The 56735-nt window shown below is 64.6% G+C and carries 57 protein-coding genes and 1 pseudogene (2 of these 58 only partly in view); 31 read left to right on the top strand and 27 right to left on the bottom strand.

Going from position 1 to position 56735, the window contains the following annotated elements; translation table 11 throughout:
- From cyoB to ACWPWT_RS19505, 8 genes are all read right to left on the bottom strand, one after another.
- Positions 1-591, bottom strand: the start of a protein-coding gene (gene cyoB, locus ACWPWT_RS19540) for a cytochrome o ubiquinol oxidase subunit I (protein ID WP_454281047.1). The gene continues 1416 nt to the left of window position 1, outside the view; the window shows 591 of its 2007 coding nt (coding positions 1-591); it begins with the start codon at positions 589-591; the stop codon falls past the left edge of the window.
- A gap of 2 nt (positions 592-593) precedes the next feature.
- Positions 594-1436, bottom strand: a complete 843-nt coding sequence (cyoA, locus tag ACWPWT_RS19535) for a ubiquinol oxidase subunit II (protein ID WP_454281046.1) — start codon at positions 1434-1436, stop codon at positions 594-596.
- A gap of 374 nt (positions 1437-1810) precedes the next feature.
- Entirely contained in the window at positions 1811-4201 is a 2391-nt protein-coding gene (locus tag ACWPWT_RS19530) for a membrane-bound PQQ-dependent dehydrogenase, glucose/quinate/shikimate family (protein ID WP_454281045.1), read from the bottom strand.
- 156 nt (positions 4202-4357) lie between these two features.
- Positions 4358-5461 carry an ABC transporter permease gene (locus tag ACWPWT_RS19525; protein WP_454281044.1) on the bottom strand — a complete coding sequence of 368 codons (1104 nt, stop codon included), beginning with the start codon at positions 5459-5461 and terminating at the stop codon, positions 4358-4360.
- Positions 5458-6519 carry an ABC transporter permease gene (locus ACWPWT_RS19520; protein WP_454281043.1) on the bottom strand — a complete coding sequence of 354 codons (1062 nt, stop codon included), beginning with the start codon at positions 6517-6519 and terminating at the stop codon, positions 5458-5460. The genes ACWPWT_RS19525 and ACWPWT_RS19520 overlap by 4 nt, the downstream gene beginning before the upstream one ends.
- 68 nt (positions 6520-6587) lie before the next feature.
- Complete coding sequence (locus ACWPWT_RS19515; RefSeq protein WP_454281042.1) at positions 6588-7598, bottom strand: HlyD family secretion protein; 1011 nt, start codon at positions 7596-7598, stop codon at positions 6588-6590.
- Positions 7595-9085 (bottom strand): TolC family protein, encoded by a 1491-nt coding sequence (locus ACWPWT_RS19510; protein WP_454281041.1) that lies wholly within the window; start codon positions 9083-9085, stop codon positions 7595-7597. The genes ACWPWT_RS19515 and ACWPWT_RS19510 overlap by 4 nt, the downstream gene beginning before the upstream one ends.
- The gene (locus ACWPWT_RS19505; RefSeq protein WP_454281040.1) at positions 9082-9498 is read right to left on the bottom strand and encodes an acyl-CoA thioesterase; all 417 of its coding nucleotides are present in this window, start codon (positions 9496-9498) and stop codon (positions 9082-9084) included. The genes ACWPWT_RS19510 and ACWPWT_RS19505 overlap by 4 nt, the downstream gene beginning before the upstream one ends.
- Before the next feature lie 174 nt (positions 9499-9672).
- Here ACWPWT_RS19505 and ACWPWT_RS19500 point away from each other — a divergent pair, with 174 nt between their 5' ends.
- Positions 9673-10254: a hypothetical protein gene (locus ACWPWT_RS19500; RefSeq protein WP_454281039.1), complete on the top strand. Its 582-nt coding sequence runs from the start codon at positions 9673-9675 to the stop codon at positions 10252-10254.
- 146 nt (positions 10255-10400) lie between these two features.
- Positions 10401-12770, top strand: a complete 2370-nt coding sequence (locus ACWPWT_RS19495) for a membrane-bound PQQ-dependent dehydrogenase, glucose/quinate/shikimate family (protein ID WP_454281038.1) — start codon at positions 10401-10403, stop codon at positions 12768-12770.
- A gap of 236 nt (positions 12771-13006) precedes the next feature.
- Here the strand turns inward: ACWPWT_RS19495 and ACWPWT_RS19490 are convergent, their stop codons facing one another.
- The 3 genes from ACWPWT_RS19490 to ACWPWT_RS19480 form a co-directional block, all read right to left on the bottom strand.
- Positions 13007-13738, bottom strand: coding sequence for a TetR/AcrR family transcriptional regulator (locus ACWPWT_RS19490; protein ID WP_454281037.1), 732 nt, complete (start codon positions 13736-13738; stop codon positions 13007-13009).
- Positions 13739-13765: 27 nt separating this feature from the next.
- Positions 13766-14734, bottom strand: coding sequence for an MlaD family protein (locus ACWPWT_RS19485; protein WP_454281036.1), 969 nt, complete (start codon positions 14732-14734; stop codon positions 13766-13768).
- A 371-nt stretch (positions 14735-15105) separates the two neighbouring features.
- Positions 15106-15945: a MipA/OmpV family protein gene (locus ACWPWT_RS19480; protein WP_454281035.1), complete on the bottom strand. Its 840-nt coding sequence runs from the start codon at positions 15943-15945 to the stop codon at positions 15106-15108.
- A 322-nt stretch (positions 15946-16267) separates the two neighbouring features.
- On the opposite strand from ACWPWT_RS19480, the gene ACWPWT_RS19475 reads away from it, so the two are divergent.
- The gene (locus tag ACWPWT_RS19475) at positions 16268-17614 is read left to right on the top strand and encodes a patatin-like phospholipase family protein (RefSeq protein ID WP_454281034.1); all 1347 of its coding nucleotides are present in this window, start codon (positions 16268-16270) and stop codon (positions 17612-17614) included.
- A gap of 116 nt (positions 17615-17730) precedes the next feature.
- Positions 17731-19173, top strand: a complete 1443-nt coding sequence (locus ACWPWT_RS19470; protein WP_454281033.1) for a DUF4403 family protein — start codon at positions 17731-17733, stop codon at positions 19171-19173.
- A 166-nt stretch (positions 19174-19339) separates the two neighbouring features.
- On the opposite strand, the pseudogene ACWPWT_RS19465 reads toward ACWPWT_RS19470, so the two are convergent.
- A pseudogene (locus ACWPWT_RS19465) lies at positions 19340-19684 on the bottom strand (integrase core domain-containing protein); the annotation flags it as partial.
- A gap of 19 nt (positions 19685-19703) precedes the next feature.
- Here ACWPWT_RS19465 and ACWPWT_RS19460 point away from each other — a divergent pair.
- From ACWPWT_RS19460 to ACWPWT_RS19440, 5 genes are all read left to right on the top strand, one after another.
- The gene (locus ACWPWT_RS19460; protein ID WP_454281032.1) at positions 19704-20009 is read left to right on the top strand and encodes a hypothetical protein; all 306 of its coding nucleotides are present in this window, start codon (positions 19704-19706) and stop codon (positions 20007-20009) included.
- Between the two features lie 13 nt (positions 20010-20022).
- Positions 20023-20226: a hypothetical protein gene (locus ACWPWT_RS19455; RefSeq protein WP_454281031.1), complete on the top strand. Its 204-nt coding sequence runs from the start codon at positions 20023-20025 to the stop codon at positions 20224-20226.
- A 114-nt stretch (positions 20227-20340) separates the two neighbouring features.
- Positions 20341-22059 carry an ATP-binding protein gene (locus tag ACWPWT_RS19450; RefSeq protein WP_454281030.1) on the top strand — a complete coding sequence of 573 codons (1719 nt, stop codon included), beginning with the start codon at positions 20341-20343 and terminating at the stop codon, positions 22057-22059.
- Complete coding sequence (locus tag ACWPWT_RS19445; protein ID WP_454281029.1) at positions 22046-22297, top strand: hypothetical protein; 252 nt, start codon at positions 22046-22048, stop codon at positions 22295-22297. Before ACWPWT_RS19450 ends, ACWPWT_RS19445 begins: the two co-directional genes overlap by 14 nt.
- A 162-nt stretch (positions 22298-22459) precedes the next feature.
- Positions 22460-23890 carry an ISNCY family transposase gene (locus tag ACWPWT_RS19440; RefSeq protein WP_066760133.1) on the top strand — a complete coding sequence of 477 codons (1431 nt, stop codon included), beginning with the start codon at positions 22460-22462 and terminating at the stop codon, positions 23888-23890.
- A 129-nt stretch (positions 23891-24019) separates the two neighbouring features.
- Here ACWPWT_RS19440 and ACWPWT_RS19435 read toward each other — a convergent pair whose 3' ends face one another.
- Positions 24020-24421: a hypothetical protein gene (locus ACWPWT_RS19435; RefSeq protein ID WP_454281028.1), complete on the bottom strand. Its 402-nt coding sequence runs from the start codon at positions 24419-24421 to the stop codon at positions 24020-24022.
- 151 nt (positions 24422-24572) lie between these two features.
- Positions 24573-25004: an META domain-containing protein gene (locus ACWPWT_RS19430; protein WP_241762959.1), complete on the bottom strand. Its 432-nt coding sequence runs from the start codon at positions 25002-25004 to the stop codon at positions 24573-24575.
- A gap of 247 nt (positions 25005-25251) precedes the next feature.
- On the opposite strand from ACWPWT_RS19430, the gene ACWPWT_RS19425 reads away from it, so the two are divergent.
- The 6 genes from ACWPWT_RS19425 to ACWPWT_RS19400 all read left to right on the top strand — a co-directional run bounded on the left by ACWPWT_RS19425 (position 25252) and on the right by ACWPWT_RS19400 (position 30337).
- Complete coding sequence (locus tag ACWPWT_RS19425; RefSeq protein WP_454281027.1) at positions 25252-26160, top strand: LysR family transcriptional regulator; 909 nt, start codon at positions 25252-25254, stop codon at positions 26158-26160.
- Between the two features lie 127 nt (positions 26161-26287).
- Positions 26288-27511 carry an MFS transporter gene (locus tag ACWPWT_RS19420; RefSeq protein ID WP_454281026.1) on the top strand — a complete coding sequence of 408 codons (1224 nt, stop codon included), beginning with the start codon at positions 26288-26290 and terminating at the stop codon, positions 27509-27511.
- Positions 27511-28005, top strand: a complete 495-nt coding sequence (locus ACWPWT_RS19415) for a (R)-mandelonitrile lyase (RefSeq protein ID WP_454281025.1) — start codon at positions 27511-27513, stop codon at positions 28003-28005. Before ACWPWT_RS19420 ends, ACWPWT_RS19415 begins: the two co-directional genes overlap by 1 nt.
- A gap of 4 nt (positions 28006-28009) precedes the next feature.
- Positions 28010-28258, top strand: a complete 249-nt coding sequence (locus ACWPWT_RS19410) for a tautomerase family protein (RefSeq protein WP_454281024.1) — start codon at positions 28010-28012, stop codon at positions 28256-28258.
- Positions 28259-28260: 2 nt separating this feature from the next.
- The gene (locus ACWPWT_RS19405; RefSeq protein ID WP_454281023.1) at positions 28261-29313 is read left to right on the top strand and encodes a zinc-dependent alcohol dehydrogenase family protein; all 1053 of its coding nucleotides are present in this window, start codon (positions 28261-28263) and stop codon (positions 29311-29313) included.
- Positions 29314-29347: 34 nt separating this feature from the next.
- Positions 29348-30337, top strand: coding sequence for an aldo/keto reductase (locus tag ACWPWT_RS19400; protein ID WP_454281022.1), 990 nt, complete (start codon positions 29348-29350; stop codon positions 30335-30337).
- A gap of 155 nt (positions 30338-30492) precedes the next feature.
- Here the strand turns inward: ACWPWT_RS19400 and ACWPWT_RS19395 are convergent, their stop codons facing one another.
- Positions 30493-30648: a hypothetical protein gene (locus ACWPWT_RS19395; protein ID WP_454281021.1), complete on the bottom strand. Its 156-nt coding sequence runs from the start codon at positions 30646-30648 to the stop codon at positions 30493-30495.
- A 76-nt stretch (positions 30649-30724) separates the two neighbouring features.
- Positions 30725-30892, bottom strand: coding sequence for a hypothetical protein (locus tag ACWPWT_RS19390; RefSeq protein ID WP_454281020.1), 168 nt, complete (start codon positions 30890-30892; stop codon positions 30725-30727).
- Between the two features lie 395 nt (positions 30893-31287).
- Between ACWPWT_RS19390 and ACWPWT_RS19385 the strand changes: the two genes are divergently transcribed.
- Both ACWPWT_RS19385 and ACWPWT_RS19380 read left to right on the top strand, forming a co-directional pair.
- Positions 31288-33060, top strand: coding sequence for a PAS domain-containing protein (locus ACWPWT_RS19385; protein ID WP_454281019.1), 1773 nt, complete (start codon positions 31288-31290; stop codon positions 33058-33060).
- A 2-nt stretch (positions 33061-33062) separates the two neighbouring features.
- Positions 33063-33443, top strand: coding sequence for a response regulator (locus ACWPWT_RS19380; protein WP_454281018.1), 381 nt, complete (start codon positions 33063-33065; stop codon positions 33441-33443).
- A gap of 168 nt (positions 33444-33611) precedes the next feature.
- On the opposite strand, the gene ACWPWT_RS19375 is transcribed toward ACWPWT_RS19380, so the two are convergent.
- Positions 33612-35018 (bottom strand): methyl-accepting chemotaxis protein, encoded by a 1407-nt coding sequence (locus ACWPWT_RS19375; protein WP_454281017.1) that lies wholly within the window; start codon positions 35016-35018, stop codon positions 33612-33614.
- A 395-nt stretch (positions 35019-35413) separates the two neighbouring features.
- Between ACWPWT_RS19375 and tnpA the strand changes: the two genes are divergently transcribed.
- The 6 genes from tnpA (at position 35414) to ACWPWT_RS19345 (ending at position 39706) form a co-directional block, all read left to right on the top strand.
- Positions 35414-35791 carry an IS66-like element accessory protein TnpA gene (tnpA, locus tag ACWPWT_RS19370; protein ID WP_171007704.1) on the top strand — a complete coding sequence of 126 codons (378 nt, stop codon included), beginning with the start codon at positions 35414-35416 and terminating at the stop codon, positions 35789-35791.
- Complete coding sequence (tnpB, locus tag ACWPWT_RS19365; protein ID WP_137788475.1) at positions 35788-36135, top strand: IS66 family insertion sequence element accessory protein TnpB; 348 nt, start codon at positions 35788-35790, stop codon at positions 36133-36135. Before tnpA ends, tnpB begins: the two co-directional genes overlap by 4 nt.
- Before the next feature lie 111 nt (positions 36136-36246).
- Complete coding sequence (tnpC, locus tag ACWPWT_RS19360) at positions 36247-37680, top strand: IS66 family transposase (protein ID WP_137788476.1); 1434 nt, start codon at positions 36247-36249, stop codon at positions 37678-37680.
- 257 nt (positions 37681-37937) lie between these two features.
- Positions 37938-38102 (top strand): hypothetical protein, encoded by a 165-nt coding sequence (locus ACWPWT_RS19355; RefSeq protein ID WP_156477767.1) that lies wholly within the window; start codon positions 37938-37940, stop codon positions 38100-38102.
- Positions 38103-38303: 201 nt separating this feature from the next.
- Complete coding sequence (locus ACWPWT_RS19350) at positions 38304-39062, top strand: hypothetical protein (protein ID WP_052814282.1); 759 nt, start codon at positions 38304-38306, stop codon at positions 39060-39062.
- On the top strand, positions 39059-39706 hold the full coding sequence (locus tag ACWPWT_RS19345) for an RES family NAD+ phosphorylase (RefSeq protein WP_043061441.1): 648 nt from the start codon (positions 39059-39061) through the stop codon (positions 39704-39706). The genes ACWPWT_RS19350 and ACWPWT_RS19345 overlap by 4 nt, the downstream gene beginning before the upstream one ends.
- Before the next feature lie 592 nt (positions 39707-40298).
- Here ACWPWT_RS19345 and ACWPWT_RS19340 read toward each other — a convergent pair.
- The gene (locus ACWPWT_RS19340; protein ID WP_241769373.1) at positions 40299-40877 is read right to left on the bottom strand and encodes a TetR/AcrR family transcriptional regulator; all 579 of its coding nucleotides are present in this window, start codon (positions 40875-40877) and stop codon (positions 40299-40301) included.
- A 138-nt stretch (positions 40878-41015) separates the two neighbouring features.
- On the opposite strand from ACWPWT_RS19340, the gene ACWPWT_RS19335 reads away from it, so the two are divergent.
- The 3 genes from ACWPWT_RS19335 (at position 41016) to ACWPWT_RS19325 (ending at position 43874) form a co-directional block, all read left to right on the top strand.
- Positions 41016-42005 carry a zinc-dependent alcohol dehydrogenase family protein gene (locus ACWPWT_RS19335; RefSeq protein WP_043061439.1) on the top strand — a complete coding sequence of 330 codons (990 nt, stop codon included), beginning with the start codon at positions 41016-41018 and terminating at the stop codon, positions 42003-42005.
- A 101-nt stretch (positions 42006-42106) separates the two neighbouring features.
- On the top strand, positions 42107-43216 hold the full coding sequence (locus ACWPWT_RS19330; RefSeq protein WP_043061438.1) for an S-(hydroxymethyl)glutathione dehydrogenase/class III alcohol dehydrogenase: 1110 nt from the start codon (positions 42107-42109) through the stop codon (positions 43214-43216).
- Positions 43217-43610: 394 nt separating this feature from the next.
- Positions 43611-43874, top strand: a complete 264-nt coding sequence (locus ACWPWT_RS19325) for a hypothetical protein (protein ID WP_043061437.1) — start codon at positions 43611-43613, stop codon at positions 43872-43874.
- A 148-nt stretch (positions 43875-44022) separates the two neighbouring features.
- Here the strand turns inward: ACWPWT_RS19325 and ACWPWT_RS19320 are convergent, their stop codons facing one another.
- The 5 genes from ACWPWT_RS19320 to ACWPWT_RS19300 all read right to left on the bottom strand — a co-directional run bounded on the left by ACWPWT_RS19320 (position 44023) and on the right by ACWPWT_RS19300 (position 46536).
- The gene (locus tag ACWPWT_RS19320; protein WP_037093999.1) at positions 44023-44316 is read right to left on the bottom strand and encodes a putative quinol monooxygenase; all 294 of its coding nucleotides are present in this window, start codon (positions 44314-44316) and stop codon (positions 44023-44025) included.
- A gap of 111 nt (positions 44317-44427) precedes the next feature.
- Positions 44428-45168 (bottom strand): SDR family oxidoreductase, encoded by a 741-nt coding sequence (locus tag ACWPWT_RS19315; RefSeq protein WP_043061436.1) that lies wholly within the window; start codon positions 45166-45168, stop codon positions 44428-44430.
- A gap of 18 nt (positions 45169-45186) precedes the next feature.
- On the bottom strand, positions 45187-45363 hold the full coding sequence (locus ACWPWT_RS19310) for a hypothetical protein (protein ID WP_156477766.1): 177 nt from the start codon (positions 45361-45363) through the stop codon (positions 45187-45189).
- Between the two features lie 10 nt (positions 45364-45373).
- On the bottom strand, positions 45374-45670 hold the full coding sequence (locus ACWPWT_RS19305; protein WP_043061435.1) for a putative quinol monooxygenase: 297 nt from the start codon (positions 45668-45670) through the stop codon (positions 45374-45376).
- A 71-nt stretch (positions 45671-45741) separates the two neighbouring features.
- Positions 45742-46536 (bottom strand): type 1 glutamine amidotransferase domain-containing protein, encoded by a 795-nt coding sequence (locus ACWPWT_RS19300; RefSeq protein WP_061780455.1) that lies wholly within the window; start codon positions 46534-46536, stop codon positions 45742-45744.
- A 113-nt stretch (positions 46537-46649) separates the two neighbouring features.
- Here ACWPWT_RS19300 and ACWPWT_RS19295 point away from each other — a divergent pair, with 113 nt between their 5' ends.
- Positions 46650-47585, top strand: a complete 936-nt coding sequence (locus ACWPWT_RS19295; protein WP_043061434.1) for a LysR family transcriptional regulator — start codon at positions 46650-46652, stop codon at positions 47583-47585.
- Between the two features lie 84 nt (positions 47586-47669).
- On the top strand, positions 47670-48686 hold the full coding sequence (locus ACWPWT_RS19290; protein ID WP_043061433.1) for a zinc-binding alcohol dehydrogenase family protein: 1017 nt from the start codon (positions 47670-47672) through the stop codon (positions 48684-48686).
- Positions 48687-48904: 218 nt separating this feature from the next.
- On the opposite strand, the gene ACWPWT_RS19285 is transcribed toward ACWPWT_RS19290, so the two are convergent.
- Entirely contained in the window at positions 48905-49813 is a 909-nt protein-coding gene (locus ACWPWT_RS19285; protein ID WP_043061432.1) for a LysR family transcriptional regulator, read from the bottom strand.
- A gap of 130 nt (positions 49814-49943) precedes the next feature.
- Here ACWPWT_RS19285 and ACWPWT_RS19280 point away from each other — a divergent pair, with 130 nt between their 5' ends.
- The 3 genes from ACWPWT_RS19280 to ACWPWT_RS19270 are packed head-to-tail and all read left to right on the top strand — an operon-like array spanning position 49944 to position 52475.
- Entirely contained in the window at positions 49944-50744 is an 801-nt protein-coding gene (locus tag ACWPWT_RS19280; protein WP_174521625.1) for a DODA-type extradiol aromatic ring-opening family dioxygenase, read from the top strand.
- Positions 50745-50780: 36 nt separating this feature from the next.
- Positions 50781-51635 carry an SDR family oxidoreductase gene (locus ACWPWT_RS19275; RefSeq protein ID WP_043061431.1) on the top strand — a complete coding sequence of 285 codons (855 nt, stop codon included), beginning with the start codon at positions 50781-50783 and terminating at the stop codon, positions 51633-51635.
- 48 nt (positions 51636-51683) lie between these two features.
- Positions 51684-52475 carry an SDR family NAD(P)-dependent oxidoreductase gene (locus tag ACWPWT_RS19270; RefSeq protein ID WP_061780454.1) on the top strand — a complete coding sequence of 264 codons (792 nt, stop codon included), beginning with the start codon at positions 51684-51686 and terminating at the stop codon, positions 52473-52475.
- A 332-nt stretch (positions 52476-52807) separates the two neighbouring features.
- Here ACWPWT_RS19270 and ACWPWT_RS19265 read toward each other — a convergent pair whose 3' ends face one another.
- The 3 genes from ACWPWT_RS19265 to ACWPWT_RS19255 all read right to left on the bottom strand — a co-directional run.
- On the bottom strand, positions 52808-55441 hold the full coding sequence (locus ACWPWT_RS19265; protein ID WP_061780453.1) for an AAA family ATPase: 2634 nt from the start codon (positions 55439-55441) through the stop codon (positions 52808-52810).
- Entirely contained in the window at positions 55438-56553 is a 1116-nt protein-coding gene (locus ACWPWT_RS19260; RefSeq protein WP_043061447.1) for a metallophosphoesterase family protein, read from the bottom strand. The genes ACWPWT_RS19265 and ACWPWT_RS19260 overlap by 4 nt, the downstream gene beginning before the upstream one ends.
- Before the next feature lie 78 nt (positions 56554-56631).
- Positions 56632-56735 carry the final stretch of a type II toxin-antitoxin system VapC family toxin gene (locus ACWPWT_RS19255; protein WP_043061448.1) on the bottom strand. Its footprint extends 283 nt past the window's final position, so only the last 104 of its 387 coding nucleotides appear in the window; its start codon lies off the right edge, out of view; it ends in the stop codon at positions 56632-56634.

Raw genomic sequence — 56735 nt, 5'->3', positions numbered from 1 at the left:
GCCGGATATCTGAAGCGCCCATAGGTAATAGTCCACGCCCACACCGGGCGAGAAGCGCAGCTCCGACAAGGGCGGGTAGGCGAGCCAACCGGTCTTGGCGAACTCGCCGACCACCAGGCTGACGTTTACCAGCAGCGCGCCGCTGGCGGTCAGCCAGAAGCTGACGTTGTTCAAGGTCGGAAACGCGACGTCGCGAACCCCCAGTTGCAGCGGCACGGCGAAGTTCATGAGTCCCACCATGAACGGCATCGCCACGAAGAAGATCATGATGGTGCCGTGCGCGGAAAAGATCTGATCATAGTGATCCGGCGGCAGGTAGCCCGGGTTGTTGAACGCGATCGCCTGCTGACTGCGCATCATGGCCGCGTCGATGAAGCCGCGGACCAGCATCACCAGGGCGAAGATGCAATACATGACCCCGATGCGCTTGTGGTCCACGGAAGTGATCCACTCGCTCCACAGATACGGCACATGCCCGGCGCGCCACGTCCATAACAGTGTGGCGAGCAATGCGCCCCCGACGACGGCGGCCGCGACGAGAGGAATCGGCTGATCCCAGGGAATCGATTGGAGGGTGAGCTTGCCAAGCATGCTCAATCCTCCCTGCCTGCACGGTCAACCTCGTGAACAGGTGCGCCCGCATGTCTGACTGCCGCCTCGAAGAAGCGAGGCGGCACGCTGCTATAGACGACGGGTGCGAAATTCCCCTGTTGCTTAGCAAGGGCGAGATAGCTCTGCCCGTTCAACACAGGACCTTGCCCCTTTGCGCGCGCCGTCCATGCGGCAAAGTCCTGGGCGGGGACGGCGTCCACGATGAAGCTCATGTTGGAAAAGCCCTCGCCGCTGTAGTGCGCAGATAGGCCGCGGAACCGGCCGGGTCGATCGGCCATAAGGTTGAGTTTCGCCTCCATGCCCGCCATCGCGTAGATCTGGCTGCCGAGCTGCGGCACGAAAAAACTGTTCATCACAGTTCCGGACGTGATCCGAAAGCTGATCGGGACGCCCGCTGGTATAACAAGCCGGTTGACGCTGGCGATGCGCTGCTCGGGGTAGATGAAGAGCCACTTCCAATCGAGCGCAACGACCTGAATGGTAATCGGCCGTTGCCGCGAGGCAAGCGGGCGTTGCGGATCGAGTTCATGGCTCGCGACCCAGCCGATGCCACCCAGAAAGATGATGACGAGCAACGGCACCGACCAGACCAGAAGCTCCAGCTTTCCAGAGTACGCCCAGTCTGGGCGGTACCTGGCACGCGTGTTGGACGCGCGAAACCACCAGGCAAAGGCAACCGTCGCAATGATCACCGGCACAACGATGCCCAGCATGATCGCCAGCGAATTTAAAAGCAGCGTCTTTTCGCCAGCGGCGACCGGGCCGGCCGGATCGAGCGTCGCGGGAGCGCAGGCGCTCCCGAGCGCCAGCGGGAGCGCGACCATGGCTCGCCGCGCGGATCGCGTCAGCACGAGCGTGTGGCCCGATCAGGAGAGGATGCTGGATCGGTCGTTAAAGGCGGACAAGTCATGGCTTCATGCCCTTTGTCCTAGAGACGAAGGGGAACCCGGCGCCGGGCTGGTAGCGCGCGGACTGACCCCGTCCCGGCGGGGCGATGCGTTCGAACTGCTAGTCGGTCGAGCCAGCATCAGTCAGACGTTGACGACCGTTGAACGAGCCGGGCGGAGCGCAAGGCAAGAGCCGCCGACCGGCTCCTGCCTGCGCTCGACGGCTTCGGCGCCCCTGCCCTGGCACCGGGCGTCCAGACCAGCCGCGATCTCATCCAGGCAAGGCCGCGATCCAAAGCGTCGCATTCTCATCATCGCGGTAGCGCATACGCCACCAGGGCATCGCTGGGCGTCGTCTTCATAAAGTGATGGCCCCCTGCCATGATGACGAGATATTCCTTCCCGTTCTGCTCGTAGATCATCGGATTGGCCTGTCCGCCGCCTGGCAGGACATCGCTCCACAATGTCTTGCCTGTTCTGATGTCGATGGCCCGGATCAGGTTGTCCGTGGCCGCCGCGATGAAGACCAAGCCCGAACGGGTCACCACGGAACCGCCATTGTTTGGAGTCCCGATGGACATGGGCAGGAAGGAGGGTATGCCGAACGGACCATTCCTCCGTGCCGTTCCGAACGGGCGATCCCACACGGTCTTGCCAGTCCGAAGGTCGATGGCACGGATGCCGCCATATGGCGGTGCGGTGCAGAGCACTCCTGTCGGCATCGTCCAGCCCGCATTCACGAGAATGGCATAGGGTGCCCCGGTTTGAGCTCCGTTGCCTTCTGCGCCGGATCCGCCTGCGGCTCTCGGATCCCCGATCGGGTATAAGTCCTTCTTGTCCGCAGTCGTTCGGGAAATCAGCTTGTTGTAGTTTGCGGTCAGGTTGTAGTTTGCGATCATCACGCCGCGATACGGGTCGATGGCGACGCTGCCCCAGTCGGAGCCGCCGTTATAGCCAGGCCACTCGATATTGTATTGGCCGGCGCGCGGCGGCGTATAACGCCCCTGATAGGCCGCACGTCGAAAGTTGATCCGGCAGATCATCTGGTCGATGGGCGACAGCCCCCACATGTCCTTCTCGGTGATGTCCGGATAGGCGAGGCTGTGGAAACCCGAATAGGGCTGCGTCTTCGAGCGCAGTCCAGGCTCGGCGCCTCCGCCGGGCGCCGGCCGCTCCTGCACGGGATGAAGCGGCCGGCCCGTGGCGCGATCGAGGATGTACATCTCGCCTTGCTTGCTCGCGACGAGAAGCGCTGGAACGCGTCCACGAGGCGTCGGATACTCGATGAGACTGGGCTGGGAGCCAAGGTCATAGTCCCAGACGTCCGCGTGGACCGTCTGGAAGACCCATCGGGGCTTGCCGGTGTGCACGTCGAGCGCGACGATCGCCGAATTGAACTTCTTCTCCTCGGCGCTGCGCAGGCCTGTCCAATAGTCCGCCGCGGAATTGCCCATGGGGATGTAGGCGAGACCGAGTTTCTCATCGCCGGCCGCCGTGGCCCAACTGTTGGGCGTGCCGAAGGAATAATATCCGCCCGAAGGAGGCGCCTTGGTGACCTCCGGCTGGTTGATGTCCCAGGCGAAGGCCAGCTGGCCGGTCACTGCATCGTAACCACGAATGACACCCGAGGGCGCCCAGCGGCGCTGCCCGTCAGTAACCTGCTGACCGGTGACGATGATCCCCTGCACGATCAATGGCGGCGCCGTGATGGCGGCCGTGCCGGGGATGAGCGGTTTCGGAGCCGCGTTCAGGCTCTCCTTCTGACCGAGACCCACCCGCAGGTCGGCCTCGCCGTTGGCGCCGAACATCGGACAACGCCGCCCGCTCGCCGCGTCGACGGCGATGAGGCGCATGTCCAGCGTGCCTTCGATGATCCGTTCGGCACAAAGCGCGCCGGCAGGCTGGTCAGGCACTTTGTAGTAAGCGACTCCGCGACAGGCGGCGGTGTACGGCACCCACTTCTTGTCGACGTGCGGATCGAACGACCAGATCTGCTGACCGGTCGCGGGGTCGAGCGCGAACATGCGGTTCATGCCCGTGCACCCGTAGAGACGATCGCCGATCTTCAGCGGCGTCAGCTCGGATCCGAACGCTTTGGGAATGTTCCGGGTATGGTAGGTCCAGGCGAGCTTGAGGGAGCCGACGTTTCCGGCGGTGATCTGTGACGAATCCGAATAACGCTGGGCGCTGGCACCGCCGCCATAGGCCCCCCACTCGCCGCGAGCCGGGCCATTGGCGGGGCTGTCGAAAAGGGCGGCCGAGGCCATCGCGATCTGGCCGGGACGAGGCTCTTCTACCACGAGGACTGCCGCGGTGGTAGCGACGAGCACCGCCGCGAGAGAGAGCAGACCGTAGTTTCGGACGCGCCGTGCCTTCGAGATCGGCAGCTGGGGCACGAGCAGGAGCGCGAAGAACATCAATATGGCCGGCCCGGCCAAGCGCGGCACCAGAGACCAGCCTTTCAGCCCAACCTCCGAGAATGACCACAACAGCGTGAAAAGGAACGCAAAAGCGTAGACGTACAGCCCCAAGGGCTTTCGGCGGATGAAGAGCAGGCCAGCGACCGCAAGCAGGACGCCGACGATAACGTAATAGGCGCTGCCTCCCAGAGAGACGAGCCAGGCGCCCCCTGCGGCGAGGATGAGCCCGATTATGCCCAGGAGTGCGCCGAACGCTACTCGACCGATCCGACCTGCATCCACAATCGTCTCCGCTCTTGCTCTAGCCTTCAAGATCAGACTGCTGAGGCCATGTCCATGACGATATAAACCGCTTGGTTTACCTAATCAATGCGTGGCGCTCTGACATCCGGATTATCTGGCTCGACCCGGGTAGGTCAGGACAGGGGGCCACGCTCCTCATCTGCTCGACCGGCCGCCGATCACTCGCACCCCCGCAGCTAACCCGTAGATCAGCGCCAGCATCGCAAGCCGCGCCATTCCCCCCGAAACATCGGTGATCGAGGCGCCCATCTGGTTCAGCGGCACAAAGGTATGCACGCCGGGCGTCGAGGGGGCGAGGGAGGCGAGCAGCTGGACGAACCGCGGCATCTGCCCCAGCGGCCAGGCCGTCCCGGTCAGAAAGAACAGCGGCACCGATGTGGGTGCCAAGATGACCATCGCGCGTTCGGAGCAGTCGAAAAAGCTGCCGATCCACAGTCCCAGAGCGGCGACGGCCGTCGCGAACAGGGGCACCGCCAACAGCAGTGCCGGCAGGTTCTCGTTCGTAGGCACGTCCTGCAACCAGAAGATCAGGCCGAACAGGAACAGGCAGTTCAGGATTCCGACCGACGCAAGCGCCGCCAGGCTGCCGACAAATTCGAGCGGCCGCATCCGCCAGCGCCCCTCGCGTCGGCGGCCGCCCATGAAGGTCGCGGCGCCGAACAGCAGCGTCTGCTGCACGATGATAACGGCCACGGCCGGAAAGACATAGCTCTTGTACCCGCCGGTACGGTTGAACAGGGGCTCGGCCGTCACCTTGATCGGTAATCCCGCCCGCACCGATTGGCCGCCGGGAAGAAGCCGCTCTGCGGCCAGGTCCTCGACGACCGAGGTAATTGCCTCGCCGATGGTGCTGGCCCGCAGCAGATAAGTGGCATTGACCCACACCCCGATGCCCGCGCCTGGCGCGCCCGTGCGCAGCTGGCGCTCGAGCCCTTGGGTGACGAGGATGACGCCATCCGCATCACCCCGGCGCATCCGCCGGCGCGCCTCGGCGACGTCCGACGCCGTGGCAACGATCTCGACCGCGCGGGTCGCGTCGAGGTCGCGAACCATGGCGCGGCTGAGCGCGCTGTTGTCCTGGTCCACGATGATGACCGGCAGCCGCTGCGCCGTCTCGTGCGCGTAGGGCGCCGGGTAGTAGAAGCCGTAAAGCGCAACGGAGAGCAGCATGGTGCTGAGCAGGGTGCGCGATCGCAGGATAGCGCGCCATGTCCCGACAAAGGCCTGGCCGAAGGTCATGCGCGGCGGGCCTGCCGGGCGATCAGCAGGACCGCGATCCCGCCCGCGATCACGACATAGCCCAGCAGCGCCAGCGCCGGGGAAATGGCCGCCGTTGGCGCGAGGTCGCTGATCTGGCCCATCTGCAATGCCACGTAATGAGTCAAGGGCAGGACGTTGCTCCAGAAGCGGGCGAAGAGATGGGCGCCGTTGAGCGGCAGCGTCGCGCCCGAATAGGCGAGGGCCGAGCCTGCATAGACAGCGCTCGCCGACAGGGCCGTCGCTGTCTCCCGCGTCGCGGCAATCAGCAACGAGGAGATTGCGGCAGTGGCGGCATAGAATAGCGTCTGTGCAGCGACGATCAGGGCGATGCTCCCGTCGACGCGCCAGCCGCGGCCCAGCGTAAGGTAGAGCAACCAGACGACGCCCCATAGGCTGACCACCGCCACATAGGGGAGCATCTTGCCGACCAGCGCCGGCGTGATCCCGCCGCTTTCCGACGCCCATCGGGCAAGGGAGCGGCCTTGCAGTTCGCGCCCGAGCGCCAGGGCACACACACACGCCGTCAGCAGGTGCAGGACTGCGGGATAGATCAACAGGCCCAGATACCATTCAAAGCTGGACGCCGGATTGCCCAGGGCGGTCGCCTCGACCACGATGCGGCGGGTGCGGACCGGCGGCAGGCCATGGGCCGACAGCTGACCGGCGATGATCGCGGGCGCCGCATCCTGCATCGCCTCCTCCACGCCGCGCGCCAACAGCATGCCCGCGGACAGGAAGCTGGCATTGTAGAGCACGCGCACCACGGGTGTGCGATGTGTCCGCAATCCTTCGCCAAGGCCGGCCGGCAAGTGGATGAAGCCCATCGCATCGTCCCGCCGGACGTCGCGCACGGCCTGTTCCTCATTGGTGCGGTAGGTGGTGACATGAATCATGGGAGACGCGTCGAGCACGCGGATCATCTCGCGGCTTGCCGCGCTGCCGTCGCTGTCGACGACTATCAATGGCACGTCGCGCATTGCACCGTGCCAGAGCATTGCCGAAACCAGAAACAGCAGGATCGCGGGCATCACGATCAAGCCGACGAGATCCCAGCGGGAATGCCGCAGGTGCCACAGCTCCCGGCCCAGAGCCCGCCGGAACGGGCTCATTGCGGCCAGTCGAACAGGACGCTCATGCCCGGACGCAGGCCCTTAATGGCGCTCACCGGGCGCGCGCGCACTTCAAACGAGCGCACGTCATAACCGGACGCTTCCCGCGTCGCGCGCCAGGTGGCGAAATCCCCGCGCGGCGCGACCAGATACACTTTGAAGTCGGCGTCGCGCCCGAGCGCCGGGACGTGGCCGTGCAGGATATTGCCCACCGCCATACCGCGATAATGATCCTCGCGCAGATTGAGCGAGACCCAGGGGTGATCGATGTCGATAACCTGATAAGCGGGGATGACCGGGCTCACCACCTCGCCCGGCTGGACGAGCTTGCGCGCGATCTCGCCGCTGATCGGGGACAACAGCCTCGTTTCCTGCCCGAGTGCATTGGCGGTCCGCAGCGCGGCCTCGGCGATCCGGACCTGTGCGTTGACGGCTGCCTTGCTCTGCGGCCGGGCGCCGGCGATCGCCTTCAGATATTGCTGTCGCGCTGCCTCAGCGTATCGCGCGCTGCTGTCCCGCGCGGCCGCGGCTTCATCCCGGCGCTGCGCCGCGACGACACCCTGCGCGTAGAGATTGGCGGTACGGCGGCTGGTCACCGCGGCCAGTTGGGCCGCGGCCTGCGCCGCCTGCCATGTCGACCGCAGCGATGCGATATCCTCGCGCCGCGCTCCTTCGTCCGTTTCCGAAGCGACGGCGCGCGCTGCCTCGAGCGCCCCCTGCGCCTGCGCCTGCCCGCCGGCGATCTCGGGGCTGGACAGGGTTGCCAGCAGCGTCCCCGCGGCGACCCGCTGGCCTTCATCCGCAACCAGCCGGTCGACGCGCGCCAGCGCCTTGGTCGCGACGTTCACCTCGTCAGCGTCGACCATGCCCTGAAGCTGTTCGGGCGCGGGCCGGCTTGCGAGCCACAGGCCGACGACGATCGCCGCGAGAAAAAGGAAAACCGCAACGACGACCAAGGCGGCCAGCCGCTTGCGCCGCCGCGGTTGCGCGGACTCGGCCTCGTTCACTTACCGTCCCCCAGATGTCGATCCGCACGGGCCATGAAACCTGAAAATTCATCGACCCGGTGACTTGCCGCCAGCAGCCCCGCCAGCGTCAAATCATATTCATACGCGGCGGCGATCCGTTGCGTTCGCGTGGTGGACAATACCGCCTCCGCATCGACCAGCGCAGACGATGGCGCCTCGCCTTCGGCGAAGGACAGCTGCTGCACGCGCAGATTCTCTCGCGCCGCAGCCAGGTTGCTGTCTAGCAGCAGGTACGACCGCCGCGCGCTTTCGACGAGGTTCCATGCGCGCACTATTTCGCCGGCCACGTCCTTGCGCGCCTGGGCAGCGGCATCGGCCGCCGCCCGTTCGCGTTCGCGCGCCGCGTCGAGTGTCCTGCGGCGATCAAAGTTGGACAGAAGCGTATAGCGTATGGTCGCGCCGACAATCCAGTCCGGCTCTGTCGGCAGCGCGTTGTCGCGGTTCGCGTTATAGCTGCCAAAGGCGAACGCCTGTGGGCGATAGCGTGACTTCGCGAGATCGACGCCGGCCCTTGCCACTGCCCGGGCTGCGTCCGCACCCTGGGCGCGGGGTGTCGCGTCTACACCGCCAAGAAACGTGCTGGCCGGGGGCAGGGGAGCGGACTGGACGAAGAGCGGCGTGGTGGGGACGACGCCGGTCGGCTGATCCAGAAGGCGCGCGAGCGCGTCGGCCGCGGTCGCTTCCTCCAGCACGGCGCGCTCATGCGCGCGCTGCGCCGCGTCGCGCGCCACCTGGACCTGCAACACGCGGGCATGGGGAATGACGCCGTTCTGCTCGAGCTTCTGCGCGTCCGACAGGTGACGGTCGAAGCTTTCCAAGGTTTCGCGGGTCGACCGGGTGAGTTGCGCAGCAACCTGTTGGCCGAAATAGGCGCGTACCAGCGACACGCGCGAAAGGTCGCGGCCCCCGGCCTGCTTGGCACGCGCGATGCCGACCGCCGCCTCAGCGCCGTTCTGCACGGCCGGGATCGCCCCGCCGGTGTAGATCGGCATCACGGCAGTCACGGCAGGTCGAAAGACCGTGTCGCGCGTCTGGTACTGGAGGCTGTCAGGGATGGCGGCGAAGAGGCCGGGCAGGGCCGAGCCGACACGCTGCGTCACCTGCGCGGTAATCTCCTGGAAGCCGGCCGGAAACTGACCTGGCAGCTCCCCTAGGAAATCGGTGGTCGAGCCGATCGCGTCGTTCTTCGGACCGGTCAGGTCGACTGTCAGCGTCTTCTGGTACTCGATGACGCTTGCGGAGGTACTGATAACGGGACGATGCAGGGTACGGGTGGCGGCCGCGAGCGCTTCGGCCGCACGCACCTCGTGATCCTCACCGCTCAATCCGGGCGACGCCTTGTCGATACGCGCGAGCGCGGCATTGAAGGTCAGCGCCGGCGGCTGGCCCACGTCCTGCGCCGCGGCCGCTGCGGGCAGGGCAATCGCCGTCGACGACGCAAAAATCAATTGACCAAAGAACTTCATTTCGAACGGTCATCCCGCCCGAAGAAGAGTTGCCTGACGTTCCGCGCCACGCGAACCGGCCGATGGGTTTCTGAGTCGAGGCTGCACCAGCTACTCTTAACCTCGGCAAGCACGGTTTCACCCCGCGTAATCAGGGTCGTAAAGAACGCGCGCACACCGAACAGGCGCTCTGCGACGGTCTCCACGATCACGCCATCCCCCAGGAAGGCCGGACGGCGATACTCAATTTCGTGCTTTAGCGCGACCCAGGCGATCTTTTGCAGTGCCTCCAAGGGGGCGCGGCTCTCCCAATGCGCAACGACCGCCCGCTGCACCCAAGTCAGATAAACGGCATTGTTGACGTGCCCCATGTGGTCGATGTCGTCAGGGTCGACCCGGACCTCGTAACGATGCTTGCCACTGAGAGCGGTCATAGGTTCCTCCTGCCACTTGCGACGTTGACAGAGTTAGTCATCATTTAGCCGATATTGTCAGCAATGACAATATCGCAATCCCAGGAGCGACGACGCCGGCGTGCGCCCGAGGTCATCCGTAAGGAGGCGATCGCCGTAGCTCGCCATATTCTTGTGTCCGATGGACCCTCGGCTGTGACGCTGCAGAGCGTTGCCGGCGCTCTTGGAATGGCGCACGGCAACATCACGCACCATTTCGGATCGGCGGCGAACCTTCAGGCTGCCTTGGCCGACACGCTTATCGCGGATCTGCTCACGACGGTGGTGAGCGGCACCGGAGATCTGCGCGCCGGCGTGATTAGCGAGGCCGATCTGGTCGCCATCATCTTCGACGTTTTCGAGGAGAGCGGCGTCGGCCGACTGTTCGGCTGGTTGGCCGCGCAGGGAAGTCCGCATCTAGCCCCGCTTTATAGCCGCCTTGGCCGTTTGCCCGACGTGTTGGCGTCGGATTCGCAGGACGATTCGGCTTTCACCGCGGATGAACTCCCTGCCGTCATTGCGACGCTGGTCGTGTCGGCTCTAGGCGCCTCATTGATCGGAAGGGAATTGTCGGACTCCCTTGACCTTCCGTGGTCGTTCATGCGGACCCACGCCGCAGCCGATCTGCGCGCGAGACGGGTGACCGCGCGGGCGCACAAGCCGGATAGGACGAGATGCGAGAACCCTGTCGCTGACAGCAAGCCCGGACTCAAATGCGCCATAGGCTCGGCTGCTTGAGTGATACGACGGCGCCGGCGTTCACGACAGTTCGGTCTTCTTCGTCAAAGTTTCGGTCGAACGACTGCGCCGCTGATCTTCAACGGGGTGCTAAGGTCCTGGGAAGGTTTCGCGAGCGATCCAGCAAGCAAGCTCAGGAGTGAACGATGGAGCTCAAGCGGACGCCCAATCCGGCAACCTTGTCGTGGCCCGTCGTGATACGGCGGGTATTTGCAGGCATTACCGCGGCGCTCGGCATTGCTTTAGCGGCGGGCGGGGCCTGGCTCGTGGTCCTCGGCGGCTCGCCATATTATGTCCTGGCCGGTATCGCATATCTCGTCGGAGCCATTCTCTTCTGGCGCGATCGGGTCGAGGGAGCGTGGATCCTGGCGGGCGTCTTCCTGCTGACGGTCCTCTGGGCCGTCTACGAGGCGGGATTCAGCTTCTGGCCCTTGTTCCCGCGGCTGGTCGTCCCGGCTGGACTGGCCTCTGCGGCGCTGTTCCTGGCGCTCACCTTGCCGGACGGCCAGAGGCGGGCATCCCGCGGTGTCCTGTCCGGACTGGCCGGAGCGGCGGCTCTGGTCGTCGTCGGCCTGCTTGCGCTGACCTTGGTTTCGCACGGTGTGATCTCGCCCGCGCCGGGCATGGTGTTCGCGGCGCACGAGGCGAACGAACGTCCTTCCGACTGGAGCGCCTATGGCCGTACGACGCGAGGTGACCGCTTTGCACCCTTTACCCAGATCAACCGCAGCAACGTCGACCAGCTCAAGGTCGCATGGACGTTCCGCACCGGCGATCGAGGTCCCGGTGTGGATCAGAACACGCCGTTGCAGATCGGGAATACGATCTACAGCTGCTCGCCCAACGATCACATCGCTGCGCTCGATGCTGATACGGGGGTGGTCCGGTGGCGCTATCGGTCGGGCGCCCAGGCCCCCTTCTGGCAGCGATGCCGCGCGCTGGGCTATTATGACGCGGGCGTGGGCGCCGCTGGATTGTGCGCCAAGCGGATCATCAATACCACCATTGATGCGCGCCTGATCGCACTGGACGCGGCCACCGGACGTCCGTGTCCGAACTTTGGCCAGAACGGCACTGTCGACCTGAAGGTCGGGATGGGCAAGGTGTTGCCGGGCTTCTATTTTCAGACGTCCGGCCCGCTGATCGCCCGAAACCGGATCGTCATCGGTGGTTGGGTCGTGGACAATCAGGCGCGCGGCGAGCCGTCCGGGGTGATCCGCGCCTTTGACGTCATGTCCGGAGAACTGGTCTGGGCCTGGGATTTGGGCAATCCCGCGATCACCAAATTGCCGCCGGCTGGGCAGAGCTATACCCGCGGAACACCCAATATGTGGACGACGGCGGCGTATGACGACAAGCTCGGGCTTGTGTATGCGCCGCTGGGGAATGAGACCCCGGACTATTACGGACCGGGTCGCAACCCGAATTCGGATCGGTATAATTCGACGCTGGTTGCCCTCGACATCAACACCGGGCGCGAGCGGTGGCACGCTCAAACAGTCCATCATGACATCTGGGATTATGACCTCCCGGCGCAGCCCGCGCTGGTTGACTTGCCTGACGGGAAGGGCGGTGTGATCCCCGCCGTTCTTCAGACAACCAAGAGGGGGCAGATATTTCTGTTCAACCGGGTGACGGGTGCGCCCGTGTCTCGCGTCGTCGAGCGGCCCGTTCCACAGCGCGGGCAGGTTGCGAGCGAGCACCTGTCACCGACCCAGCCCTATTCGGTCGACATGCCCACCATCGGAGCGGAGCGCCTGTCCGAGCGCAAGATGTGGGGCACGACCATGTTCGATCAGATGCTCTGCAGGATAGCGTTCAGGCAGCATCGCTATGATGGCGACTTCACCCCGATCGGGCTCGACTATTCGCTCGAGCAGCCCGGCAATCTAGGCGGCATGAACTGGGGCAGCGTGTCGGTCGATCCTCGCAACCTCTACGCCTATATGGTCGATGTTCGAATCCCGAACGAATACAAGCTGGTTCCCGTTGCAAGCTATGCGAGGGAAACGAAGGGAATCCAGGCTGTGGACGGGCATGGTCCCGGTCCTCAGCTCGGCACGCCCTATGGCGAAATCACGCTGCCTTGGCTTTCCGTTCTCGGCGTGCCCTGTAATCAGCCTCCCTATGGCACGATCACGGCGGTCGATCTGAAAACGAAGCGGATCGCGTGGCAGGTTCCGGCCGGTACCGCGGAACGAAGCGGTCCACTGGACATCCCGAGCCACATTCCGATGCGCCCGGGGATGCCCGCCTATGCCGGGCCGATGACGACTGCTGGTGGCCTGGTCTTCTTTGCCGGCTTCCAAGACTTCCACATCAGGGCCTATGATGCCGCAACCGGGAAGCAGGTCTGGCAACATTCCCTGCCGGTGGGCGCCAGCGCGACCCCGATGACCTATGTTTCGCCTCGCACTGGCAGGCAATACGTCGTGCTGGCTGTGGGAGGAGCGGCGCATTCCAAGGTCACGGGCGATTATCTCATCGCTTTCGCGCTACCGGTTCGGCGACACTGAAAGGCGTCGATGCATGCGGCGACCACAGCAGCTGTGCGGGTGACGCGGTTTTCGGAAGAGGGATGATCGCTAATGGTGCTAGCACGACATCTGCCTTCCGGCACTAAGTTGGCCGGCTCAGCCTGTTGGAAAACGCGCGGCCGGCGCGCCAAGCCGCGCGTAGGGAGACGCGCACGGCAAACTGGGGCGATTTGATTTCCCGGTGCGTCGTCCCCCGCACCGCACTACCGCGCGGGCTAATTGCCACCGGGACTCGGTCGGCAACCGTCGATGAAGAACGCAACGCCGCGACCGACACGCTCACGGGCGGCGACGTCGTAAGCCGGGCGCGCGAGGCCCAACGCCGCCCGGCGCAGGGGTGCGATGACGATGAGAGACACGAACTGCTCGGCAGCAAAGACCGGGTCGGCAATGGCGACTTCCTCCCGGGCGTTGGCATGGTCAAGGATGCCGACGACCCACTGCACGGCTCGCTGGTACCCGAACTCATGAATGTTGGCGGCGAGCGCCGGGAAGCGCACCGCCTGGGCGACGACGACGCGCTCCATGGCAATGACACGGGGGGTCAGCAGCCATCCGAGCAACACGTCGGCAATCGCCTGCAGCCTCCCCCGGAGGTCGAGTGCGTCATCAATGGGGGGCTCCAGGGTACGAAGCTGGCTATCGATCTCGTCGAGGATTGCCGCCTCGAACACGCGCGCCTTGCTGCCGAACCGCGCGTAGAGCGTCCGTTTTGATATCTGCGCGCGTTCCGCGATCATGTCGGCGCTGGCGCCATCGAAGCCATGTTCAAAGAACACGTCACGCGCGCTTTTCAGGATGTGCGATGTCAGCCGGAGCGCATCGTCGGCGGTCGGCCGTCCCATCTTACGCGCGGGGCTGCCAGCCTCCCGTCCTGCCTTGTTCAACTGATCCTCTCCATTCACGACTTCCGTGTTGCCGCGCTTACGACGTTTAGCAGCAATCACGGGCCTGTCGGCATAGGAGAACGGAGCTTAGCGGGACAAGGTTGCGCTGGTGGCCGCCTCTTTGCCGGGGGTGATGGCCGCTGACTCCCCATTGCTGCCCCGAGGTCGATAGTCGGGCAACGAAGATCGGGACAGTGAGCCACCTTGGCCAAGGCGTTGCACGCCGTCGCGGATGCGGATCGTCTTTGCCCGTACCACGCGCAACGTATGGGCGATGGCGTGTTGCCGGCCTGCGGCGCTCCGCAACGTCGGACGCAGCACTTCCAGTCTTTTACCGAAGGTGGCTGCGCCACTTTCGATGGCCTGTGATCCGAGGCTGACGCTCCGCAGCGGCCTTTCTCGCCCGGCGGCAATCTCTTTCCGCGCAGTGGCGGCGTTCCGGCCGACCATAGCCAGACTATTCCCGACGCGCAGCACGCGTCCCTTCATGCTCAGCAGCCTGTCGGCGTAACGGTCAGCCGTCGTGGACCACGCCGCAGATTGCTCGGCGAGCGCCGCGAGGTGATCGCTCACCCGCTCCTGTTGCGTTGCGTCCAGGTTGCGCGAAACGGCATCGACGGTGCGGCTGATCTTGTCGACCAGCGCGACCGGATCACCACCGTTGCCGAGGAGCCCACCTTCCTTCGCCGGAATGGTCGGGAGAGCATCGCCAGGCCGGGCCTGGATGGGCGGCGCACCCGGCCGGGCACCGTCGAGGCCGAGATTGGCCGTGCCCCCCAGGAACGAACGCATGACCGTCGCCTTGACCCCGGCGACCACTGGGAGTCCGGGATCGAGGCTGATCGTCACGAGTACGGCGGAGGGGTCATCCTTGTCGAACCCAACGGACATCACACGGCCGGCGGGTACACCCGAAAAGGTGACGGGCGACCCCTTTTTCAGGCCGGCAACGCTGCCGCTGAAGCGGATCAGGTATGAGTTGCCGTCCGGACCGCGTGCGGCGAGCAGCCAGAAGGTGAACAGCAGGAGGCTGCCGAGCAAAAGGCCCAAGACCATGAGAACAAGGAATCTGTTCGATCGCGTTTCCATGACGGTGGAGGCGGTGGTATCGGCGCCAATCGCGAATGTAAACCCGGCGGTTCACTTATGGGCAGGCTCGTCGCTGGTAGCATCGAGAGGCCTTCCGCCAGTAGGGGGCGGCATAATGTAGAACCGACGTTGCGCTGAACTTTGTGGAGGTCGAGAGGTGGATCAGCGTGGAGCGGAGGAGGACCAACGCCGCTGTCGGGGCGCAAGGTTCGGGAGCAGCGGCGGCGCTATCGACAGAGCCCGCCTGATCGTAGCGGCAGACGCGCCGGACATTACGGCCGGCGCACATGCTCGCGACTGCTCCCCACCAGCGTCTGCGGGTGTCCTTGAAGGCGAGTTCAGAAGGTGTAGCTGAGGCCGATTGCGGCGGAGAGCTGGTCGGCGTCGCCGACGTCGCTGACGATCGGGCTACGCTTGTACTTGCCCAGCATCCGGCCGTAGAGCACCCCGGCGCCGATGCCGAAACCGTGGCGCAGATCCCCGCTCAGGCTCTGCAGAGCGAACGCAGACAGATTGTAGCGCTTCCACCCGCTGTCATCGATGTTGTAGGTCCGCAACCCGCTCGCAAGCGACCCTGCGGGCGTGACCCCGAAATAGGTGCGGCCATAGCCTTTGCCCACGTAATCGGCCGAGGCGCCAATGGACACCAGCGTGCGCGTCGAGAGCGGGGTGGTGTAGTTGATCTGCGGAGTCACGACGTAGCTGTCGTGCACGTCGGACAGGTCATGAACATAGGCCACGCGGAAGGTCAGGCTATCATAGTCGCTGGTGATGACGCCGGTGCGGCCGATCCCGACATAGCCGCCCGCCTCCCATGCGGTATCGATCTTGCCGAGAGCGCGAACCTGGCGATTGTCGACCTTGTTGGTCCGATCGAGTCTGGCGCCGCCGATCACGCCCAGCTCGAAATTGGTGCCCGGCCCGCTGCTGCTCGGCACCAGATTGACGTATAGCTGGGTTCCGCGGGTGAAGAAATCATGGTCGGCGACCTTGCCGACCAACACGGCACCGGGCGTGATGCTGTTCTTGTCCGCTCCCTCATAGTCCGGCAGGGTCGCAGCGCCGACGCCCACCGTGAGTCTGGAGCGATCGGCAACTGTCTCGCCGCCCGACTGTGCCTGGGCGCCCGAGGCGACAACCACCCCGATCGCAGCCATCATGAAACCCGTACGGCGCATATTTTCTGCTCTTCTCATGAACTTGCAAATTTCCAAGACTGACGGGCTCCTCAAAGGGGAACCGGGCAGCAACCGTGTTCGTCATCCTTATGATACGGAGCGGTTTACATATTGCAAGATGCAGCGTAGCGAACGCCGGTAGTGAGGGACACGACCTCTGTGATCGCATTCTCCTCCGCTCGGGGAGGGTTCGGTACCGGATGGCTTGTTTAGGCTGCTGCTCACGAATCGAGCGGCTCGCTCGCCTCGGTCAATACCGGTGGGTCGACCAGGCAGATCTTGGTCGGTAGATGAACGTTAGCATTGGAGGGCAAACCCGAGCATGTCCGTGTCAGCCCTGGGAAAGATGGACCGCCTGCCTCCGATCAGGCCGGTCGCTCGGAAGACGCGAAGGCGACCAATCGGTGCCGTTATCCCGGTCGTGGCGAGTTTTGCGCTATCCGCGTGCGCGACGATCGAGCGCGCACCGTTCACCGCGCAGCAGCAGCGAACGGCCGCGGTCGCCGGAGCGCCAGCGATCAGGTTCTGGGCCGATGCGCCGGACGCGGCGCAGCGTATGCGGCCGGCGCGCACCGCCGGAGGCGATGTGACGATGCTCGCCTTGTCCGGCGGCGGGGACGATGGCGCTTATGGTGCCGGGCTGCTCAACGGCTGGTCGCGGTCGGGAAAGCGGCCGGTCTTCTCGCTCGTCACCGGCATCAGCACAGGCGCGCTGATCGCTCCCTTCGCCTTTCTCGGCAGCGACGAGGACAAGGCGATAGAACGCTTCTATACACGCACCAGCGCCAAGGACATCTTCCGTCCTCGGTTCCCTCTGGCCGTGCCTGCCTCGACCAGCGCCGCGAGCTCGAAGCCGCTCGCGCGTCTGATTGCGCAGGAGGTGACGCCGGATCTGCTGAACCGGATCGCCGAGCAGCACCGCGCGGGCCGCCGGCTTTTCGTGGGTACCGTCAACCTTGACGCGCAACGGTTGATGATCTGGGACATGGGCGCGCTGGCTGCAAGCGAGCTGCCTGGACGCGTAGCCCTTTTCCGGCGCGTGCTGCTCGCGTCCGCCTCGATCCCCGGCCTTTTCCCGCCAGTTCCGGTCGATGTGGTCGGACAAGGGGGTATACTGCGCGAATTGCATGTCGACGGCGGAACGGCGGCGGCGTTCCTCAGTGTTCCGAGCCAGTTGGTCGTCAGCGATGCCCGGGCGCCCGACAGCGGCAGGCTAACCTTATACCTGCTGATCAATGGCCGTCTCACCAGTGATTTCAAGCTTGTCCGCCATCCGACGACGTTCCCGATCGCGCAGCGCGCGCTGGCGATCAGCCAGCAAAGCGCGCTGCGGAGCCTTACCTACACCAGCTACCTTTACGCGAAGGACCACGGAATCGACTGGAACCTCGCGTTCATCGGCGACGAGGTGAGGCGAAGCGATAAACCTTTCGATCCAGGGTATATGCGCCATCTCTACGCCTACGGGCTTGCCCGAGGCGAAGCAGGAGGCGGTTGGCGGAACCAGCCGCCGGGCGGCACATCTGAGGCTTCGTGGATTGGCGCGGCCTCCCCACCGAATTGCCGTCGTGGCGGCGATGCAAGGCGGCTGAGCGCCCGTCCGTCGGCGCTCGACCGATCAATCTACAACGCCGTCCGAACGCGCATTGTTCGGCGGTGTCCAGCGTGAGCCTGGGGCCACGAACGTTGAAGTCGGAGCACTGCGCACCACACGGCGAAGCGGACCAGGTCGCAACAACACGGGCGGGCGTATCAGGAATGCGTAGGGTGGTCATCCCTACATTCATGATGCTGGCCGGTTGCCAGCAGGTTCCGCATGAGGCGCCGCCTCGAGCCACCGACAGAATTGCGGTTCCCGCCCAGTCCTCGATCATCGACGTGCCCGTCAGCGCCGATCTTCGGGAACTCGCTGCGGCGCTCGACCATGCGGTTCCGCGCCGGCTCTGGAAGGTCGACAAGCCCGACCAGACCTGCGTCCCGTCCCGCAAGGTCAAGATCCTGTTTGCCAAGCTAAAGACGCCCACACTCAAATGTCGGATCGTCGGCCAGGTCACGCGGGGAGCGATGACCCTGACGGGCTCAGGGCAGGATATCATCGTCGGAATGCCGCTTCACGCGGCATTCAGCGCACAAGATATTGGCGGCGTGCTGAAGCAGGAAACTGCACAAGCAGATGCGCGTGTCCGAGCACACATCCGCCTGCGTCTGGCCGACAACTGGTCTCCGCGCGGTCAGATAGACATATCCTATGACTGGACCGACGAACCCCATATCGATTTTCTCGGCCAAAGGATTGAGTTCACCAGCAAGGCCGATGCCCGACTGAAGAAGGTCGTCGCCCGATTAGAGCGGACCCTTCCCGATGAACTGGCGAAGCTGCGCTTCCGGGAGAGAGTGGAACAAGTCTGGCGTTCCGCCTTCACGTCGCTGGAACTCAACGAAGCGAATCCACCCGTCTGGATGCGGGTCACGCCGCAGGAACTGGACTATGGTGGATACGTCATCGCCGAGAACCGCCTGACACTGAAGCTTGGCCTCAAGGCGCGCACGGAAACCTTCGTTGGCCCGCGGCCGGCAAACACGCCTGCCACGCCTCTGCCCCCGGTAAATCGGGTGGAGGGACCGCCTGGTGAGATCGTGTTCGTCATTCCGGTGATCGCCGACTATCGCGAGCTGGAGCCTGTCCTGGCGAAGGCCTTGACACGCCGCGCGCGACGCCCCTTCGACGTGCCAGGCATCGGGCCGGTTAATGCCCGGTTCGGCAAGGTGGTCATCTACGGAACTACTGGTGGAAAGATCGCCGTCGGACTGACATTCAGCGCAGCGGAGCCCGGGGGAGATCCCTCACACGGGACGATCTGGCTGACCGCGCTCCCAGCCAATGCACCGAACAGCCGACGGGTGTCCTTCGCGGACCTGAGCGTGGCGGGCGTAACTGACTCGACAAGGGCAAGCCTGCTCATCAAGCTGGCGAACGCTCCGGGTCTCGCCAGTACCATCGCCGACTCGCTGACCCAGAATTTCGAGAGGGACTATGACAAGCTGCTGGTGAAGATCACCCATGCCTTAGCGCAACGTCGCCAGGGCGACCTGTTGATCCGCGCTCGGATTGTCGCCGTCCAGACCGGCAAGATCAGGACAGCGGGGCAGGGCGTGTACCTGCCTGTGTCCGGCCGGGGCACCGCATCGATCATACTGGATGCTGAGCGGAGTTCTCCCCGCGCGTGACTTGCGCATTCCTTGACCTGCCGCCGAACCCGCGCGGCTGACCGTGACGTGACCCCCGCCTTTCATCCAGCGGCAACCAGAGACCGACCGGTGTTTTAACGGTCCCCCGGTTTGTGTCCGGGCCGAATGTGAGCCTCCGGCCTTCATCTGCCGGGGTTAACCCGGCAGATGACGCGAATTCGGCCGGGCTCAGCCAGCCGAGAGAGGTGTGAGGACGGCACTCTTTGTAGTGCCGCCGCCACGCCTCGATCATGCTCCTGGCGTCGGCCAGCGATAAGAACCAATGGGCATTGAGGCATTCGTCGCGGAAGCGTCCGTTGAACGATTTCACGAAAGCATTGTCCGTCGGCTTGCCAGGCCGGCTGAAATCCAGCGTCACGCCGTTCTCATAGGCCCATCTATCCAGCGCCTTCGAGATGAATTCCGGCCCGTTATCCACCCGGATCGTGCGCGGAGCACCGCGCACGGCAGTGATCTTGGTCATGGTGTCCACGACCTGCTCACCCTTGATGGTCGGCAGCAACGCAGTCATGGCGCTGACGCTGGCGCTGCACGAGCTGGGCACAAACGCTATAAAGTATGGCGCGCTGTCGGCGCCGGGCGGCACGATCGATCTCTTTTGGAAGCTGATCGACGGCGTCCCCGGGCGCAGGCTCTGGATGCAAGGGGTCGAGCATGGCGGACCGCCGGTCGAACCGCCGGCCCGCAAGGGGTTCGGGTCGCGCTTGGTCTCCAGCGCGACGGGACGAGCCTTGGGTGGTGAGGTCGAGCTGGTTTATGACCATTCCGGCGTGACCTGGCTGCTGGTCGCGCCGCTCGATCGCATCTCAATCTGAGAGGGAGAACCTCATGTTGGATACCAACGACCTTGATTACTATCGCCAGCGCGAGCGCACCGCGCGCGAGCACGCGGCCGCGGCGACCGATCCCGCGATCAGGAGCGTCCATCTGGAGATGGCGGAGCGCTACGCCGGTCTGATTGCCGAACGGACGACGCCAGACGCCCCACGTCGCAAGCCCCTGAAATTGAAGCTCGACACTGCCTCGGCCTGACCGGCGACTCACAGGCGGACTCGTCTACAACGTTTGTTGCTCGCGGAAGGAGCGGCTAGACGAGAGAGGCGGCAGGGCTGTTCCGGCCGCATGCCCCTGCTGCAAGCGAGACCAATGGCGAGCGACGGTCCTGAACCCGGTTTCCTGAATACTGCCGGCAGTACAACCGGCGCGGAAATCCTCGGCAGGGATTGGTCGAGCACGTCGCTGGGACCGATCCCGACTTGGCCCGCCTCGCTGCGGACCACCCTGGCGCTGATGCTGGCGTGCCCGACGCCGATGTTCCTGGCGTGGGGCGACGATCTGCTGTGCTTCTACAACGACGCCTACCGTCCGATCCTCGGCTATCGCCTCGACACCGCCCTCGGCGAGCCTTTCAAGGTCGTTTGGGAGAGTATCTGGGATGAGATCGAGCCGCTGGTGACGGCGACGCTTGGCGGCGACAGCACCAAGATGACCGACATGTTCCTTGATCTCGCTCGCCAGGGCGTGCCCGAGGAAAGCTGGTGGACCTTTACCTATTCGCCCGCTTTCGACAACGAGGGGCGGGTCGTCGGTCTGTTGTGCGTCACCAACGAGCAGACCAGCCGCGTTCAGTTGGAACAGCGCCACAAAGCGTTGTCCACCGAGGTCATGGAGCGTCGGGCCGAACTCGAACGCGCCGAAGAACATCTGCGTCAGGCGCAGAAGCTGGAAGCAATTGGGCGGCTGACGGGGGGCGTCGCGCACGACTTCAATAACCTGCTGACGGTGATCCGCGGTTCGATCGACCTGCTGCGCCGGCCGAACCTCGCCGATGACAAGCGCGCCCGCTACATCGACGCGATCGGCGACACCGCCGATCGCGCCGCCAAACTGACCGGACAGCTCCTCGCCTTCGCCCGGCGCCAAGCGCTCAAGCCCGAGCTGTTCGATCTTGGCACCTGCATCGACAATGTCGCCGACATGATAAGAACCCTCCTCGGGTCGCGCACCAAGCTCGAAACGCATCTTCCCGATCAGCTCGTGCATGTCATGGCGGATCGCGTCCAATTTGAGAGCGCCATCGTCAACTTGGCGGTGAACGCACGCGATGCGATGGACGGGGAGGGGAAGCTGGTGATCGGGGCCGGTCCGGTCTCGGGCATACCGGCGGTCCGTTCCCACCCACCCGTCGCCGGCGACTTCATCGCCGTCACCGTCACCGATACCGGCACCGGGATCGAACCCGACCAGCTCGGCCGCATCTATGAGCCGTTCTTCACCACCAAACCGGTCGGCGAGGGCACCGGGCTCGGGCTCTCACAGGTGATCGGGTTCGCCAAGCAATCGGGCGGGGACATCGATGTCAAAAGCACGGTGGGCAAGGGCACGACGTTCACGCTCTACCTGCCGCGCGCCGTCGCCGACGGGGACGAGGCCAGCGACGAGGCGACCAGCAACAGTCCGGTCAATGGCGAAGGATATTGCGTGCTCGTCGTCGAGGACAATGCGCAGGTCGGCGAGTTCGCGACCCAGGCGCTGAGAGAGCTGGGCTACGACAGCATTCTCGCGACCGACGCCGACCAGGCGCTCGCCGAGTTGGAGCAGAATTGCGGCCGAATTCACGTCGTGTTCTCCGACGTGGTAATGCCGGGTCTGAGCGGCATCGATCTCGGCGGCGAGATCCGGCGCCGTCACCCCAACATGCCGGTGGTCCTGACCAGCGGTTACAGCCACGTCCTCGCGCAGAACGGCAAGCACGGTTTCGAGCTGCTACATAAACCCTATTCGGTCGAGCAGCTCTCGCGCGTTTTGCGGAAGGCGATCGGCTGGCAGAAACGGATGATGGCGCGACTTCGTGCAAACGGATGACGAGCAGCAGTCGGACTCGATGCTCGTCATTCTAGAGCAGCTCGCCGACGAAGTTCGGTCCATTCACCTTCTTGCCGCCCAAGCCGCCGATCATGGCGACCACTTATTGGCTATTCAGGTGGCATGTCATCTTGAATGGGTGCTTGGCGAGCTGTCGCAACGGCCCGGAGCGCTGGCCGGCGAGATGCCTTGGTGGCGTGATTGGAGTGCCGAGGTGCATGTGGCCGATGGTAGATAGCACTCCAAGCTTCACGATTTTACATAATCAATGTTATCGGACTAGCAAATTGTAAGCGCCAGATACAAATGACACCGTCCTGCTAGATAGAAACGGCACTGCCGGTGCTTTCAGTGGGTCGCCGGTGTCATAGCCTTCCTCGGCAACGAGGACGCGCATGGTATGACGGTGCTGACGATGAGTGCTGCTGAGATCACCCGGTTCGACACGCTGATGCGGCTCGACCGCGGCGAGATCCGGATCCCGGACGCGATGGAGCTTCTTGGCCTCCAGCGGCGGCAAATCTACCGGCTGCTCGATCGCCTTCGACAGGAAGGCGCTGCTGGACTCGTGTCGCGCAAGCGCGGACGCCCGAGCAACCGCCGCTACAGCGACGCCTTTCGCGCCGAGGTCGTCGCTCTCGTGCGGGAAAACTATGCCGACTTCGGGCCGACGCTCGCGCGCGAATACCTTGCGGAGCGGCACGGCTTGGGCCTCTCGTGTGAGACGTTGCGTCAGATCATGATGGAGGCGGGCCTTTGGAAAGACCGCGCGGCCAGGCGCCCGCGCCCCTACCAACCCCGCTACCGGCGCGACTGTCGCGGCGAACTGGTCCAGGTCGACGGCTCGAAACACTGGTGGTTCGAGGACCGCGGCCCGCAATGCACGCTGCTGGTGTTCATCGACGACGCGACGAGCGAGCTGATGCACCTCGAGATGGTCGAGAGCGAAAGCACCTTTTCCTACATGCGCGCGACGCGGACGTACCTCGAGCGGCACGGCAAGCCGGTCGCCTTCTACACGGACAAGCACAGCGCGTTCCGCAACAACACAGCCTCGGCGAACGGCGACGGGATGACCCATCTCGGGCGGGCACTGGACCGGCTGAACATCGATCTGATCTGCGCGAACTCGCCGCAAGCGAAGGGGCGCGTCGAGCGGGCCAACGCGACGCTGCAGGACCGGCTCGTCAAGGCGATGCGGCTCCACCGCATCAACACCATCGACGAAGCCAACGCCTTCCTCCCCTCCTATATGGCGCAACACAACCAGCGGTTCGCCAAGGCGCCGTTCGACCCGCGCGATCTGCACCGACCGCTGGCCATCCACGAGAACCTTGAAGCCGAGATGGTCTGGCGCGAGCAGCGCACCGTCACCGGCGCCCTCACCCTGCACTACAACAAGGCCATGTTCATCCTGGAGCCGACCCCGGTCGCTCAGGGGCTAGCGCGCAAGAAGGTGGATGTGTGCGAATACCCGGACGGCCGCCTCGAGATCCAGCACGAGGGCGAGGTCCTGCCTTATCGCGTCTTCGACAAGATGCGCCGCGTGAACCAGGCACCGGTGGTCGACAACAAGCACCTCGACGCGGCGCTGGCGCTCGCCCATGCCATCCAGCAGGTGCAGCCGCACCACGCGAAGCGCAACAACAACGAACCGGCGCGTACCGCTCAGCCCGGCGGGGTGTTCAAGGCCCCCTCGCCCGTACCACCCGGGCCGAAGCTGGACCGCCGCAAACTTGGCAATCAGCGCCTGAAGCGAGGCCCCCGCCTCTCCAACGACGAACTCGTCGCGCGCGGCTTGGGCGAGTATGTCCGCCAACAGACGGGATAACTGCATGGCGCCCCTGCCAGCGTCTCACAAAGGATCGAGAAACGGGAATGTCCGAGGCTGGGCGGAAAGCGGTTTTATGCTCACCCTACGCTGATGCCATATCTCACAACGCCCCGATGATCGCTGTTGCTATAAATCGGAGCAGCGGACCCGCGTCCCCACCATCTCCACACGCATTCGCTCACCCGGGCCGGCTTCGAAAGTATGCTTTGTGCCGTCTTTTAATCCGAGCGTGAACCGGAGCGGGCCTTCCATCGTACATGGGGAGGTGTCGCACATGCGTTCCATCCGCTGCCGCTCTGCCGCCGTATCGTCTATGGGCTCAAGCTTCATGCTAAAATAGGTGGTGCCGCCGATAAGCAGCCGCCGTGCAGCAGGCATCGTTTGCAAGTCAAAGGCGCGCTGTGTCCCCTCCACGCGCTTCTCTTTCATAGGCAATTTGGCTGCCATGCGTTGACAGAAGGAAGCCGCTGCCGTTTCCGGACCCGACATGGTCAGGGCTGCTGCTAACACCCAAACGACTCCGTTCACCACTTCTCTCCTGCCGCTGCCGAGGCGATCTGACCCTCCCGGCGGAATCAGATCAAGTGAACAATGGCCTCAAGAAGTTACGCGGAGATGTCCGCAATGGGCGGGAGTGGACATTCCGACCCATTCCGAAAACGAACATATTACGGCAAGCCTAGCGGCTAGTAAGGACCAGATAGGCGTCGGTATTGTCAGCGAAGGTCACCCGGAGACCTCCATGCTCAAGTGACCAGGTTTTTGCCGTATTCATAAGCTGCCAGAAGCGATCGGCCGTTCGGACCGCCGATGTGTTTCCACACTTTGCTGTCGTGATTATGCCGGCTCCTGCTCCACCCGTATCGATTGTTCCGTGCGATCCAGGCGGCAGACGGGTCCACCGAAGTTTGCTCGGACCAAGCGTGTTACACGCCAATGTTCCGGTGACCGCACCGTCATAATCGAGCCGTAGCGTCGCGATCCGCTGGCCTGATAGCCGCTCGCCTTGTAGCGTCCGCAAGGTCCAAACCCGATTCACAACTTCGGAGCGGGACAAGCCGGTTGCCCCGGGGACAGACGCGCAACCGGCCAATGCGGCCGTCACTAGCATCAACAGGCGCATCGTGCTTCGTTCCTATCCATTTGCTCTGAAGCACCATGAGGGGCCAAAGTGACCGGGTGTTGACGGATGTGAAGTGCGGACCTTCCAAAAACGAACGGTCTTCAAGACAGCCAAAGCCGTCTCGTTTGGGATGGCAAACCGGGACGGCGCCAGCATTCTCGACCTTGTCATGTTGCAGAACAAGGCTGGGATGCAGGTGATTGCCTCGTCGGTGCAAGCCCGGCAGGATTGAGCCATGCGCATCGGTCGCTCGGACATTGCCGATATCACCTACTTTCTGGCGCTCGCCAGGCAGCGCAGCTTCCGCAAGGCAGGCCTGGAGCTTGGCGTGAGCGCGTCTGCCCTCAGCCATTCGCTGAAGGGGCTGGAGGCGCGGATCGGGGTGCGCCTGCTCAACCGCACCAGCCGCAGCGTGACGTTGACCGCGGCCGGGGAGGAACTGCACGCCGCGCTCGCCGGGCCGTTCGACGCCATCGGCACCGCCGTCGAGGCGCTGAACCGCTACCGCGACGAGCCCGCGGGTCGCATTCGGCTCAACGTCATGGATCAGGCGAGCGCGCTGCTGCTCGCGCCGGTGCTGCCGGTGTTCGTGGAGCGTCACCCGCATATCGAGGTCGACGTCGCGACCTCCAACCACTTGGTCGATGTCGTCGCGCATGGTGCCGATGCCGGCATCCGTTGGGGCGGCACCGTACCCGAGGACATGGTGGCGCAGCGCCTGTCGGCCGACGTGCGCTGGGTCGTGGTGGGGGCTCCACCCTATCTCGATCGACACGGCACGCCGATGCATCCGCACGATCTCGCGGATCACCGCTGCCTGCGACTGCGCCTGGGTGACGACAGCATCTACCATTGGGAGTTCGAGCGGGACGGCGAGGAGATCGCTATCGACGTACCCGGCGCAATCACGCTCGACGAGACGCAATTCGCGCTGACCCTCGCCGCCGGCGGGGCCGGGCTCGCCTACCTGCCGGAACCGAGCGTGGCACCGCTGGTCACGCGTGGAACGTTGCGGGTGGTGCTGGACGATTGGGCGTCGACCGGGCCTGGCTTTCACATCTACTATCCGGGCCGTCGCCAGCTGCCGACCGCATTGCGGCTGCTGATCGACCTCATCCGCGAGCTGCGTCCGCTGGGGCTTTAGCCGGCTATCGTTGAGCTGCGCTCATCGGCTCATCGCATTGGGATGGGGTGATCGGCCGCGGCCGCACCGCCTACATCGTCCCTGCTGCCGGCCCGTTGCCACGCGGCCGAACGGACGGAGCATACCCTTGGCTGAGCACGCCATTACCCTTTTACCCGGCGACGGGACACCGGCGCGGAGCGCGCCGCGGTCCGGGTGGGGCGCGGTCTATGCGCTGACGCTCTGCGTCTCGACGCTGATTGCGTCCGAGTTCATGCCGGTCAGCATCCTGACCCCGATCGCGAACGACCTCCACCTGACGGAGGGAACCGCGGGGCAGGCGATCGCGGTGTCGGGACTGTTCGCCGTGCTGACCAGCCTGTCGATCGGCAGGCTGACGCGCGGGCTCGACCGGCGCGTGCTGCTGCTGGGGCTCACCGCCGCCATGCTGCTGTCGGGGCTGATGGTTGCCTTCGCGCCGAACGGCCTCGTCTTCATGGCAGGGCGCGCGCTGGTGGGCGTGGTGATTGGCGGCTTCTGGTCCATGTCGGCCGCGACCGTCATGCGGCTGGTGCCGGAGCGGGACGTGCCGCGCGCGTTGGGGCTGCTCAATGGCGGCAATGCGCTCGCCACCACGATCGCAGCGCCGCTGGGCAGCTTCCTCGGCCAGTATATCGGCTGGCGTGGCGCTTTCTTCGTAGTGGTGCCGCTCGCCGCGCTGACCTTCGCTTGGCAGTGGCTGACGCTGCCGGCCATGCCGTCAGACCGCGCTGCCCGCCCGGCGAGCGCGCTGGGCCTGCTCCGCCGGCCGGAGGCTCGGACGGGCAGCGTAGCGGTGGCGCTGCTCTTCGCGGGGCAGTTCGGGCTGTTCACCTACCTGCGCCCGTTCCTGGAGGGCACCACGCAGCTTGGCGTTCCCGCCTTGTCGCTGGTGCTGCTGCTGATGGGAGCGGGCGGCCTGCTCGGCACCTGGCTGTTCGGCCGCTTCGTCGCACGCAATCTGTCGATGACGCTGATCCTCGCACCCGCAGCCCTCGCCGCCATCGCCTGCGCACTGGTGGCGCTCGGAAGCTTTCCCGTGCCGACCGCGATCCTGCTGACGCTGTGGGGCATCGTCGGCACCGGCGCGCCCGTCGCGTGGTGGACCTGGGTCGCACGCCGCTTCCCGAACGACGCGGAGGCGGGTGGCGGCTTGCTGGTTGCCGTCGTTCAACTTGCGATCACGCTGGGCGCGGCCGGAGGCGGGCTGCTGTTCGATGCCGGTGGCCACCGCGCGACCTTCCTCGCCAGCGCAGCCGTGCTCGCCGCGGCAGCCCTGATGGCGGTTCTCGACGGCCGGGTCGCGTCAACCACGTCCGGAGAGACACGCTGATGCTCTGGCTTGCAGCCCTCGCGCTGGCAACGCCCGGCACACCCGCTCCCACCCCCTCCCTTGCCAACGAAAGGAACACCGCCGTGGAGATCACCCGCAAGGCCGACATGAAGACGGCGGACGGTCCAGCCGAGTACTTCACCGGCAAGGTCACCATCACCGGCCAGTTCCAGCGGCCCGACCCGTCGCGGATCAGCGGCGCCATCGTTCACTTCGAGCCGGGTGCGCGCACCGCTTGGCACACCCATCCCGCGGGTCAGACGCTGATCGTGACCGAAGGCGTCGGCTGGACTCAGATCGCGGGCGGCCCCAAGCTCGAGTTCCACGCCGGCGACGTGCTGTGGTGTCCGGCCGACAAGAAGCACTGGCACGGTGCGACGCCGCACGAGGCCATGACCCATATCGCCGTCCAGGAGTCGGTGAACGGCTCGCCCGTGACTTGGATGGAGAAGGTGACGGACGAGGATTATCTCGCTCCGCTCGGCACGGAGTGACCCCGTGCCCCACGTGATCGTCAAGCTGTGGCCGGGAAAAAGCGAGGCGCAGAAGCGCGCGCTCTCCGACGCCATCGTCCGCGGTGTCACCAGCACCCTCGGCTACGGCGAGGACGCCGTGTCGGTCGGGTTCGAGGAGGTGGCGTCCACGGATTGGGATGCTCGCGTCTTCGACCCCGACATCCTCGGCCAATGGACCGATCTCACCAAGCAACCCGGCTATGGCAGGCGCCCGGCCAGGCAGGAGAAGTAATCATGCGCGCTACCGTGATGAACAAGGCCCACGACGTGTCGATCGCGACCGTCCCCGACGCAACCATCCAGCAACCCACCGACGCCCTGATCCGGATCACCCGCGCGTGCATCTGCGGCAGCGACCTGTGGCCCTATAACGACGGTCCGTCCGTACAGCACCAGCAGATGGGCCATGAGGCGATCGGCGTGGTCGAGGCCGTGGGCAGCGACGTCCGCCGCATCAGGGTCGGGCAGGTCGTCATCATGCCGTTCGCCTTTTCCGACGGGAGCTGCCTGTTCTGCGACGAGGGGCTGCAGACCGCCTGCACGCATGGCGGCTTCTTCGGCGGTGGGCAGGAGTTCGGCACCGGCGCGGTGGTCGGCGGTGCCCAGTCGGAAGCGCTGCGCATCCCGCTGGCCGACGGCACGCTGTATCCGCTCGACGTCGCCGAGGACGGTGCGCTGATGCCCTCGCTCCTGACGCTCTCCGACGTGATGGGCACCGGCCATCATGCCGCGGTCACGGCACGCGTGCGCCGGGGCGGCACGGTGGCGGTCGTCGGCGATGGCGCGGTCGGGCTGTGCGGCGTCATCGCCGCCAAGCGGCTCGGCGCCGAGCAGATCATCATCATGGGCCGTCACCCCGCCCGCCTCGACCTCGCCCGTGCGTTCGGCGCGACCGACATCGTCAGCGAACGCGGCGACGAGGCGATCGAGCGGGTGCGCGCGCTGACGGGCGGCTTCGGCGTCCAGTCGGTGCTCGAATGCGTCGGCACGAGCCAGGCGATCGAAACGTCGATGGGCATCGTCCGGCCCGGTGGCGCGGTCGGTCGGGTCGGAGTGCCGCACTACGATACCGTCCCCGCCGCGCAGCCGATGTTCTTCGGCAACGTCGCCGTCGCCGGCGGCCCGGCACCCGTGCGCGCCTATATCGACGAGCTGCTGCCCGACATCATGGAGGGCCGGATCGAGCCCGGCCGCGTCTTCGACCGGACGGTCGACCTCGACGGCGTCGCCGACGGCTATCGCGCGATGAACGAGCGAGGGGCGCTCAAGGTGCTCATCCGTCCCTGATCCCGACACCTACCCACATTCTGGAGTGATCCCTATGGACTATACGCATCTCGGCCGCACCGGCCTCCGCATCAGCCGCCTCGTGCTCGGCACGATGAACTTCGGTGAGCTGACCGACGAGCAGACCAGCTTCGCGATCATGGACGAGGCGGTGAACGCCGGCATCAACATGTTCGACACGGCCGACGTCTATGGCGGTCCGCAGAAGCCCGACATGGAGAAGGGCTACGGCGTCTCCGAGGAGATCATCGGTAATTGGCTGGCGCAGGACGCGAGCCGGCGCGACAGGATCGTGCTGGCGACCAAGGTCTACCAGCCGATGGAGACCGGCCCCAACGACAAGTACCTGTCGGCCTACCACATCCGCCGCGCCTGCGAGGCGAGCCTGAAGCGGCTGAAGACCGACCATATCGACCTCTACCAGATGCACCATGTCGACCGCGCGACGCCGTGGGAAGAGGTGTGGCAGGCGATGGAGCAGCTGATCCGCGAGGGCAAGATCACCTATGTCGGCTCGTCCAACTTCGCCGGCTGGGACATCGCGACGGCGCAGATGACCGCGCAGGCGCGGGGCACGCTGGGCCTCGCCTCCGAGCAGAGCCTCTACAACCTGACCCAGCGCACGATCGAGCTGGAGGTGATCCCGGCGCTGCGGCACTTCGGCATCGGCCTGATCCCGTGGAGCCCGATCGGCATGGGGCTGCTCGGCGGCGTGCTGAAGAAGGTCGAGGGCGGCCGTCGCGCCTCCGAGCGCCAGCAGCAGCAGATCGACAAGCTCCGCCCGCAACTCGAAGCCTATGAGAAGTTTTGCGACGAGATCGGCGAGGCGCCGGCCGACGTCGCGCTCGCCTGGCTGCTCCACAATCCGGTCGTCACCGCCGCGATCAGCGGCCCGCGCGCCGTCGAGCAGCTGACGCAAAACCTGAAGGCGCCGGGCGTCAGGCTGTCGGACGAGGTGCTGTCGAAGCTGGACGAGATCTGGCCCGGCCCTGGCGGTGAAGCGCCGGTCGCCTACGCCTGGTAGAGCGACGGCCGCACTTGATCGGTGGCATGGTGGTTGCGCCCGGGCTGTCGCCTGACGCCTCGATGATGCCGACGGTCCTGAGCAAGAGAAGGTGTGGTCGGGCGGCAGGAGTGGAACGCTCCTGCCGCCTTTCAACTATAGCCGCAGCGCCGAAATCAGCGCGCGTCGGACGGTGCAACAAGCCCGTCATTGCCGTAGCCGCGCGGCACGCCGTAGCCGTCGAGCGCGACATCCACCTCGCCCAGGGACCGGTTGTACGAGGCAAGTTCGGCTGCGCTCACGAAACCCTGCTGCTTGTTCAAGCGGGTCATGCTCGTCTGCACCTGCGCTACCTGACGGTTCAGCCGCGTAGCGCGCGTGCGGGATACCTTGCCGCTACGCCGCCCCTCAACAACGCGAGCCTGCACGGTCGATGCGCGTCCTGAGCGCATCGGTATCGCTGGCGTTCTTGGCGCGCGCGGTCCGCAAATCCTGCGTCTGCGCCGTTGCCGCCGATAGGCTGGCGATCGATGCGCTGAGGAGGGCAATCGCGGGCAGGAGCGTTCTCAACTTCATCGTGGCTTTCTTGGAATGCGGGCTGGAGCGGCTACGAGGTTGAGGCCGCAACCGGGTCCTAACCAGGCTCCACGAAACTGCGCATGAACGACGCCGCGGTCTTGATCGGGTATCGAGTTCCGGAACCGTTCGCGCGGCAGCAAACGATCAGAGCTGAACGCCTTTGGCCGCCCAATCAGCGCTTGGCACCCGCTGTCCCACAAGGATGGTGTTCCGGGACTGACGGTCGGCCTGCCTTGAACATCAAGCAGTATCATTCGCAACGTTCGCCCCGCCGATAGGCGCGACTTTATGTCTAACGCCAGCCCTAAGCGGCCATATTCCCGTCTGCGTGCGGGTTTGCTAAATGGCGGAGGAGGATGTGCCAGGGGGCTTGTCCGCTCCTGGACGCCCTGATGATCCGTTCCCAGCCTGTCAGTTTCTTCGACCGGATCGTAGCCTGGTCACTCTACCTTCAGCTCCCGATCGTGACCCGATATCTGCTCGCGGCAATCACGATCCTTGCCGTGGGCTGGGGACGCGTCCTGTTCGTACCCGACACGTTGCCGTGGCTGCTGTTCATTCCTGCGACGATCGCCATTGCTCTGGTGGCAGGCAAAGGACCGGGGTTATTCGCAGCCTTTCTGTCGGCAGCCACCGGCATCGCATCCCTCGGCACGATCGAGCATCCCACCTGGGTGCCGCGACAGCAATGGGTGGCGGTATCCCTGTTCCTCGTCGTCATGCTTGGCATCGTCATGCTGACCGCTGAGTTGCGCGAGTCCCTGCGGCGGGCAAGGCGGCTCAACGAGGAGCTTGTCGAAAGCGAGCGGCAGGCAGTCGAGCGGCAGGCGTTCCTTTCCGGCGTGCTGGCCAGTTCGACGGATTGCATCAAGGTCCTCGACCTGGACGGCAAGCTGACCTTCATGAGCGAAGGCGGACAGCATGTCATGGAGATCAGCGACTTCAATGAGGTCGTCGGCTGTCCATGGCCGGACTTCTGGCAGGATGCCGGCAACGCCGAAGCCAAGGCCGCGATCGAGGCAGCCAGGCGGGGCGAGGCGCGCAGCTTCATCGGCAAGGCCGACACCTATCGCGGTACGCCGAAATGGTGGCACGTCGCGGTCAGCCCGATTACCGGACCGGACGGGCGCCCCGACCGCATTTTGTCGGTGTCCCGCGATATCACCAACCTGCGCGCGAGCGAGGAAGATCGCGACCGCTTCGTCCGACTGGCGGAGAACAGCACCGACTTCATCGGCATGGCCCGGACGGACGGCAGCGTCTTCTATGTGAACGACGCGGCAAGACGCCTCGTCGGCCTGGAGGGCGCCGACATCACGCGACTGACCATCGCCGACTTCTTCCCGCCCGATCAGGTCGAGACGGTCATGCGCAAAGTGCTGCCAGCCGTGGACCGCGACAGCCACTGGGTCGGCGAGCTGGATTTCCGGCATTTCCGCACCGGCGAGTTGATCCCGGTCCTCTATTCCGTGTTTCCGGTCACAGACGCGACGGGAACGCTGATCGGCTACGGCACCGTGACCCGCGACTTTCGCGAACGGCGCCGTACCGAAGACGATATGCGCCTGATGAACGGCGAATTGGCACATCGCCTCAAGAATGTGCTGGCGGTCGTCCAGTCGGTCGCCGCGCAGACGCTGCGTGGCATTCCCGAGGCAGAAACGGCAAGTCAGAGCCTGTCGGCGCGGCTGGTCGCGCTCGGTGCCGCAACGGACGTGCTGACAGGCCGTTCGTGGCGCTCCGCCGATCTATGCGAGTTGGCGACGCGCGCCTTGTCCCCGCACGGCCGGATCGGCGAGCGTATCCTTTTGTGCGGGCCGGCGGTGACGTTGAAGCCGGAACTGACGGTCGCCTTCGCCCTTGCTCTGCATGAGCTGGCGACCAATGCCGCCAAATATGGCGCGCTATCGAACGAAACCGGTCATGTGACGCTCGCCTGGTCGATCAACGGCGACGGCGACGATGCCAAATTGGCGGTCTGCTGGCGCGAGGAGGGAGGACCGCCAGTTACGCCGCCCCAGCGCAAGGGCTTCGGCTCTGTCCTGATTGAGCGCTCCTTGCGGAGCTATTTCAGCGGCAAGGCTGCAACCGACTACCGGCCGGAAGGTTTGGTGTTCGAACTTGAAGCGCGGCTTGGAGACGCCGCTATCGTGACCGGGAAGTAAGCGTGGGTCAGAGTACGCCGATCGGCAGCAAGACGATCCTGATCGCTGAGGACGAGGCTTTGGTCAGGTTCGACCTCGTGGACTTCTTCACCCATGCCGAATGGCGGGTCTTCGATGCGGAGAACGCGGACGAAGCCATTGCCATCCTCGACGCGCACAAGGATATCCGGGTGGTTCTGACCGATGTGCAGATGCCGGGATCGATGGATGGCGTGAAGCTCGCGCACTATGTCCGCGAACGCTTTCCGCCGACCGTATTGTTCGTCGTCTCCGGCAACGCCCCCATCCCGGCGCACGAATTGCCTGCCCGGGCGACGTTCCTTCCCAAGCCCTTCGATCCGCATCGGCTGCTGCGCCAGATCGAAAGCATAGCGCAGGCATAATTCCCCGGCGATGGCCTCGTAACGTGGTCCGGTTCTTCCTGAAAGGGATCGTTAATCGGGAATGCCAATGGCTTCCGAAGATCCGTTCAAGAAGGTGTTTCGAGAAACATTATACATTAGCCAGCTACCGTTAGGCTTCGACGCAGGCGGGCGATCGAGATGCTACCGCTAGTGCTGCGTCGCCCGCTGCATCATCTCCGTCGCGCGATCGGTGGCGATGCGTGTCTCGCCGGCCAGTTTCTTGACCTCGCTTGCGACAACCGCAAAGCCGCGGCCTGCGTCGCCCGCTCGCGCCGCTTCGATCGTGGCGTTGAGTGCGAGCATGTTGGTCTGTCGCGCGATGCCAGCCACGCTCGTGACGATACCGGCCAGTTCGTCCATTGCGGACTTGAGCAGGGCGTTGCCATGTTGCAGCTCGGCCTGTAACCGCCGCCCCTCCTCTAATCGCTGCTGCACCTCCTGCTCCAATATCACTTGGCGCGAGATGTCGGTGGCGATTTTGACGATCTTCCGCGGTCGACCCTCCGCGTCGAGGATCGGGTTGTATGTCGCCTGTATCCAGACCTCGCGTCCACCATTGCCTACGCGACGGTAGCGGCCAGCGTCGAACTCGCCCCGGCCGAGCCGCTTCCAGAACTCTCGATAGTTGGGGGACATGGCCTGTAGCTGGTCGCACAACTTGCTATGATGACGACCCACCAGATCAGCGCGGGCATAACCCATCATTGCAAGAAAATTATCGTTTGCCTCGATGATGTGCCCTTCAAGGTCGAACTCCACCACCGCCTGGGACAGGTCGATCGCGTTCTTGCGGCCTTCGTGCTCCGCAGCGCGCTCCTTGGCGGCAGTGACATCCATGGCGAACTTAACGATCTTGATTGGACGACCGTCGGGATCGAGGATCGGGTTGTATGTCGCCTGCAACCACACGTCCTGACCGTTGGCGGAAACGCGACGATATGTGCCGGTGTCAAACGCGCCGGTGCCGAGCTTGCGCCAAAAAGCGGCATAGTCGGGCGTAGCGACATGGGCGGGATCGCAGAAGATGCGGTGATGACGCCCCACTACCTCGTCCAACGTGTAACCGAACGCGGCCAAGAAATTGTCGTTCGCACTCAACACCGTGCCATCGAGCGCGAACTCGACCACTGCTTGCGACCGGTTCATCGCGGTGCTGATCGCCTGCAAGGCGGCGCTCTGACGCCGGTTCTCGGTCACGTCGGTGGCAATCTTGAGAATGCGTTCCGGCAGGCCATCCGCGTCCAGTACAGGGTTGTAAGTCGCCTGGAGGTAGACGGTCGCGCCGCCCTTGGCGCGCCTGGCGTATTCGCCAGAATGGTACTCGCCATCTGCCAATCGCCGCCAGAAGGCGGTGTACGCAGGCGATGCAGCTAGGTCGGCAGCACAAAACATTTGGTGGTGCTGACCGACGACCTCGTCCAGTCGATAGCCCATAGTGGTCAGGAACATGCCGTTGGCCCACTGCACGATACCGGCGGTGTCGAACTCGATCACGGCCTGCGATCGGCACAAGGCTTCCCATGCGGCGCCGCCACGCCCGAAACCCTCACTCATACTACCAATCTCCATCACGGAGGCGACATAGGCGATGGTAGTTAATCATCTGGTAAGCGCGGTTGGATTGCCGGCTGCGGACGAGCCGGCCGAACTTTCAAAGCTTTCCCGGAAACGAAGGTCGATCGAGATCCTGGGCCGCAAACCGGCTACGCCTCGCGGCTCCGGGGCTGATTTTCCCGAAATATGTTCCCGATTGTATTTTCCCGAAATGCGGCATCGGACATGGAGTTTCGGGAAAGGTCAGCCGCGTGAAAACCAGGGTAACCAAGCCCGCTGCTGGCGCAGCGGGTCCGGGGTCAGGAGCCGTGTAAGCGTCCGGTGTTCCCCGCCTTGCTGACGAGGTGATGCGCAAGCCACAGGTGCGGCACTGTGGCAGGCACCGGTGCGGCATTATGGCGACGCGAATTATCGAGATGGTTGGGGCAGAGCCGCGGCGACGGTTCAGCGACGATGACAAGGCGCGGATCGTGTCGGAGGCGATGATGCCGGGGGCGAGCGTGCTGGACGTGGCACGGCGTCACCGGGTGTGCACGTCGCTGGTGTACCGCTGGCGACGCACGCTGCTGCGCGACGGGGTCGCAAGCGAAGCTTTGCCCTTGCCGGGCGCGGCGTTCGTGCCGGTCGAGGTGGCGAACGTGCCCATGGCGCCGCAGCCGGAGCCGCTCGGACCGGGTGTGGTGGAGGTGGTCGGCCCGGCCGGGCAGCGCATCCGCCTGGCACCTCCCATCGACGCGCGGGTGCTGAAGGCCGTGCTGGCCGGGTTCGCTTGATCGGGCCGCCGAGCGGCGTCCGGGTGTATCTGGCGGCCGGGGTCACGGACATGCGCAAGGGTTTCGACGGACTGGCGGCGCTGGTGCAGCAGCGGCTGCGCCAGGATCCGTTCGGGGGTGCGGTGTACGCCTTCCGGGGCAGGCGCGGCGATCTGGTCAAGCTGCTGTGGTGGGATGGTCAGGGCCTCGTCCTCCATGCCAAGCGTCTGGAGCGTGGTCGGTTCACCTGGCCGACGACCGCGGACGGCGTCGCAGTGCTGACCCCGGCGCAGTTGTCGATGCTGCTCGAAGGGGTGGACTGGCGGCATCCGATCCGGTCCTCGCAGCCGACCCTGGCCTGGTAAAAAGCACGGTTTCCTGCGGCTTTCGCGTGTATCGGCACGACTGTTCTGGTATAAGCAGGCGTGTCGCCCGATGCCGCCTCGCTGCCCGACGATATCGCCCTCCTGAAGGCCATGCTCATTGCTGTCGGCGCCGAGCTGGAGCAGTTGCGGATGCAGGTCGCGCGGCTGCGGCGCATGGCCTTCGGCCGTTCGTCGGAGAAATTGACGCATCAGGCTGACCAGCTGGAACTAGGGTTGGAGGAACGCGAGGCGGAAGCCGCCACGGCGGCGATGCCGGTGGCCACCCGGAGACGGGAGACCGCCAAGCCGTATCGACAGCCGCTGCCCGACCATTTGCCCCGCACCGAGGTCGTGCATGACGCACCGTGCGTATGCCCCGACTGCGGTGGTGCCATGCGGCGTATGGGTGAGGACGTCACGGAGCAGCTCGACTATGTGCCCGCCTCATTCCGGGTCGTGCGCCACGTCCGGCCGCGGCTGAGCTGTCGGTCATGCGAGCGCATCGTGCAGGCGCCGCTGCCGTCCATGCCCATCGAGCGGGGTCGGCCCGGTGCCGGGCTGCTCGCACATGTGCTGGTGTCCAAATACGCCGACCATCTGCCGCTCTATCGCCAGTCGGGCATCTACGCGCGCCAGGGCGTCGACCTTGCCCGCTCCACCCTCGCCGACTGGGTCGGGCGCTCGGCCGCGCTCCTCGACCCGCTGGTCGACGCGCTCGAGCGCCACGTCATGGGTGGCGTAACCCTCCACGCCGACGACACGCCCGTGCCGGTTCTGGCCCCCGGCGCCGGTCGCACCAGGACGGGCCGGCTGTGGACCTATGTGCGCGACGAGCGCGGGGCTGGCGGCGAGGCCCCGCCTGCCGTGCTGTTTCGCTACGCGCCCGACCGCAAGGGCGAACGCCCCGTCGCGCACTTGCGAACATTCCAGGGCGATCTGCACGCCGATGGCTATGCCGGGTTCGACAGGCTCTATGGCGAGCGCATCGCAGAGGTAGCCTGTTGGGCGCATGTCAGGCGCAAGTTCTTCGACGTCCATGCCGCAACCGGCTCCGCCACGGCCCGCGAGGCGCTGGACCATATCGCCAGCCTCTATGCGGTCGAACAGGACGTGCGCGGTCGGCCCCCGGACGAGCGACGACACGTACGCCAGACCAGAGCTGGACCGCTGCTCGATGCGTTCCGTCAGTGGCTCGACGCGACCGGACCGAAGCTGTCCCGACGCTCCGACCTCGCGGTCGCCATCCGCTATGCGCTCGCCCGCTGGACGGCGCTTACCCGCTATGCGGACGATGGCCGCCTTGAGATCGACAACAATGCCGCCGAGCGCTCGTTGCGCGGTATTGCCGTCGGTCGCAAGAACTGGCTGTTCGCCGGCTCCGACCAGGGCGGCCACCGCGCCGCCGGCATCTACAGCCTTGTGGAAACCGCCAGGCTCAACGACGTCGACCCCGAGGCATGGCTGACCGACACCATCAGCCGCATCGCCGACCATCCAGCCCGCCAGATCAATGAACTGCTGCCGTGGAACTACCGTCCCGCCTGACGCGACGCCTTCACCGGACGCTTACGGAGCCGTGAGGTAATGGCATCAGCGGGGGCAGCGCTGCGCTGTTTGGATGGCTCCACGCTGCCCCCGCTGCTACCAGACGGTGTCATTTCTATCTGGTGACGATTATGTCTTCTCTAAATCGCGGGAACACAAATCTGCTCTGCGGCGGAAGCACTTAGGCCGCTCTACCGGCACTCACCCGATCAGCGACACCCGCTCGCGCTGGCGTGCTTCGGCTCGGCGAGCCACGCATGAAACTGCGCCAGAATGTCGGCAACGTCCAGTCCCATTTGCCGATGGTGCATTGGCCACGAGCGCGCAGCGGCGCCAACCAGTCCTTGCAGTTCTGGATCAACATCGCCTGGACCCATTTCGGCGTGCTAGCGAGCAGCCATTCCAGTGATGGCCAGTCATAGGCGGGCCGTACCCGCAATTAGGCGGCTGACCGGCTCATCCGAAGCAGTGCGATATCCAGCGTCCCGTTTCAGGAGAACCAACACGCGCCCTGCCCGGCCACTCTCTTTTTCCAGGAAGAGGGGTTACCGGAAAATACAATGAGGGTGACGAAGCCGGTTAGATCGCTTATATGTTAGCTAGACTAACCGTAGGAGCTGCTCATGGCGACCCTCGCCAACGCCGTTGATCCGGGTGCCTTTGCCAATCTGGTGTTCGCCAGCTTGGTCGAGACCGCACGCAACAAGCCAGCCAAACAGCGTGGATCCGAGCCGGCGCCTACGGTCGACGAAACCTTATATATAGCGCCCACGGTTGAGGGCTTCTCCGCACAATATCGCACCGCCGTCGATCACGCGCTGGAGCAGCTAGCTGAAGCCGGTATTGCAACTGATCCGGATCGGCAGGCGCTCTACGCCATCGTCGACAAGCTGCTGCCCGACATTCGCACCCGACACCTCGAGCGCAAGATCGAGCAGCTCCTCGATGTGTTGGCCGACACGCATGACCCGATGGCGGAATTTCACACTGCGGTCGCGGCCGATAACACCGCGATCCGGCAGCGCTTCCTTCAGGAGGTCGAGACGCTTACCTCGGTCGAGGTTGCCGCGCGCGCCGGGCACGAAGCCAAGAACCGCCACCAGACGGCCGCGCGCTGGAAGGCGCAGGCCCGTGTCTTCGCCGTCCCCTATCAGGGGCAGGATCGCTTTCCCGCGTTCCAGTTCGATGCCGACGGCAAACCCCTTCCGCTAATCCGGCAGGTTCTCGCGGCCCTCCCCGCGAACCGCACGCCATGGCAAGTTGCTTTCTGGTTCGTATCGTCCAACTCATGGCTTGGTGGTCCCGCACCCATTGAGCGGTTCGACGAACCAGCAGCCGTTCTCGAGGCGGCAGCCCACGAAGGTGATGAGATCAGCGGGTGACGGCCCTCGCTCCGACAGGCATCGTTGCGAAACCGCCGACCGCCTTCCCGACCCACGTTACCGACCTACCGGTGGGGACGGTGCTTTGGCGCATTCACGCCGAGAAGCTTGCCGGAGACGCGTTCAATCCGGGTTTCGGCGCTTCGCGCTTCGCGCCGATCGGCCCGGTGCGCAAGCGGGTGCCGACGGCCTATGCCGCAGACGGGTTTGAGGCTGCGGTGTACGATACGATCTTCCACGATCTCGATTCCACGCAGACCTTCAAGACCTTTGCGCTGAGCAGGCTTGCCGATGTTCGCTGCTCGGTACTCCGGGTCGCCAGCCCGCTGGTGCTTCGCTCCTTTCTCGCGCCCGATCTGATGAAGCTGGGCGTCGCCCGTACCCAGCTGATCGACACGCCCGCGCGCGAATTTCCGGACACGCGGCGCTGGTCTGCGGCACTGCATCGCAAAGACGCCGCCACGCATGGGATGGTCTGGGAGTCTCGCCCCTATCCCTCGTCGCAGGCGATGATGTTGTTCGGCGATCGCGTGCCGCCTGGTGCGCTAAGCGTGGTCAGCACGTCTGGCATCGATGGTGATCCGGGGCTCGCCATGCGCTTCAAGGCGCTTGCCGATCGCTCCGGCGTGACCCTTGTCGCGTAAGATGGGAGCGAAATTTGCGGTAAAATAACGCCGTGCTGACGCTCCCGCAGGTGGGGTATCGTGGTATATGTATCTCCTAATCGACGCGTAGCGCCGGCTGCCAAGATCAGGAGCACGGGCCGTCGCGTTCCGGCCTCAAGGCCTCGTGTCCGTCACCAAGGTGGCGACCTTAAAATCGGATTGGCCTGTGGGCACACATCAAGGCGCGCGCGACACGTAAGTTCTTGCGATCAACCACCGTCTGAGCTCAACTTGCTTCTAAGAATGCATTGAGGGGGCGAACCAGTGGCGACGAATCCTTCCGAGAGGGTAGAAGCAGACCGATCTGTGATCCTGCGAGACCTCGCCGAAGACGCCTTGGCGACGTTCGAGCGGATCGTCGAGGCGGCTCTAGCTCGACACCGGCGCGTAGCTCGGCGATCTCATCGGATCGCCGCTCAGCACGTTCACCCATCTTCCAGGTGCCTTGACCCATTGAAGGAACCACTTCCCCGCCGAGCAATGTCACGTGTTTCATGTGCTTTCGTCCAATGAGATGAGTTCGACTGTTCGGTCGCGGGAGGCGGATTGGCAGATGACCACCATGTAACGATCATATCGCGGCCGGCCATCGATCGAGTGCCATTTTGGCGATGGAGAGCAGTTCGTTGATCGTAGCGCCGTCGCGCGCCTGAACGGACATGCCTTCCATGACCGTATTGATGAATTTGCCTAGCACGGCCGGATCGGTGTTGGCCGCAAGCTCGCCCTGCGCGGCGCCGCGTTGCAGACGCTCGATCAGGAGAGCCTCCGCCGCGATACGCTTGTCGCGCAGCAGGCATTCGATGGCGGCGGACGCCGGCGAAACGGCTGCCGCTGCCGAATACATGAAGCAGCCGGCCGGCGTTCCAGGTTCCGAGAATGATGACGCCGCTCGTTCCAGCAGGCCTTTGACGGCCTCGTAGGTGGACAACGCCGGATCGTTGATGGGTGAATAGAGGTGGACGCTGAACGTCGCGGCGTAGCGCTCGATCACCGCCGCAAACAGCCCCGCCTTGTTGTCAAACGCTGCATAGAGACTGGCAGCGGCGACGCCAGTCTCCGCCACCAGATCGGCCATCGATGTCGCCTCGTAGCCGCGCTGCCAGAACAGCCGCACCGCCTTGTCGAGCGCAGCGTCAGTGTCGAACACACGAGGGCGACCTGCGCGGCGACGGGCTTTCGTCTCTGTCATCTTTCGTGCACGATATGGAACGATCGATAAATAATATCTTGAAACGGGTGGTCCGTCTCCTTACAGAACGATCATTCAATAATCAAGGATTTTACAATGAGCCGCATCGTCCGCATCCACGAATATGGCGACGCCAGCGTCCTCAGGATTGAAGATGTGGCAGTCCCCGCGCCCGCGGCCGACGAAGTGCAGATCGCGGTGAAGGCGATAGGCATAAACCGCGCCGAGGTGATGTTCCGCAACCATGCCTACCTTCAGGAAGCCGAGTTCCCGAGCCGCCTTGGCTATGAGGCTGCCGGCACTGTCGTTACGGTCGGCGCGGACGTGACCGGGTTTGCGGAAGGCGAAGCCGTCAGCGTCATCCCCCCGCTCGATATCGCGCGCTGGGGCACTTATGGCGAGGTCGCCAACGTGCCCGCCCGCCTCGTCGTCAAGCATCCGGTGGCGCTGACGTTCGAGGAAGCGGCGGCCGTGTGGATGCAGTATGTCACCGCCTGGGGTGCGCTGGTGGAGCAGGCGAAACTCGGCGAGGGCGATTTCGTCATCGTCACTGCTGCCTCCAGCAGCGTCGGCCTTGCTGCCTTCCAGATTGCGCGGATGGTCGGCGCGACGGTAATCGCGACGACGCGTACCGGCGCCAAGCGCCAGGCCCTGATCGATGCCGGTGCACATCATGTCGTCGCGACCGGGGAAGAGGATCTGGTAGCGAGGGTGATGGAGATAACCGATGGTCAGGGTGCGCGCGTGGTGCTCGATCCGGTCGGAGGCCCGTCGTTCGAGCCGCTGACCGAGAGCATGGCACGCGGCGGCATCCTGCTCGAATATGGCGCGCTCAGCGGCGAACCGACGCCGTTCCCGTTGTTCTCCGTGCTGGGCAAGAGTCTCACGCTCAAGGGGTATCTCTACAGCGAGATCGTCTCGGACGATGCCGCCCTCGATCGCGCCAAGGCGTTCATCGTGGCGGGTCTGGAATCGGGCGCGCTCAAGCCGCGGATCGCGCGCACTTTCCCGCTCGACGCGATCCAGGACGCTCACCGCTTCCTCGAATCGAACGACCAGGTCGGCAAGGTCGTCGTTACGGTCTGACCTGCATACCGGGGGGAGTGAGCGATCGCTCCCCCACGAATTTGCGCTGACGCGACGGCCTCGCACCAGCAATCGGTTTAACTCAACGAGGGTATCCCAACATGAAATCTCGCGCCGCTGTAGCCTTCGAGGCGGGCAAGCCACTCGAAATCGTCGAGATCGATGTCGCCCCACCCCGGAAAGGCGAAGTCCTCATACGGGTGACGCACACCGGTGTGTGCCACACCGACGCGTACACGCTGGCGGGGAGTGATCCGGAGGGTGTTTTCCCGGTGGTTCTGGGCCACGAGGGCGCGGGCATCGTTGTCGAGGTCGGAGAAGGCGTCACCAGCGTCGGACCGGGCGATCACGTGATTCCGCTCTACACCGCCGAATGCGGCAAGTGCGACTTCTGCCTGTCGGGCAAGACCAACCTGTGCGTCGCTGTCCGCGAAACGCAAGGCAAGGGCTTGATGCCCGATGGGACCACGCGCTTTTCTTACAATGGTCAGCCCCTCTATCATTACATGGGCTGTTCAACCTTCAGTGAATATACTGTCGTCGCCGAAGTCTCGCTCGCCAAGATCAATCCCGAGGCAAACCCCGAACATGTCTGCCTGCTCGGCTGCGGCGTCACGACCGGCATCGGCGCAGTCCACAATACCGCCAAGGTCCAGCCGGGAGACTCGGTCGCCGTGTTCGGCCTCGGCGGCATCGGCCTCGCGGCGATTCAGGGTGCGCGCCAGGCGAAGGCGGGTCGCATCATCGCCATCGACACCAATCCATCCAAGTTCGAGCTGGCACGCCAGTTCGGTGCTACCGAGTGCATCAACCCCAAGGACCATGACAAGCCTATCCAGCAAGTGCTGATCGAGATGACGGGCTGGGGCATCGATCATACCTTCGAGTGCATCGGCAACGTCCACGTCATGCGCGCCGCGCTTGAATCAGCGCACCGTGGCTGGGGTCAGTCGATCGTGATTGGCGTTGCCGGCGCGGGCGAGGAAATCTCCACCCGCCCATTCCAGCTCGTCACGGGCCGCGTATGGAAGGGGTCCGCTTTCGGTGGCGTCAAGGGACGGACACAGCTCCCCGGCATGGTCGAGGATGCGATGAGAGGCGATATCGATCTGGCCCCATTCGTAACCCACACGATGGGTTTGGAGGAGATCAACGAGGCCTTCGAACTGATGCACGAAGGCAAGTCGATCCGCACGGTCATTCACTACTGACCCGCCGATCCGAAGCGGCGCGAGGCGCTCGGATCGACAACTCGGCCGTCATCATGGCCCGACCCCGGCCATGATGAAGCGCGCTCTGGCAAATGGGCAACGCGTCGCGATGCGGTAACAAGCGCCGAAGTACGGTCGTTACATGCCGATAGCGGCACGGACCAGGGCCGCCCAGCCCAGGCGCTTACCAGCGGAGTGTGTGTGGCCTCGTCGCGCGACCCAACAGGGAAAATGGTTTTATCGTAACCTTTGTCCACTGCTGGAAAAATACTTCAAAGGTGCCGAATATCGGGCCAGCCTGACCTTTGGATGTATTGAGTCGGAAAAGCATTCATCTGTTCCCCGACTGTGATGAACCACGGGCCGCACGGGCGGATAGGGCAGGAAGACTGAATTGAAGAGCAAGGATATTCACGCGACGACGCCGGCCACCGATCATGGGCATACGGGGCTGCCCGCTTGCGTGCAGGTTCGCGGCGCGCGCCAGAATAACCTCAAAAATATTGACGTCGATGTACCGCGCGACGCCTTCGTGGTGTTCACCGGCATATCGGGCTCGGGCAAGTCATCGCTCGCGTTCGGCACCCTCCCGCGAACGAATGGTGCCGTCACGTCGCGACCCATCAACGGCGCCTTATCGTTAAATTCAGAGATATGATAAGTGCAGAAGACAAGGTCATCCACTATTGCGGATGACCTGCCATATTCATCTATTCATTTCCCGATACGGCCGGGCCACCCATTCCGGATAGAAACACGAACCTTACCCTGCAGTCAGACAGCAGCTTAGGGTGCCGACCGCTCGGCTATTTCGCGGCCAGCAGGGTGAACTTGTGAATTTGCGGCGGTTCAGAAAAAAGTTCTTCTGCCTTGTCCATCAGTGCGGCGGCAACCTTGCCGTCGAGATGGGCTTGCCGATCCTCCTCTGTGTCGAACGTATCGAAGATCGCGTACGCACCGGGACCTTCCTCGATCGCATACCAGGTCAGAGTGCCCGCCTCAGCTTGAACGAGCGGCAATGCCGAGGTCAGGAAATTGGCGACATCACGCTCTTTTCCGGGCTTGGCCTTCAGTGGTACATACAGGGCAAGTTTGGGCATAAATGACTCCTCAAGTGAAACCGACAGTCATTATTCGGCAGAGTAACGGAAGAGCGGGCCGCTACGTTCCCCATGAGGCGGAGCAAACGCGGCCCCGCCTCCTCGTCGAAATCAGAACTGCTGTGCGGTCGGCCGGATGACGATCGCGTTGACGTCGACGTCATCAGGTTGTTCGACAGCGAACGCGATAGCACGCGCCACCGATGCCGCCGGGATGGCCTGCTTGTAGAAGTCCAGCACCGTCTCAGCAGCCGTACCCGACGTCGTGAACTTCAGGTCGCTCTCGACGGCTCCGGGCTCGATCGACGTGACGCGGACCTTCTCGCCCACCTCCTGGCGAAGACCTTCGCTGATCGCGCTGACGGCGAACTTGGTGCCGGAATAGACCGTGCCGCCCGGGGCGAAGACCTTGATGCCGGCGACCGAACTCAGGTTGATGATGTGGCCGCTGCCCTGCTCCAGAAAGCCGGGAAGAGCCGCGGCGATGCCGTAGAGCGTGCCCTTCAAATTGACGTCGATCATCTGGTCCCACTCGTCGGTGTTGACCTCGGCCATCGGACGGATCGGCATCAGACCGGCGTTGTTGATCAGTACGTCGAGACGGCCGAAGTCGGCGACGATCGCGGCGACGACGGTCTGGACCGCCGACTTGTCGGTGACGTCGAGCGCATAGGCGCGTGCCGTTCCGCCGTTCTCGGCGATCTGCGCGACGACCTCGTCGAGCTTGTCCTTGCGCCGTGCGGCGATGGCGACCTTCGCACCGCGTTCGGCGAGAAGACGCGCGGTCTCGGCGCCGATGCCGGTGCTCCCGCCGGTGATGAGAACAACCTTGCCTTCGATACCTTTGGTCATGACTGTGTTTCCTTCACTTCAGATGTTGATTTTTCGCTGCGTCGCGGCCCCGCGCCAGCGGTAGCCGCGTGGATGAACGAGGCCGATAAGGCCCGCGCGAAGCGCAGGTGCCAACAGGCCGATCATCCGCAGCTCCTCTATGTAGAACGGTTGTGCCAGCAGCGCCGACCCCACCCATTCTTTAAGCTTGCCCATGGCAGCACCCTTAGGTCGCGGAGACGGGGTTGAGGACAAACGTGGCGCGCTCGGCCAGATCGCCGATCTGAGAGAGGTAGTTTTGGAAGTGGGGCGTCGCGCGGTGGGCGGTAACCGCATCCGCGTCCGCGTACAGCTCGTCGAGGACGAAGCGGTTCGGATCGCTCTGGTCCTGCCAGAGATCGTAGCGCAAATTGCCCGGTTCGGCACGGCTTGGCTTTAGCATGGCGTCGAGCAGAGCGCGCAGGCGGTCGACGGTATCCGCACGGGCGGTTAGGACGGCGACGATCTTCACGTTGGCGGTCATGGCACCATATCCTGTCCTGGTTATATCCGAAGCGGGGCGCATCCTGAGCGCCCCGCCCGTCATCCTGGTACTCACGCAGCGGCGCGATCGAGGGCTTCGATCAAAGCGTCGGCCATGGCTTGGTCCGACGCCGGATTCTGACCCGTGATCAGCTCCCGGTCCACGACGACATTCGAAGCGAAGTTCTTGTCGGTGACAGAGACGTCGCCACCGGCCGACCGCAGCGCCTTTTCCATGTCGAAGAAGAGCTCGCCCTTCAGCACTTGCTCCTCAGCGATCTTCTCCTCGCTCGCCGAGAAGACGGTCATGCGGTAGCCTGAGTAGATCCAGTCTCGCGCCAGGTCGGCCGCCCCGGCGTCATCGCCTTCCTCCAGCGCCTTGCGGAAGGCCGGAGCATCGTCGAGCGTAGAAACAACGACCACCGGTCCGTGGCAGAGGAGCGCGGTCGGCTTGGCCGCCGCGTGGAAGTGACGGAGGATCGTGCCCGCATCGCGGTCCTGCATCAGATCGACGATGGGCGCGTGACCTCCCGGCACGAACACGCCAACGAAGCCGTCCAGACCCTCGTCGACGACCGATTTCAGCGTGCGGACGTCGTTCATGGCCGGGTGGCTGGCGAAGAAGTCCTTGGCGCGCTGGTATGCCGCCTCATCACCGCCAAAGTGGTCCTTCGTGTCGGAACCGGCATCGATGTGCGGCTTGGTCCCATTGGGCGTAGCGAGAACAATATCATAGCCGGCGTCGAGCAGTGCCAGCGCGGGGACTGCCGTTTCGTTGAGATACTGACCGACCGTTGCGGTACTGCCGCCACGCAGACCGAGCTGTGTCGCGTTCGATCCAAGAACGAGAACCTGACCCTTGCTCATCTGAACCTCCATGTTCGCGGCGCCCGTCGCCGATGGATGGGAAATGGGCCTAGTTGATATATTCTAGAAGTTTATCTTTCTAATGTCAGATATACGTCTGACAGGATGACTGCGTGCGCTACGATCTGAACCTGCTGCCGATCTTCGTGGCGTTGATGGAGGAGCGCAGCGTCACGCGGGCCGCCGAGCGAATGGGCATGACACAGCCCGCCCTGTCTAATGCCCTATCGCGTCTACGACTGATGCTTCAGGACCAACTGTTCGTCCGCGAGCGCTACGGCATCCAGCCGACCCCGATCGCGCTTGAACTCTCACCGCTGATCGCCGAGGCACTCGCGCAGCTTGACGACGCGGTCCTCGGTCAGCAGGCCTTCGATCCCGCACAGGCCGAACGGCTCTTCACCATCGCGCCGAACGGCTATGTCGAGTTCGTCCTGGTCCCCGCTGTCGTGGCGCGCCTGGAGAAGGTCGCGCCCGGCATCAAGCTCCGCCTGACGCCCTACGGCAACGATCTTGTGGAAACAGGCGTCGTGTCGGGCACGACGGCGCTCGTGCTGGGCCGCATCGTCGATCCGCCCGACAACCTCGTCGTCCAGCACCTGATGGACGAAGGGCTCGCCTGCGCCGTCCGCGCCGACCATCCGGGCGTCGGCGATGCCATGACGCGCGAGCAGTTCGAGGCGATGAAGCACGTCAACATCGTGCCGCCCGGACGGATGCGCGCCGGGCTGTTCCAGGCGCTGGCGCAACAGCAGCTGAAGCGCGACGTCGCAATCTCCGTGACAAACTTCTTCGCGGTAGCCGAGATGGTGGCGGTGACCGACTATTGCGCCACCTTGCCCTCGCTCATCTGCAGGCGGCTGATGCACGACCCCCGGCTGAAGATCCTGCCGGCTCCGGTCGACCTTGGCAGCTTTCCCGTGGAAATGGCTTGGCACGTCCGCTATCGGCATGATCCCGCACACCGCTGGCTACGGGCGCTGATCGGCGCGGTCATCACTGACCTCACGGGGAAGACGGCAGCGGCAGCCACGCCGTCGCCAGCCTGAGGACGATGTCGAACCGCGACGTCGCTTGTGCGTATCCCGTAGGTAACAAAATTCGCTATATAGCCTCTGACGATAGGATTTATCATGCGCGCAATCGGCTACCAGCAGCCCGGAACGATCGATCGCACAGAAGCTCTCGTCGATATCGAACTTCCCGATCCCAACGCTACCGGCCGTGATCTCCTCGTCGAGGTCAAGGCTGTCTCGGTAAACCCGGTTGACACGAAGGTGCGCGCTGGCTCGGGTTCGATCCACGGTGATTGGCGCGTCCTGGGTTGGGATGCCGCCGGTGTCGTTCGCGCGGTTGGCCCTGAAGTGCGCGGCTTCGAACCGGGCGACGAGGTGTTCTACGCGGGTAGCATCGGCCGCGATGGGACCAACGCCGAGTTGCACTTGGTCGACGAGCGCATTGTCGGGAAGAAGCCGGCTAGCCTCGATTGGGCAGAGGCAGCGGCGTTGCCGCTGACGGCGATCACTGCGTGGGAGGCCCTCTTCGAGCGATTGTCCGTGCGTACTCCTGTAGCCGGTGCAGCACATGCGCTGTTGATTGTCGGGGGTGCCGGCGGGGTAGGCTCGATGGCAATCCAGCTTGCTCGCCAGGTACCCGAGCTGATCGTCATTGCGACAGCCTCGCGCCCTGAAACGCAGGCCTGGGTGGCCGAGCTCGGTGCGCACCATGTCATCGATCATCGCCAGCCGCTGGCTCGGCAAGTGGCGAATTTGGGCATTGGCGCGCCGGCTTTCGTCTTCTCGACCACGCACACCGACGAGCATATCGAGCAGATCGCCGAGATGATCGCCCCGCAGGGACGTTTTGCGCTCATCGACGACCCCAAGACGCTCGATGTCGTACCATTCAAACGCAAGTCGGTGTCGACCCACTGGGAGTTCATGTTCACCCGGTCCATGTTCGAGACCGCTGATATGGAAACGCAGGGTCAGATCCTGTCGACCATCGCCAGCCTCGTGGACGCCGGCGACGTGCGCACCACCCTCACCGAACGGTTCTCCCCCATCAACGCCGCGAACCTCAAGCGTGCGCACCAGGCGCTTGAGAGCACTACCGCACGCGGCAAGATCGTCATCGAGGGTTGGCAGTGATGCGGTTCACGCTCACCCGCAACGTCCGCCGTGCCCGCGGCCCCCGCCGCACCAACTGAAAAGGACCAAGCCTCGGCGTTATCGATGCCAGCCATGTGCGGTTGTGGGCGTCGCTTTCGCTGGGTCACTGATATCTACAATCATAAAAGACCGTGATGTTTTGAGATAGCAGACGCGGTCCTCGGGTGAAAACTCGGGACGTCTGCTAGCTCGGCCTCTCACCAATCGGTGCCAAGAGCGGGGAGTGCTTCGGCTAAGAAGTCAATCCACGCCCGCGTCTTGGCGGCGGGGCGCCGCGTCGGGTGTGTGATGGCATATGCCGCTCCCAGCATCATAGGCGGCTCGTCCAGCTCAAGCTCGCTCAATTGGCCGGCGCGAAGCGCCTCTGCCGCAATAAAGCGTGGCCCATAGACCAGCCCTTGGCCCGCGATGGCAGCGCGAACCAAGGCCTCGCCATTGTCGGAACACATCGATCCTGAGATCGGCACCTTGATCGTCCCGTCTTTGCCGAACGCCCACGATGTCGTTCCTGCAAGCGACGCGTTGGTGTGGCCCAGGCAATCGTGATCGCCGAGATCGGCCAGGCGGGTTGGCGTTCCCCGCCTCGCCAAATAAGAGGGTGCGGCACACAACACGACGCGCATCGCCACGAGCTTGCGGGCAACAAGCGCACTGTTGGCGAGGCGCCCGATCCGTACGGCGACATCCCAACGTTCTTCCAGCAGGTCGACGTAACGATCGTTGAAGCCCAGTTCGATCGTCACTTCGGGATGACGTGCGGAGAAAGCAGGGATGAGTGAGGCAAGGTGCAGAACGCCGAAGGTGGCGGGCGCACTGACGCGCAGCAGTCCCTGCGCGGTGATCGACCGCGACGATGCCTCCGCCTCGGCTTCTCCGATCTCCATCAGGATACGTTCGGCCTTTTCGAAATAGTCGGTGCCTGCCTCGGTCAGCGACAGCCGACGCGTCGAGCGCTGGATCAGCGTGGTGCCGAGCCGCGCTTCGAGGGCGTCTAGGTGCTTGGCCGCCATCGCCGGCGACATGTGCAGATCGCGTGCGGCAGCAGAGATGCCACCGAGCCTGATCGCCCGGACGAACACGTCCATACCCGTCAATCGATCAGCCATGATTTCCTACCCGTGGTTGAAGCTGATCCTTCTACGCGAACGATTATCATTGCGCGATATCGGGCACATATTCCGGTCAACAGATCGAACAATGATCCAGGCGGCTTCCGTGGCGCCTGCACCGGAGTGTATGACCATGAGCGTCCAGCCTACCTACTTCATCCCGCATGGCGGCGGCCCCTGCTTCTTCATGGACGATCCGCGCGGCGTGTGGAGCGGTATGGAAGCGTTCCTGCGCAGCCTGCCGAACTCGCTTGCCGAGAAGCCCAAGGCCATCCTCGTCGTCTCGGGACACTGGGAGACGGACGGCTTCGCCTTCACCGGCGCCGAACGGCCCGAGCTGATCTACGACTATTACAACTTCCCGCCCCATACCTATCAGCTGCGCTACGACGTGCCGGGCGCACCAGCGCTCGCCGCCCGTGCCGCGGCTCTGCTCAAGGATGCGGGCATCCCCTCGTCTGTCGACCCGAAGCGGGGCCTGGATCACGGCGTGTTCGTGCCCCTCAAGGTCGCCTTTCCGGATGCGGACATTCCGCTGATCGAGATGTCCGTCGAGCGCGGGCTGGACCCGGCCCTCCATGTCGCTGCGGGCCGCGCCCTTGCGCCGCTGCGTGAGGAAGGTGTGCTGATCCTAGGTTCGGGCATGAGCTTCCATAACATGCGCGCCTATGGCGATCCGCGCTCGACGCCCGGCTCGCAGGCGTTCGACCAGTGGCTGGCCGAAAGCATGGAGCTGGACGGCCCACAGCGGGCCGAGCGTCTTACGCAATGGGCCGATGCGCCCTCGGCGCGGTTCGCCCATCCCCCGGCCAAGGAGGAGCATCTGCTGCCCCTGATGGTCGCGGCCGGCGCGGCCGAAGGCGAAGGCGCCCGGGTCTATGCCGAGGAAGTGCTGTCGACCGCCATCTCCGGCTTCCGTTTCAACTGATCTCAACTCTCAACGCGTCATCGAAGGAGAATTGTCATGACCATCGCCGTCACCGGCGCGACCGGCCAGCTTGGCCGCCTCGTCATCGAAAGCCTGAAGCGCAAGTCGACCGGCGAGCCGATCGTGGCGCTGGTGCGCTCGCCCGAGAAGGCCAGCGATCTGGGCGTCGAGGCACGCGCGTTCGATTACGCGCAGCCCGAGACGCTTGCTCCGGCACTGGCCGGGGTCGACACGCTGCTCCTGATCTCGTCGAGCGAAGTCGGGCAGCGCGAGCCGCAGCACCGCAACGTCATTGAGGCCGCCAAGCAGGCGGGCATCAAGCGTATCGTCTACACCAGCCTGCTCCACACCGACCGCTCGCCGATCAGCCTAGGCGAGGAGCACCGTGCGACCGAAGCGATGCTGGCATCCTCCGGCATCCCGACGACCCTCCTGCGTAATGGCTGGTACACCGAGAACTACACGGGCTCGATCCCGGCGGCTCTGGAGAATGGCGCGTTCGTCGGCAGCGCTGGCGAGGGACGCCTGTCGCTCGCGACCCGTGCCGATTATGCCGAGGCCGCAGCCGTCGTGCTGACCAGCGAGGGCCATGAGGGCAAGACCTATGAGCTGGCTGGTGACGACGCGGTGACGCTTGCCGACCTTGCCGCCGAGATCTCGCGCCAGACGGGTCGCGACATCCCGTACCGCGACCTGCCGCAGGCCGACTACGCTGCGATCCTGAAGCAGGTCGGCCTGCCCGAGGGCTTCGCCGAAGGGCTCGCGGCGTGGGACGTCGATGCCTCGAACGGCGCGCTGTTCGATGACGGCCATCAGCTCTCGAAGCTGATCGGACGTCCGACGACGCCGCTGGCCGACGCCGTGCGGGCGCAACTCGCCGCGCAGGGCTGACGTTACGCAATCCTCCGACGGTTAAAAAGCCATCCCTGGAGATAGCGCATGAACATCGACCTTTCCGGCAAAACAGCGCTCGTGACCGGTTCGACCGCCGGTATCGGCTTCGCAATCGCGAAGGGGCTGGCGGCAGCCGGGGCGATCGTCGTCCTGAACGGGCGCGACGAGAGCCGCACCCAGGAGGCGGTGGCCAGGCTGAAGCGTGAGGTCGGGGATGCCGATGTGCGCGGTGTAGCCGGAGACGTTGGAACGGAAGCCGGATGCGATGCCATCGTATCCGCGCTTCCGGCGGTCGACATCCTGGTCAACAATGCCGGCATCTTCGGCCCGCAGGACTTTTTCGAGACGCCTGACGCGGAATGGGAACGCTTCTTCAAGGTCAATGTGCTGTCGGGCGTACGCCTGTCCCGGGCCTATCTGCCGCGGATGCGCGACAAGGGCTGGGGTCGCGTGCTGTTCCTGTCCTCGGAGTCGGGCCTGAACATCCCGGCGGACATGATCCACTACGGCGTGACCAAGACCGCCGACCTCGCCCTGTCGCGTGGCCTCGCCAAGCGCATGGCGGGTACGGGTGTAACGGTGAATGCTATCCTTCCCGGTCCGACGCTCTCGGAGGGCGTATCCGAGATGCTGGCGGATGCGGTCGCCTCGGGCAAATCGTTGGAAGAGGCCGGCGCCGATTTCGTCAAGGCACACCGATCGTCCTCGATCATCCAGCGCGCTGCCACGGTCGAGGAAGTCGCCAACCTGTGCGTGTACATCGCCTCTCCACAAGCGTCCGCGACCACCGGTGCGGCGCTACGCGTTGACGGCGGTGTGGTGGATACGATCGCCTGACTTTCAGTTTGTCCTATCCCGATTGGGAAGGGCGGCCAGCACTACCAATGCGCGAGTTGCACGACATACGGCAAGGCGGGTGCCGTTTCCCGAACTGCTTGTCGAGCGTGGCGAAACGGAAAGCCAGACCGCCAGAAAATCGACCGGGGCTGTTGAAAAATGCGCCGCTGGTGGCCGGTCCGGTTGAGGGCGAGATGACACCCCAAGGTTTCGGGATCCCGTCTCGCATGGGATCCCAATCGGAACGGGGGCCGCGGTAGCCAACGTCAGCTATGCGCCTTGCTTTACCCAAAAGCGGCCGGTCCGCTAACCACCAGAATTTCTAGGTTCCGTTACCGACCTCCCGCCAGGCTAATCCGGTTACCAAGATGGCGAAAGGCGCGATCACGACAGGTAAGCAGGATGACCTGCATTCGCGTTGCTGCCTCCGTCAGAATCTCGGTCATAAGATCGAGGCGGGTATCGTCCGAATAGACCAGCGGGTCGTCCAGGATCAGCGAGACCGGCATGCCCTGCTCGAGGAGCATGTCGGCAAAGGCAAGCCGCGTGAGGACTGCCAGCTGTTCCTGCGTGCCCCTGGAGAGATCGCCGCAACCCTCGGCTAATCCGCCCCGCGCAATCGACGCCAGGCCAAGGTCGTCGCCAAAGCCGGGGTCCGCGCCCGGCAGCAGCCGTTCGATGTGCCGGCGCGCACGCCGCGCCACAGGCCCGACGAACGTCCGTGACGTCTCGGCGCGTGCGCTCTCCAAAGTGTCGCGAAGCAACTTCAGCGTTTCGGCTTCCTGCGTCACACGTGCCAGATTGGCAGCTGCGGCATCAGCCTCCTCACGCGCAACTGCGGCGCGGTCGGCCAGCCCCTTGCCGCCTTCCGCCTCGATCCGCGCCTCGAGCCCGGCAATCACCTTTTCCAGGTCGGTACGCTGGGCCCGGGCCACCTCGACCCGCTTGTCCAGCAGTCCGATCTGCCGTTCGATCGTCACAACGTCATGCGCAGTCGCCGCGCGTTCGGCATCCTGCAGGTTGACGAGCGCTGCCGCCTCCTGCTGGCGCGCATCGCGCAAAGCGTCGTCAAGCGAGGCCACCTCGGACTTGGCTTCCAGGGTGGCAAGCTGGGCCGCGACATTCAGCGCATCCCGCTCGGCGCCAGCTTCCTGAACCATCAATGGAGCATTGCGCGCCTCCACCTCGCGCAACTGCTCGGATGCCACCGCATCGACACCTTCAGCCTTTGCCAGCGCTATATCCGCCTCACGTGACGCGATCGTCAGCGCCTCGACGTCTGGTTCTTCGCCACTCCCCTCCCCTTCCGCGCCTTCCCGCAATCCGGCGATGAAAAGTTTCAGGGCCGAAGCACCCGCCTCGACGTCGAGCAGCGTCACGGCAGGCGTGATCCCGGCGATCCGCGCTTCAAGCGTGCGAAGGTTGGCGACCGCGTCTCGTGCCGCCTCGTTACGATCACGAGCCGCAGCGACACTCTCCACCCCGTGCTCAGCCAAGGCTGAGTTCAGATCATCGGTCGCATTGGCGAGTGCCGTCTCGGCGCCTTGCAGCCCGACCGGCGGACGGATGATCAGTTCGGCATCGCCCAGTCTGATGCGCGTCTCGCGAGACAGCATGCGGTCTCCACGCTCCGCCGCAGCTCCGTCGATCGTCAGACCGCTGACATCACCGGCGAACTCTATCCGCGTCGCACCGGCATCCATAGCCGCCCGCGCCTTGTCCACGGCACGTTCACGTTCTTCGAGGGCCTTGATGACGGTGGCAGGGATCGTCGCAGTCGCGAGCTGTCGCGTCGCTTCGTATTCGGCCTCCAGCCCAACCAACTCGGTATAACGCCGTCGTGCCTCGCCGATTGCCCCCCGGCGCTCGCGCTCCGCAGCCCGAATCCGAGCAGCATCAAGTGCCGCGTGAGCGGTCCGCCGAGTGTCACGAGCACGGGTTAGCAGCTCACGGGCTATCCTCGCTCTTTCCTGTGCGGCCGCCAGCTCCCCGACCAAGCCGGATCGACTATCCCGTGCCTTGCTGAGCGCCGTAGCCGTGTCGCTGACAGCTTTGCGGGCGGTTGCGAGGCGCGATGCGAGATCCTCAAGGGCCCTGACGCGTTCGACAAGGCGGCCGTGCTCTGCGCGGCGTGTGTCGAGCAGCTGAGCGGCAGAGCGCGCCACATCGAGCTGGCCTACCAGCGTCCGACGCTGCTCAGCATCGGTGGTATCGGCAAGATCGCGGTCTAGCACCTTTAGCCGCGCTCGCGCAGCCTCGAGATCGGAGAAGCCTTGTTCCAAGGCGGCAAGCCGAGTGGCCGCCTCGCTCGCGGCGCGTTGTGCTGCCTCATGCTCGTCGCGTGCCGCGGTCTGGCGACCGGTCGGCCGACCGCTGTTGGTCCAGTATTCCGCGAACTGGCTGTCGATGCGGGGACGAACACGCTGGTAGGCGGCACCGCCCATGATCGTGCCGACCTCAGCTTCCAGCGTAGCGCGAACGCTGTCGCGCACGATCTCACCCGGCGCCGTCACTTCAAGCGCCTGTGCCTGCCCGACCCACAGCAGGCCGAGTGCGCCGTGGGCGGCCGCGTCGCCGCCCTGGCTGGTGTCGCGACGCGCACCGAGCAGTGCTTGCAGCTGCGCCTCGGCATCCTCGCCCTGCGCACGCCCGTTCGGTCCCCGAACCTCAACCGAAGCACTTTTCAGGAAGCGCTTGCTGACTTCCCACGCCTCACCTTTCGCCTCGAAGCCGATCTCGATCTGCGGAGCGACGGCCTCACCGTAAGGCGCATAGCTACGCGCAAGCCGGTTGGCGGTGTTGTGCCGGATGAAGAAGGCGGCGCGCATCGCTTCCAGCAGCGTCGACTTACCAGTTTCGTTGGGCTCGATGATGACGTTGAGCCCGTTGGTCAGCCCGTCGAGCACGAAGGGGTCGCGGTATTTGCGGAAGTTTGAAAGCGCAACGCGCCGGATTCGAAGGCTCATGCCGCGTCCTGCCCACGCTGATGTTCCACAAACAGGCGCTCAAGCGCGCGCCTGGCAATGGCGCCGTCGCTGCCACCGGCCTCTATCATGCTCATCAGCTTGCCCGCGGCCGTACCTATCATTCCCTCGACCCGCAGGTCTGCCAAATCCTGTTCGCTCGGCCGACCGACGAGATCGTCGGCGGTAACCACCAGATGGCGCAGGCGATGGCGCAGGTCATTGTCGAGACGCGCAAGGATCGCGATACGATCGGACAAACTGACGATACCCGAGAGCGAGAGCTGCAGGAGGGTTGCCGATGGTTCGACCTGCGCAAGCAGCCGGTCGCACTCGGCGGCAAAGCCCTCCGCGTCGGCCACCGTCCACGAGCGCATCAGCCACTGGAACCTGCCAGTACGGATTGGCGATACCGACGGCTCCGCCCCTGCCTCAAGCGTCACGAGCAGAGCGTAGCCCGGCTCATCCCGCTGGAAGCGGTCGGTTTCTGGCGTTCCTGAGTACCAGGTGCGCGCATCGACCCTGAGGCTCCCGTGCCAGTCGCCGAGCGCAAGATAGTCGAGGTTGGAGCGCTGCGCGCGATCAGGTGCGATCTGGTTCTGCGCCTCGCCGCGCGACGAGAAGTCGCGGATCGAGCCGTGAGCGAGACCGATGCGCGAGCGCGCGCCTGGCGTCTCCATCGTGTCGAACAGCGCGGTTGGATCGTCGAGATTGTGCCGGTGGGTTAGCGGTGCCGGCAGCAGCCACTGCCCGGGCTCCAACTCGCATGGCACCGGCTCGGCGAGGACGCGGACATTGGCGGCGCCCTTGGCGCGGACACGGTCCCACAAGCCGCTATTGCGGGCGAAGTCGTGGTTGCCGGGCAGCAGCCACCAGGTACAGGCATAGCGCTGCATTCGCGATACCGCCTGCACGATCACACGGTCTTCTGGTCCTTCGGTATCGAACACATCGCCGGCGACCAGTACGTGCCTGACCTCATGCTCCGCTGCCGCCTTGCCGATCGCGTCAATCGCATCGAATCGGGCTTCGCTGAGGGCAGCGCGCACATCGCTGTCGAAGCGGCCGTATGGCTTGCCGAGTTGCCAGTCTGCTGTGTGGATCAGGCGTAGCATCGAAACCTTCTGGCGGTGTGGGCCATGGCAGTCGAGCCGAGCCCCCTACCCGCTCCCCTAACCCTTGACCGTACGAAGTCAGCGGATCGCGACAACCTTGACCTCGACGGCGTCGGCGACCTTCTTCCAATTCTGGTCGCTGGTCCATGCGGGCAGACCGTCGCGCCGTGCGAGTGCCAGGC

Source organism: Sphingomonas sp. Marseille-Q8236 (assembly GCF_965112005.1).
The sequence above is the reverse complement of the archived record's forward strand: the minus strand, read 5'-3'. Positions and strand labels throughout refer to the sequence as shown.

Coding starts and splice junctions, on each gene's coding strand:
- ACWPWT_RS19270 (WP_061780454.1), top strand. CDS start 51,684: ATGAACATCGACCTTTCCGGCAAAACAGCGCTCGTGACCGGTTCGACC.
- ACWPWT_RS19280 (WP_174521625.1), top strand. CDS start 49,944: ATGACCATGAGCGTCCAGCCTACCTACTTCATCCCGCATGGCGGCGGC.
- ACWPWT_RS19395 (WP_454281021.1), bottom strand. CDS start 30,648: ATGACCCGCTTGAACAAGCAGCAGGGTTTCGTGAGCGCAGCCGAACTT.
- tnpA (WP_171007704.1), top strand. CDS start 35,414: ATGGCGACGCGAATTATCGAGATGGTTGGGGCAGAGCCGCGGCGACGG.
- ACWPWT_RS19415 (WP_454281025.1), top strand. CDS start 27,511: ATGCTCTGGCTTGCAGCCCTCGCGCTGGCAACGCCCGGCACACCCGCT.
- ACWPWT_RS19485 (WP_454281036.1), bottom strand. CDS start 14,734: ATGGTCTTGGGCCTTTTGCTCGGCAGCCTCCTGCTGTTCACCTTCTGG.
- ACWPWT_RS19455 (WP_454281031.1), top strand. CDS start 20,023: ATGTTGGATACCAACGACCTTGATTACTATCGCCAGCGCGAGCGCACC.
- tnpC (WP_137788476.1), top strand. CDS start 36,247: ATGCTCATTGCTGTCGGCGCCGAGCTGGAGCAGTTGCGGATGCAGGTC.
- ACWPWT_RS19505 (WP_454281040.1), bottom strand. CDS start 9,498: ATGACCGCTCTCAGTGGCAAGCATCGTTACGAGGTCCGGGTCGACCCT.
- ACWPWT_RS19315 (WP_043061436.1), bottom strand. CDS start 45,168: ATGACCAAAGGTATCGAAGGCAAGGTTGTTCTCATCACCGGCGGGAGC.
- ACWPWT_RS19355 (WP_156477767.1), top strand. CDS start 37,938: ATGAAACTGCGCCAGAATGTCGGCAACGTCCAGTCCCATTTGCCGATG.
- cyoA (WP_454281046.1), bottom strand. CDS start 1,436: ATGGTCGCGCTCCCGCTGGCGCTCGGGAGCGCCTGCGCTCCCGCGACG.
- ACWPWT_RS19480 (WP_454281035.1), bottom strand. CDS start 15,945: ATGCGCCGTACGGGTTTCATGATGGCTGCGATCGGGGTGGTTGTCGCC.
- ACWPWT_RS19375 (WP_454281017.1), bottom strand. CDS start 35,018: ATGAGTGAGGGTTTCGGGCGTGGCGGCGCCGCATGGGAAGCCTTGTGC.
- ACWPWT_RS19305 (WP_043061435.1), bottom strand. CDS start 45,670: ATGACCGCCAACGTGAAGATCGTCGCCGTCCTAACCGCCCGTGCGGAT.
- ACWPWT_RS19310 (WP_156477766.1), bottom strand. CDS start 45,363: ATGGGCAAGCTTAAAGAATGGGTGGGGTCGGCGCTGCTGGCACAACCG.
- ACWPWT_RS19290 (WP_043061433.1), top strand. CDS start 47,670: ATGCGCGCAATCGGCTACCAGCAGCCCGGAACGATCGATCGCACAGAA.
- ACWPWT_RS19450 (WP_454281030.1), top strand. CDS start 20,341: ATGGCGAGCGACGGTCCTGAACCCGGTTTCCTGAATACTGCCGGCAGT.
- ACWPWT_RS19260 (WP_043061447.1), bottom strand. CDS start 56,553: ATGCTACGCCTGATCCACACAGCAGACTGGCAACTCGGCAAGCCATAC.
- ACWPWT_RS19300 (WP_061780455.1), bottom strand. CDS start 46,536: ATGAGCAAGGGTCAGGTTCTCGTTCTTGGATCGAACGCGACACAGCTC.
- ACWPWT_RS19470 (WP_454281033.1), top strand. CDS start 17,731: ATGATGCTGGCCGGTTGCCAGCAGGTTCCGCATGAGGCGCCGCCTCGA.
- ACWPWT_RS19475 (WP_454281034.1), top strand. CDS start 16,268: ATGTCCGTGTCAGCCCTGGGAAAGATGGACCGCCTGCCTCCGATCAGG.
- ACWPWT_RS19265 (WP_061780453.1), bottom strand. CDS start 55,441: ATGAGCCTTCGAATCCGGCGCGTTGCGCTTTCAAACTTCCGCAAATAC.
- ACWPWT_RS19320 (WP_037093999.1), bottom strand. CDS start 44,316: ATGCCCAAACTTGCCCTGTATGTACCACTGAAGGCCAAGCCCGGAAAA.
- ACWPWT_RS19405 (WP_454281023.1), top strand. CDS start 28,261: ATGCGCGCTACCGTGATGAACAAGGCCCACGACGTGTCGATCGCGACC.
- ACWPWT_RS19425 (WP_454281027.1), top strand. CDS start 25,252: ATGCGCATCGGTCGCTCGGACATTGCCGATATCACCTACTTTCTGGCG.
- ACWPWT_RS19440 (WP_066760133.1), top strand. CDS start 22,460: ATGACGGTGCTGACGATGAGTGCTGCTGAGATCACCCGGTTCGACACG.
- ACWPWT_RS19390 (WP_454281020.1), bottom strand. CDS start 30,892: ATGAAGTTGAGAACGCTCCTGCCCGCGATTGCCCTCCTCAGCGCATCG.
- ACWPWT_RS19430 (WP_241762959.1), bottom strand. CDS start 25,004: ATGCTAGTGACGGCCGCATTGGCCGGTTGCGCGTCTGTCCCCGGGGCA.
- ACWPWT_RS19330 (WP_043061438.1), top strand. CDS start 42,107: ATGAAATCTCGCGCCGCTGTAGCCTTCGAGGCGGGCAAGCCACTCGAA.
- ACWPWT_RS19285 (WP_043061432.1), bottom strand. CDS start 49,813: ATGGCTGATCGATTGACGGGTATGGACGTGTTCGTCCGGGCGATCAGG.
- ACWPWT_RS19385 (WP_454281019.1), top strand. CDS start 31,288: ATGATCCGTTCCCAGCCTGTCAGTTTCTTCGACCGGATCGTAGCCTGG.
- ACWPWT_RS19350 (WP_052814282.1), top strand. CDS start 38,304: ATGGCGACCCTCGCCAACGCCGTTGATCCGGGTGCCTTTGCCAATCTG.
- ACWPWT_RS19510 (WP_454281041.1), bottom strand. CDS start 9,085: ATGAAGTTCTTTGGTCAATTGATTTTTGCGTCGTCGACGGCGATTGCC.
- ACWPWT_RS19400 (WP_454281022.1), top strand. CDS start 29,348: ATGGACTATACGCATCTCGGCCGCACCGGCCTCCGCATCAGCCGCCTC.
- ACWPWT_RS19275 (WP_043061431.1), top strand. CDS start 50,781: ATGACCATCGCCGTCACCGGCGCGACCGGCCAGCTTGGCCGCCTCGTC.
- ACWPWT_RS19525 (WP_454281044.1), bottom strand. CDS start 5,461: ATGACCTTCGGCCAGGCCTTTGTCGGGACATGGCGCGCTATCCTGCGA.
- ACWPWT_RS19495 (WP_454281038.1), top strand. CDS start 10,401: ATGGAGCTCAAGCGGACGCCCAATCCGGCAACCTTGTCGTGGCCCGTC.
- ACWPWT_RS19335 (WP_043061439.1), top strand. CDS start 41,016: ATGAGCCGCATCGTCCGCATCCACGAATATGGCGACGCCAGCGTCCTC.
- ACWPWT_RS19460 (WP_454281032.1), top strand. CDS start 19,704: ATGGCGCTGACGCTGGCGCTGCACGAGCTGGGCACAAACGCTATAAAG.